We start from the raw sequence: 55,517 nt of genomic DNA on the forward strand, positions 1-55,517 counted from the left end.
CTGGCTGGCGGTCGCGAGGACCAAAGGGGACCTTTGGTGAAAGTGTGCAAAGTCTATACCTGGCGGACGGGCGGCACAATCGGGCAACCCAATACCCCAAGCTAAATCAACGGTTTGCGCCAGTTATCAGGCACTTCGGGCATGCTGTTGAGCCCGTCCGACGCCGGTTTGCGAGCATCTGTTCTACGCTACTCAAACCAACTGCCATCCCAATACCGTGAGGAGAGGCCCATGAGCTCGATCCATCGCTTGTCGCCGTCGCAAGCTCCCGTAGAGGATGCCGAATACTTCGAATACAGCAAGGCCGCCAACCCCATCGCCGCCAAGCTGATTTCCCAGATACCTTTCCAGACTTTTCCCAGTTCGCTCTACAGCGACGGTGCCAGCCGTATCGTCGCCCTGGACCTGAGCGATCGCTTGGGCACCGAAGGCCCGGCGACCAGCCCAGGTCTGAGCGCCAACTTCATCCGCCTCAATGCCGGCGACAGCCTCACCCTCAAGCCCAACGCCACGTCGCAGGTGCTCTATGTGATCGACGGCGCCGGCAGCTTCACCTATGGCGAAGCGTCATTCGAGTGGAATCGCGGCAGCTTCATGACCATGCCAGGCCTGCGCAACACGGTGCTTACAGCGAGCCAGGATGCGCGCCTGTACTACGTTCACGACGAGCCGCTACTGCGCTACCTCGGCGTCAAAGCGTGCAGCGAGCGCTTCGCACCGACGCTCTACCCGGCCGAGGTGGCCAACGCCAAGCTTCAAGAGGCCGCCAACGACCCCCGCGCCGCTGATCGCAGCCGGGTCAGCATTCTGCTGGGCAACAAGCATTTCCCGCAGACCCGCACCGTTACCCACGTACTCTGGGCCATGTACGGTATCGTTCCGGCCGGCGCCGTGCAGAAACCGCACCGGCATCAGTCGGTGGCCCTGGACTTCATCATCGACTGCCCCGAAGGCTGCTACACCCTGGTCGGCACCGCGCTGGACGACAGCGGCCAGATCGTCAACCCGACCCGCGTGCAGTGGCAGCCGGGCCTGGCCTTCGTCACGCCGCCGGGCTATTGGCACGCCCACTACAACGAATCCAAGGATCAGGATGCCTACCTGATCCCGATCCAGGACGCCGGCCTGCAAACCTACCTGCGCTCGTTGGACATTCGTTTCAGTTGAGGTCTATTTTCTGCGCGGTCGAGGCCGCCAGCAGGGAGGGTCACGCACTGCGTGGATCGTAGCCGTTACCATCGACGAGGCGCTTACAAGCCCAAAAACACAAAACCCCTGACTTCATAGCTGAAATCAGGGGTTTTGAGCTTTATCTGTATGGCGGAGAGATAGGGATTTGAACCCTAGGTACTGTTGCCAGTACAACGGATTTCGAATCCGTCCCGTTCGACCACTCCGGCATCTCTCCAGTGGCGCGCATCATACCAGCGTTTTCGTTTCTGGCAAACTTTTTTTGAAAAAATTCGCGTGGTATCAGACGCTTGCGTGAAGGCGCAGATTACAGCGGCACGCCCAGACGCTTGGCGACTTCTTCGTACGCCTCGATGACATCACCCAGGCCCTGGCGGAAGCGGTCCTTGTCCATCTTCTTGCGGGTTTCCTTGTCCCACAGACGGCAGCCGTCAGGGCTGAACTCGTCGCCCAGTACGATCTGGCCGTGGAAGACGCCGAATTCCAGCTTGAAGTCGACCAGCAGCAGGCCAGCGTCGTCGAACAGCTTGCTCAGCACGTCGTTGACCTTCAGCGACAGCTTCTTCATCTCCACCAGTTGCTCGGCGGTGCCCCAGCCGAATGCCACCACGTGAGATTCGTTGATGAAGGGGTCGCCCTTCTCGTCGTTCTTCAGGAACAGCTCGAAGGTGGAAGGCTCCAGTTTGATGCCCTCCTCCACGCCCAGACGCTTGACCAGGCTGCCGGCAGCATAGTTGCGCACCACGCACTCGACCGGAATCATGTCCAGCTTCTTGACCAGGCACTCGTTGTCGCCCAGCAGCTTGTCGAACTGGGTCGGCACGCCCGCTTCTTCGAGCTTCTGCATGATGAAGGCGTTGAACTTGTTGTTGACCATGCCTTTACGATCGAGCTGCTCGATGCGCTTGCCGTCGAACGCCGAGGTATCGTTACGGAACAGCAGGATCAGGCGGTCGGCGTCGTCGGTCTTGTACACCGATTTGGCCTTGCCGCGGTAAAGTTCGTCGCGTTTTTCCATGATGGGCTCCGCTTGCTTGAATGGTTGGGCTAGGCGATTTCGCGCCAGTCGAGCCCGTGTTCCTGATTCGCCACCTGGAGCCAGTCCGGATCGCACCCCAAGGTGTCGACGAAGCACTGACGCGCCAGTTGTGGCAAGTTGTTCTTGCTGCTCAGGTGGGCCAACACCAGATGCTGCAGGTGTCGCCAGCCCAGCTCGGCCACCAGGTTGGCGGCCTGATGGTTGTTCAGATGGCCCTGATTGCCGCCGACCCGCTGCTTGAGAAAGTACGGATAGTGCCCGCGCGCCAGCAGATCACGGCAGTGGTTGGCTTCGATCAGCAAGGCGTCGAGGCCTTCATAGCGTTGCAACAGGCGCGTGTCGTAGCTTCCCAGGTCGGTGAGCATGCCGAAACGGCGGCGGCCGTCGCTGACCACGTACTGCAGTGGCTCCTGCGCGTCATGCTCGACCCGCGCCGCGCTGACCTGCAGGCTGCCGACCTCCAGCACGTCGCCACAACCGAGAAAACCGGCGACCTCCACCGGCTTGCGCATGCCGCGCAGCGTGCCCTGGCTGAGGTACACCGGTACATTGTAGCGCCGCGCCAGCAACCCAACGCCATGCACGTGGTCGGCATGTTCGTGGGTCACCAGCACAGCGCTCAGCTGTGCGGCCGACACCCCGAGCAGCGCCAGGCGCCGCTCGGTTTCGCGCAGGGAGAAACCGCAGTCGACCAGGACGAATGTGTCGTCGCTGGCGATCAGCGTGCCATTTCCCTGGCTGCCGCTTCCCAGTACCGCGAAGCGCACTTAGCCCAGTCGGTCCTGAATGGCGCTCAGCACGCGACGGGCCACATCGGCCGGTGCCACGGTGTTGATGTTCTTCTCGACGGTGACCTGAACGTTCTCACCCACCTTGCTCAGGCGGACCTGATAACGCTCGGCGCGAGCTTCACGTTCTTCCTTGCTCGGCGCACTGCCGAACAGGCGACTGAAGAAGCCGGGCTGATCGTTCTTGTCTTCGGGTTTCTCGGACAGGTTGATGTAGTACAGGCCCAGGCTGCGATTGATGTCCTCGACGCGCCACTCGCCCTGCTCCAGCGCACGACCTACGCCCGACCAGGCGCGGTCCAGGTCGGAACCGAGGAACAGCACTGGGTTGCCACTGCCGTCTTCGGTCAGGCTGACCTGGCTGGGCACGTCGAAGTCGCGCTCGGCGAGCAACGACACCGAACCACCCTTCTCGGCGCTGCGGTTCATGCTGGCCAGCAGTTCGTCGACCAGCAGCGCATCGACGCCCGTGTTGCTCGACGTGCTCGGGAAATCGGGCTCGGCACTGCTGCCGGCCGGACGCTCGACGCTGACCACGTAGACTTCCGAGGTGTTGCGCTGCACACCCGGCTCCATGCGCACCCGTACACGTACTTCGCTGTTCGGGCTGCTGGAGGTGCTGGCCAGACGCTGGCCGAGCGAGGCGGACAGCTCATCGAAACGCTGCCAGGTGGTATTGAATTCGCCAGTCTGCGGGCGCTCTTCGGCAATGCGGAAGCCGTTGTCCTCGAAGTACTGGCGGGTAACCGGCCAGACCTCGGCGGGCGAGCGTTGAGCCAGCACCCAACGATTGGCGCCACTGCGCTGCAGGGTGAACTCGCTGACGTCGGCGCTGGCCGACAGCGGCTGCGGACGAGGCACCTCGAACTCGCCGGTGGCGGTGTCGTCGGCCACGTTGCGCGGGATCGGCAGCAGCGGATCCATGCGTTTGACATGCGTGGCGTCCGGCGGCAGCTGCATGGGCGCAGTGGAGTGCGCCTGCAGGTAATCGCTGCCGCGGTCGCGGAAATAGCCATCTTCGCCCCAGAGCCAGCCGCACCCACTGGTGCTGGAGATGATCAGGGCGAGAGCGGAAAGACCAGCCAGTCGCTTCATGCGGTGTACTTCCTCGATTAAACCAGTACGCCGGACTGGCGCAAGGCAGTACGGACTTGTTCGTGACAACCCTGGCTCAGCCAGGTGAGCGGCAGGCGAATACCTTTGTGCATCAAACCCATTTCAACCATCGCCCATTTCACCGGGATCGGGTTGGCTTCGCAGAACAGGTTCTTGTGCAGCGGCATGAGTCGATCGTTGATCTCGCGGGCCTTCTCGGCATTGCCCGCAAGGGCGGCCTCGCACAGATCGGCCATTTCGCGCGGAGCGACGTTGGCGGTGACGGAAATATTGCCCTTGCCGCCCAGCAGGATCAGTTCGGCAGCGGTCGGATCATCGCCGGACAGAACCAGGAACTCTTTGTCGACGCCTTCGATGATCGCCTTGGCACGGGCCAGGTCGCCCGTGGCTTCCTTGATGCCGATGATGTTCTTGACGCTCGACAGGCGGATCACGGTCTCGGCCTGCATGTCGCAGGAGGTGCGGCCGGGCACGTTGTACAGAATCTGCGGGATGTCGACGGCTTCGGCGATGTGCTTGAAGTGCTGGTACAGGCCTTCCTGGGTCGGCTTGTTGTAGTACGGCACGACCAGCAGGCAGGCATCGGCTCCGGCGCTTTTGGCATTCTGCGTGAGGTGCACGGCCTCGGCCGTCGAGTTGGCGCCGGTGCCGGCGATCACCGGGATGCGGCGCGGGCTGCGCTTGACGCGCTCGACCACGTGTTTGATGACCAGGATGTGTTCTTCGACGTCGAGGGTGGCGGATTCGCCGGTAGTGCCGACGGCAACGATCGCGTGAGTGCCTTTTTCCAGGTGGAAGTCGACCAGTTTATCGAGGCTTTCCCAATCCAGACGCCCTTGTGCATCCATGGGTGTGACGAGTGCCACCATACTGCCCGCGATCATGAACCTGCTCCTGCCGGAAAAAGAGAGCGGTAATGGTACTGGCGCCATCGACCTTGCACAAGCGAAGCTGGCGGGCGGAGCATTCCCCTCGGCGCCGCTTTTCGCTACCCTTGACCCTTTGATCGGCGCAGTGCAGCCCGCCGGGCTGTCGACGGTGCCTTCAGTCGGTGTTTCAGCGTCCTCGGGCGCTACCCACACCGACCACGAGCAGGCCTGCCGTCGTCCTGCGCCGACCGCTCATCGCTTTAGGAATGCTGCATGTCCACCGCTCCCCGCGAACAGTTCCTCGTCATCAGTGCCCTGGGCCCCAATCCCATGGAGCTTGCCAATGTCCTCAGCCGCGCGGCTTTTGAAAACCGCTGCGCGGTGGTCACCTCGCGCCTGTCGCGCCACGGCGAAACCAGCGCCCTGGTGCTGCAGGTCGGCGGCAGCTGGGATGCCCTGGCTCGCCTTGAAACGACCTTGCCAGGTCTGGGCAAGAAGCATGGCCTGACCCTCGATGTGGTGCGCAGCGCCGAGCAGGAGGTCCGCCCTCAAGCCCTGCCCTACGTCGCCTACGTCAGCGCCGCCTACCGCCCGGACATCGTCAACGAACTGTGCCAGTTCTTCCTCGATCACCGCGTCGAACTCGACGCCATGACCTGCGACACCTATCTGGCGCCGCAGACGGGCAGCAGCATGCTCAATGCCCAGTTCACCGTGATCCTGCCAGCCGGCACGCAGATCAGCTGGCTGCGCGACCAGTTCCTGGACTTCGCCGACGCCTTGAACCTGGATGCGCTGATCGAACCCTGGCGCCCACAGAACCCTGTCTAAGGAGTCATGCCCATGGCCGTAGCCCTCGATCAACCCGTCACCGACTTCCAGGCCCAGGCCACAGGCGGTCGCACCGTCACGTTGTCGGAACTTCAAGGCAAGCAGGTGGTGCTGTATTTCTACCCCAAGGACAGCACGCCGGGCTGCACGACCGAAGGCCAGGGTTTCCGCGACCTGCAGCCGGCATTCGAGGCCGCCAACACGGTGATCTTCGGCGTCTCGCGCGATGGCATCAAATCGCACGAGAACTTCAAGGCCAAGCAGGGCTTCACCTTCGAGCTGATCAGTGACAAGGACGAAACGCTGTGCCAGCTCTTCGACGTGATCAAGCTGAAGAAGCTCTACGGCAAGGAATACCTGGGCGTCGATCGCAGCACCTTCCTGATCGACCAGCACGGCGTGCTGCGGCAGGAATGGCGCGGGGTCAAGGTGCCCGGGCATGTGGATGCCGTGCTGGCGGCCGCGCAGGCGCTGAGCAAGGCGTAAGAGCAGCCCGCACGGGTGGTGGGTGAGCCCGTCACCCGGCCGCCCCGACCCTAGAGCATCGGCGCCACCGTAGGCTCCTGCCGCGGCCAGGCGTCGAGTACCGCCTTGAACAGGGTCGCCAGCGGAATGGCGAAGAAGATCCCCCAGAAACCCCACAACCCGCCGAACAGCAGTACCGCGCAGATGATCGCTACCGGATGCAGGCTCACCGCTTCGGAGAACAGCAGCGGCACCAGCACGTTGCCGTCCAGCGCCTGGATGATCGCGTAAACCGCCATCAGGTAGATGAACTGATCGCCCCAGCCCCACTGGAACAATGCGATCAGCGTGACCGGCACGGTCACCACCACCGCCCCCACATAGGGCACCACCACCGACAACCCCACCAACAACGCCAACAGCGCGGCGTAGTTGAGCCCCAAGGTAATGAAGGCGATGTAGGTGGCGCTGCCGCAGATCAGGATCTCGATGCCCTTGCCACGGATGTAGTTGGCGATCTGCCGGTTCATTTCATCACCCACCCGGGTCAGCAATCGCCGCTCGCGGGGCAGGTAGCCGCTGACCCAGCGGGCGATCAGCTCGCGGTCCTTGAGGAAGAAGAACACCAGGATCGGCACCAACACCAGGTAGATCATGGCATTGACCAACAGCGGCAGGCTCGACAACGAGAAGGTCAACGCCCACTGACCGAACTTGCCGATTTCGCCACGCACCGACTCGATGGCCCGCAGCACCTGCTCGTCGGAGACCAGATGCGGGTAGCGCTCGGGTAGCAGCAGCAACAATGACTGCCATTTGCCGAGCATGCCCGGCAATTCGTTGAACAAGGTGATCAACTGATGCCACAGCAACGGCACCAGCACCAGCAGAACCACCGCCAGCGCCCCGAGGAACAGCGCAAACACCAGCCACACCGCCGCACGCGTGGGCACCCTGAAGCGCTCCAGGGCATTGACCAGCCCCTGCATCAGGAACGCCAACACCATGCCCGCCAGCACGGGCGCGAGCATGCCGCCGAGGGTGAGCACCACCGTGAAAGCGAGAAACAGCAAGACCGCCAACACCACCGCTTCCTCATCGGAAAAGTAGCGCTGCATCCAATCGCGAAGCACCTTGAACATTGACGATCCTTGCAGAAAAAGACTCAGGCCTTGCGCAGCCAATAGGTGTAGACACCGGACTCGGCAGCCTCGGCCAGCAAGCTATGACCGGACAGCTGGGCAAAGGTGCGGAAATCGCGCTGCGAACCGGCGTCGGTCGCCACCACCTTGAGCACTGCGCCACTGTCCAGTCGATTGAGCGCCATCTTGGCCTTGAGCAGCGGCAGCGGGCAGTTCAGCCCACAGGCATCGAGTTCGGCGTCGCAGGTCGGGGTATCGGTCATCGCGCGGGCTCCAGGGTGTGACGACAGGCAGGGCCGCTAGGATACCTGCACTGGTCTGCGCGGTGCGAGCGGGCTACAGTAAGCGCTTTGATCGACGCGAGCTTCGTGCATGAACCTACTGCGCCCCACCCTGCTGACGCTGGCCTGCCTGATGGCACTTCCTGGCCACGCCGACGACCTGCCGTCGCTGGGTGATGCCAGCTCCGCAATCGTTTCGCCGCAGCAGGAACACCAGCTCGGTCGCGCTTGGTTGAGTCTGCTGCGTGGCCAGGTCAATCAGCTCAACGATCCACAACTCAAGGACTACGTCGAGACCAGCGTGTACAAGCTGGCCGAAACCAGCCAGTTGCAGGACCGCCGCCTGGAATTCATCCTCATCGACAGCCGCGAGCTCAACGCCTTCGCCGCGCCCGGCGGCATCGTCGGAGTCAACGGCGGATTGTTTCTCAACGCCCAGACCGAGGGCGAGTATGCCTCGGTGCTGGCCCACGAATTGGCGCACCTGTCGCAACGCCACTTCGCCCGCGGCGTGGAGGCCCAGCAGCGCATGCAGTTGCCGATGATGGCCGCGCTCCTGGCCGGTATCGTGCTGGCCGCGGGCGGTGGCGGCGATGCTGGCATCGGCGTGATCGCCGGCACCCAGGCGGCCGCCATGCAGGAACAACGACGCTTCTCCCGGCAGAACGAGCAGGAAGCCGACCGCATCGGCATCCTCAATCTGGAAAAGGCCGGTTACGACCCACGCAACATGCCGAGCATGTTCGAGCGCCTGGCCCGGCAATACCGCTACGATGCCAAGCCCCCGGAATTCCTGCTGACCCACCCGGTCACCGAATCGCGCATCGCCGACACCCGCAACCGCGCCGAACAGGCGCCCAAGGGCGGCGTCGAAGACAGCATGCGTTATCAACTGATTCGCGCCCGCGTCGCCCTGACCTACGAAGGCACCCCAGGGCTTGCAGCCAAGCGTTTCCGCGCCCAGCTCGATGAAAACCCCAACCTCGATGCCGCCCGCTATGGTCTGGCGCTGGCGCAAATCAAGGGCGGTCAGCTCAACGAAGCGCGCGAGAACCTCAAGCCGCTGCTGGCCAAGGCACCCAACGACATTACCTACAATCTGGCGCAGATCGACCTGGACATCACCAACAACCGCCTGGCCGACGCCCAGCAGCGCGCCGAACGCATGCAGGGCCTGTATCCGGGGAACTACCCGCTCAAACAGGTACGCGCCGACCTGCTGGTCAAGCAGAACAAGCCGGCCGAAGCGGAAAAGGTGCTGGACGATCTGGTGAAGAATCGTCCGGACGATCCGGATGTCTGGTACGACGTGGCCGAGGTACGTGGCCTGTCGGGCAATACCATTGGCCTGCACCGGGCCCGGGCCGAATACTTCACCTTGGTCGGAGATTTCGACCAGGCGATTCAGCAACTGGACTTCGCCAAGCGCCGGGCGGGCACCAACTTCCCACTGGCCTCGCAGATCGACCAGCGGCAGCGGGAGATCATGGAGCAGCAGCGCATGGTCAAGGAGATGATGCGCTGATCAACGAAAAGGGCCGCTCAGCGGCCCTTTGCACGTCTGATCAGGCGTTGCCGGAAAGCTTCATCCGCGCCGCCTGGGTAAAGTCCAGCATGCGCTTGAGCGGCTTGATAGCCCGGGGAATCAGCGCCGGCTCCACGAAGATTTCGTTGCTGCCCTGACGCAGGCAGTCCAGCGTGCGCTCCAGGGTGTTCATCGCCATCCACGGACAGTGCGCGCAACTGCGGCAGGCTGCGCCGTTACCCGCGGTCGGCGCTTCGATGAAGACCTTGTCCGGACACAACTGCTGCATCTTGTAGAAGATGCCGCGATCGGTGGCGACGATGAAGGTGGTATTGGGCAAGGTCTGCGCAGCCTTGATCAACTGGCTGGTGGAGCCCACCGCATCGGCCAGCTCGATCACCGACTCTGGCGACTCCGGGTGCACCAGCACCGCTGCGTCCGGATACAGCGCTTTCATATCGGCCAGTTGCCGCGACTTGAACTCTTCGTGGACGATGCAGGCACCGTCCCACAGCAGCATGTCCGCGCCCGTCTGCTTCTGGATGTAGCGCCCCAGGTGCTGGTCCGGCCCCCAGATCAGCGTCTCGCCGTTGTCCATCAGGCTCTCGACGATTTCCAGGGCGCAACTGGACGTCACCACCCAGTCCGCGCGCGCTTTCACCGCCGCCGAGGTGTTGGCGTAGACCACCACGGTACGCTCGGGATGCTGATCGCAGAACGCCGAGAACTCTTCCACGGGGCAACCCAGGTCCAGCGAGCAGGTCGCCTCGAGGGTGGGCATCAGGATGCGCTTTTCCGGGGTGAGGATTTTCGCCGTCTCGCCCATGAAACGTACCCCAGCCACCACCACGGTGTCGGCCGGATGGTTGTTGCCGAAGCGGGCCATTTCAAGAGAGTCGGAAACGCAACCACCGGTTTCTTCGGCCAGCGCCTGAATCACGGGATCGCAATAGAAATGGGCGACCAGCACCGCGTTCTGCGCCTTGAGTTCGGCAGCGATGGCCGCACGGTAATCGGCCTCTTGCTCGGGCGTCAGCGGATGGGGCTGCTTGGCGTCAAGATGGGCTTGAACCAGGAGACGTTCGGAAATCTGGGTCATGATCGCTGGACCTGCATGCGCGTCGATCGAGTGTATCACCCGGCCCTGGCAGATCGGCTAAAGGTGCCGCAGACCCCAGATGGCGGGTCATCGCGGCCCACCTGCGGGCACGGATTGTTATTCGGACGGCGAAGGCTACAGGCAATCGGGGCAATGCAAAAGCGCTTTTTCAGACAACTGAATCGCCCACCCCCTGCGGCATTGCACCGTAGGGGACAGGCGACTCGCCAGACAACGCCTGAGCGATCAGCCTTGAGGCGACAGTACTGCCAGTTGCGCGCTCATCATCATGACGAATTCCTCGACCGGCATCTTCTTGCCGTTGAAGTCGACCATGCCGTCGGCGTAGTTCAGGCTCGACACCACGTCATTGCCCTCGACAGTGGCCATGCCGCTCTGCAACGCCATCACGCCAAGCATCTCGCCGGCCTGGCTGGACTGCATGGCGATCGCCTGGGCGTCGGTCTGACCGTCGAGCAGCGCCTGCAGGGTGGTGAGGTCGCTGACCATCGCCTTCGACACCGTCAACTTGCTCTGCAGGCGCGAGACCAGTTGCTTGATCAGTTGATCAGGCGGCAGGTCGAAGGAGGTGGGGTTGGCGAAGTCCATGCTCAGATTGAAGCGACTCTGGCCATTGGCTGTCTTGAACGACAGTTCCTCCAGCGCGAACTGAGGCTTGTCGGCCAGCAGCTTCTGCAGATCGGCCTTCACCTTGGCCTCTTCTTCGGGGGTCATCTGCGGCGCCATTTGCCCTTCGCCCTGGGCAGCGGCTGCCTGAAGCTCCGGCAACTTGCTCTGGTACCACTCGAGCAGTGCCTGCGCCGCTGCCATGTTGATCGACTTCATGCTCATGACCATCTGGCCACTGCCCACCTGGCGACCGGCATAGGTGATATCGGACACCTTGTACTCCACACGCCCGCCCACGCGATCCTTGCCCTCGGCGGTGGACAGGCTGTTCTGCTCAAGCCCCTTGAGCACCAGCACCTCCTGCTTGGGCCCGAGGGTGGCTTGCAGATTGGCCAGATACAGGTCCAGATGGCCCAGATAGAGCATGTCGTGATCGGACTTGCCGAGCTCGCCGCCCATCTTGAAGCCGCTCATCTGCAGCTTCACCGGCGGGTGGTCATCGCCCACCAGCGTCATGTCCAGACGCTGGGACTCGCCGTGGATCTCGAGGTCCTTGCCTTCCTTGTCACCCTTGAGCAGCAGTTGCATGCCACCGAAGTCCATGACGTTGCCGTCGCCCTCGTCGAGCTTGACTGGCGCCAGCTGGATATCGCTTTGCACGCCACCGCCATACCCCAGAGTGACCTGACCGACGACCGGCGATTTGTCGCTGGCGGCCGCGAACCAGGGTGCAGTCGTGTCGTCCTTCTGCAGTTGGCTATTGCTCACGGCCATCACGGGTAGCAGCTTGAGCACCTTGACCCGCGACCAGGGGAAGGGGCCATGCTCGATGTGGTCATTGACACCCACCTCGAAGCTCACCGGCTCACCTTCGTTCAGGCGCAGGTCATTGGCCTTGAGACGGTACTGGGCCTGACTGGTGAACAGGTGCTGCTCCAGCGAGACCAGTTCGATGGTCATGGTGCCACCGGTGCCTACCAGGGCCTTCTGCAGCTCCGCATTGCCGCGCGCGATGGATTGCTCCAGCTCGGCGGGCAGTTGCTTGCCGGTGTACCAAGCGCCGGCGGTAGTGACGACGGCGATGGCGACGGCCAGGCCGGAGAGAATGCCTACTGATTTCTTCATGAATAGAACCGTTTGCTGTCCATAGGGCTGGGAAGGTGCGCGAGTCGCGCTGGTCGCAAAGGGTAGCATTCCCGGTAAACGAAACGGTGTGAGGCAGCGCAGTTTTTGTTATTGAAATGTGAGGCGCCACATGAGATCACACCGCAACATGAAAAAAATCTATCGCTAAGGTTGGCTTAATCAATTTAGCTTCTTGACCGCTGCTGCCTAAGGTTGCCGTTGCATAACAACGACCATGACCCTCAGGAGTGTCTGCCATGAAGCCCGTGACGTCCCCCTACCCCGCCAGCCGCCTGCTGTTGACGGCCAGTTTCTGCGCCAGCCTGTTCTGCAGCGCTGCCCAGGCCACCCCACTGACCCGCGATAACGGCGCGCCGGTGGGTGACAACCAGAACTCACAGACCGCCGGTGCCAATGGTCCGGTGCTGCTGCAGGACGTACAGTTGCTGCAAAAGCTGCAACGCTTCGACCGCGAGCGCATTCCAGAACGCGTGGTGCATGCCCGCGGCACTGGCGCCCACGGCGAGTTCACGGCCAGCGCCGACCTCAGCGACCTGACCTCGGCGAAAGTCTTCCGCCAAGGTGAGCACACCCCGGTATTCGTGCGCTTCTCAAGTGTTGTGCATGGCAACCACTCGCCGGAAACGCTGCGCGATCCACGCGGTTTCGCCACCAAGTTCTATACCGCTGACGGCAACTGGGACTTGGTCGGCAACAACTTCCCGACCTTCTTCATTCGCGATGCGATCAAGTTCCCCGACATGGTCCACGCCTTCAAGCCCGACCCTCGCACCAACTTGGACGACGACTCGCGTCGCTTCGACTTCTTCTCCCACGTACCAGAGGCCACGCGTACGCTGACCCTGCTGTACTCCAATGAGGGCACGCCGGCCAGCTACCGTGAGATGGATGGCAACAGCGTGCACGCCTATAAACTGGTCAACGCCAAAGGCGACGTGCATTACGTGAAGTTCCACTGGAAGAGCCTGCAAGGCCAAAAGAACCTCGACCCACGGCAGGTGGCCGAAATCCAGGCCCGCGACTACAGCCACATGACCCACGATCTGGTGACGGCGATCGGCAAGGGCAACTACCCCAAGTGGGACTTGTACATCCAGGTGCTCAAGCCCGAGGACCTGGCCAAGTTCGACTTCGACCCGCTGGACGCCACCAAGATCTGGCCTGACGTGCCCGAGCGCAAGGTGGGCCAGATGGTGCTCAACCGCAATGTCGAAAACTTCTTCCAGGAAACCGAACAGGTGGCCATGGCGCCGTCGAACCTGGTGCCTGGCATCGAGCCCTCCGAAGACCGTCTGCTGCAGGGGCGCCTGTTCGCCTATGCCGATACCCAGATGTACCGCATTGGCGCCAACGGCCTGAGCCTGCCGGTCAACCGCCCGCGTAGCGACGTCAATACCGTCAACCAGGACGGTGCGATGAATGCCGGCCACACCCAGAGCGGCGTCAACTACCAACCCAGCCGTCTGCAACCCCGGGACGAACAAGCCAACGCCCGCGCCGTGCAGATGCCCCTGAACGGTAGCACCCAGCAGGCGAAGATCCAGCGCGAGCAGAACTTCAAGCAGACCGGTGAATTGTTCCGCTCCTACAGCAAGAAAGACCGTGAGGACCTGATCCAGAGCCTCGGCGAGGCCTTGGCGATCACCGATGAGCAAAGCCGCTACATCATGCTCTCTTACTTCTACAAAGCCGACAGTGACTACGGCACGGGCCTGGCCAAAGTGGCCAAAGCCGACGTGCAGCGCGTGCGCGACCTGGCAGCGCAGTTGAAGGACTGACCTCAGGCGCCAGCCCTGGCGATTGGCCGGGCTGGCCTCCACTGCTTGCAGGAGCCCCATCATGCTCAAATGGACCACTGCACTCTGCCTGTCCCTGTGCGCGCTGTGCGCTCAGGCCGGCGACCCGCCGCCGGTACAGGATCAACTGCGCGACTATTTCCTGGACGCTGCCCGGCGCGGCGACCAGGCCATGCTCGAAGCGTTCGTCAAGGCGCACTATGACCTCGATGTGCAGGACAGCACCGGCTACACCGCGCTGATTCTTGCCGCCTACCATGGCCACCTGGCGGCGGTCGAGCAACTGATAGACGCCGGCGCCAACCCGTGCACGCAGGATACGCGCGGCAACACGGCATTGATGGGCGCGATCTTCAAGGGCGAAGTCCGCATCGCTCGGCGTCTGATCGAAGCGCCGTGCAGCACGGACCAACGCAACGGCGCCGGCCAGACCGCAGCCATGTATGCCGCCTTGTTCAACCGTCAGGATCTGCTGCAGGCATTGACCGAGCACGGCGCTGACCTTCAAACCCAGGACGCACTGGGCAACAGCGTGGACAGCCTGAGCAGAGGTGAGCTCAATGGCGGCCAGCGCCGCTGATCTGGAGCGCCGAGCGAGCGTCCTTCTTCCACGGGCAGGCTTTGGCAATGTGCTACTCTGCGCCGCGCGCGCCGGTGTGAAATCGGCTGTCAGCTCGAAGGAAGCGGGGCCTCAAGGCCCAGGTCAGATCAGGACTCCCCACTCATGCCGTTCTACAAGAGCATCAGCTCGCTACGCGCCCTGGCCGTAGTGTTCGTCGTTCTTTATCACTTCAAGATTCCCGGTTTCGACGCTGGCTTCATCGGGGTCGACCTGTTCTTCGTGATTTCCGGCTTCCTCATGACCCGCTTGATCATCGGCGGATTGCAGGCCGAACGCTTTTCCCTGATCGCCTTCTATGCGGCCAGAGCCCGAAGGATCATTCCCGCGCTGGCACTGCTGTGTCTGACGCTGACCCTTCTCGGGTACTTCTTCCTCGCCACCGACGACTATCGAGAACTGCTGCGCACCATCAAGGAAAGTCTGCTGTTCTCTTCAAACCATTATTTCGCCCGGGACGGCAGCTACTTCGATGCGCCCTTGCATGAAAACTGGTTGCTGCATACCTGGTCGTTATCGGTGGAATGGCAGTTCTACCTGCTCTACCCGCTGATTCTGATGGCGCTGGCCAAATGCTGCGCGATGCACACATTGAAGTGGCTGGTCGCGGTGCTGGGCGTCTGTTCGTTAGCCCTGTCATCTGTCTACAGCGTCAGCCATCCCGTGGCCTCATTCTTCTTTCTGCCCACGCGGGCCTGGGAAATGATCGCCGGCGGCCTGGTATTCCTGTTTCCACTGAGCCTTTCGCCCCGCGGCAAAAGCGTCTGCGAAAGTGCAGGGCTTCTCGTCATTGCCGGGTCGATGATCGTGCTATCGGCAGATACGGCGTGGCCGGGTTACATGGCGCTACTGCCCGTGATCGGCGCAGCATTGGTTATCCAGGCCAACGCCAACAGCGCCTTCGCCGTTACGCCCCCTCTGCAGTATCTCGGCAAGATTTCCTATTCCGTTTACCTGTGGCACTGGCCGCTGGTGGTAGTGCTCTACACCTGCGGCCTGCTCGACAGCACGACGGCCGTCGGTTGTGCGATCCTGCTGACGCTCGCGCTCGGCGCACTGTCCTATCACGCCTTCGAGGCCAGGACCCGCACACTTACCCGTCCCGCACTGGGATTGCTGAGGTACGCAGGCATCGGCGTGCTGGTCACCGCGATCGCGGTGATCACAGGCTCGGTCATCAAACACCAGCCTGCTCTGCGCTGGGTGCAAGACGAAGAGCAACCGCACTATAAAAGCGTGCTCTACACCCAGCACTGCAACAGCAACGCCTTCGGCGCCGATGAGTGCGTGCTGGGCGAAGGAACGATCAACGCCATCATCCTCGGCGACAGTCACGCCCAGTCCACCGCTGCCGCATTGATGCTGGAAAACCCAGGTGCTGCGCTCGGCTGGGCGCGTGCAGGCTGTCCGACCCTGCTCGACTTCCAGATGGGCAACAAAGAGGTCGAAGAGCAATGCAAACGCTTCAATGCCGACAAGTTCTCTCAACTTGAACAGGCTTACCCAGGCGTGCCGCTCTTTCTGTTCAGTCGCGCCGGGCTGTACTCGGACCAACGCCGCCACAGCGGCTACAGCCTGTACTTCGCTGGGAACACACATCAGAAAGCGCCGGCGTACGAACGATCGTTCATCCAGGCCTACACCGATACCGTCTGCAGCCTGGCCAAACAGCGCCCGGTGTATGTGCTCAAACCGGTTCCAGAAATGCCGTTCAACGTGTTCAAGGGCCTGAACCTGCACAAGCGCATCTTTGGCGACAGCACGGATATCTCAGCGCCCTTGGAGGATTATTTCGAACGCAATCGGCTGGCACTCAAGGCTATCGAGACAGCCACGGCGCACTGCAATGTCATCGCCCTCGACCCCGTGCCTTACCTGTGCCCTGACGGCGAATGCCTCGGCTCGAAGGACGGCGTGCCCCTTTATTTCGATGACAATCACTTGGTGGATGCTGGCAATCAGCAAATACGCCGAGTGTTCAGCGGGCTTTTGAACAGGCCGTAGTGCCGCGACGCTGTCGCCAATCCCCAGTGCCAGCATTGACATACGCAGCGCATGCAAAATAGCATACGCTGCGTATGTCAATGACCGAGGCACGCTCCATGCCGCCACAGACACGGCGCACTCGCGCCACGATGATCGAGCAAACCCGCGCCAAGCTGCTGGAAACGGCGCGCCTGGCGTTCGCCACCAAGGGTTTCGCCCACACCTCCATGGATGACTTCACTGCTGAAGCCGGGCTGACCCGCGGCGCGCTCTACCACCACTTCGGCAACAAGGAAGGCCTCCTGCTGGCCGTCATCGAGCAAATCGAGGCCGAGGTCGCCGAACGCTTGCAGGCCGTTGCGGACGCGGCGCCCACCCCCTGGGAAAGCTTTCGCCGGCGCTGCTGCACTTACCTGGAGTTGTCGGTGGAGCCGGAGATTCGCCGCATCATCCTGCAAGATGCGCGTGCCGTGTTCGGCGATGTTCCACAGGCGGCGCAGTCAGTCGGCATTGCAGCGTTACGGGCCTCGCTGGATGTGCTGGTGGCTGACGGCACCGTCGCTGCGCTGCATACGGAGGTCACTGCGCGCATGCTCTATGGCGCCGTCACGGAGGCATCCTTCTGGATCGCCGAGGTCGAGGATGATCAACAGCCGCGCCTGACCCAGGCCCTTCAGGAACTGGAGCGTCTGCTCACTGGGCTCAAGGCCCACTGAAGACTGCCTAGTCCTGTCGACTCACGAGGTACCTACGATGCAATGGCGTAACACCGCAACGGGCTTTGGCGTGCTGGCCAAATTCTTCCACTGGACGACCGCTGCGGCCTTCATCGCAGCCTACATCGTCGTGTACTACGTGATCTGGTTCATGGACGACACGTCCGAAGAATCCTTGCCGGTCCTCAACATCCATTGGGCGCTGGGCCCACTGATCGGATTTCTCGTACTCCCGCGGTTGCTCTGGCGGCTACTGGAAATCCAACCCCATGAGCCACCCGGCTCCAAACTCGAGCATCGGCTTGCCCACGTGGCGCATTGCGGCCTTTACAGCCTGATGATCGTACTGCCGCTGACCGGCTATCTCGGCACAGGGGCGCCCACAGACTTCGGCCTGTTCAGCGTGACCGGCTTCGACAGCACGGCACTGTTCGCCTGGATCAGCAAGACCTTCGATCTGAGCTACGAAGCGTTCGAAGCGCCCTTGGATGTCGTCCACCATTTCCTCGGTAAATGGGTGGCCTGGGTCGTGGTCGCGCTGCACATCGCCGCTGCGGCCTTCCACCATTGGGGACGCCGCGATGACGTCCTCAAACGCATGCTGCCCCAGTTCAGACCCTGAAAGCGCCCGACGCGCCCAGGAATAGAGATGAACCGATCACAACGCATGCTGCCGGTGGCCATCACCGTGTTGCTCGCCAATCACCCTGTGCAGGCGCTTGAGTTGTATGCCGACGATGATCGTCACGTGAACGCTGACATCACGGCCGTGTGGGGCACGTTCAACAGCCGCAAGAACTACGACGGCACCTCGGGCGGCTCCACATGGCGTGAAGGGTTCATCAAGTACGGCCTGAGCGCGGACCAACGCCTGGGCGCAACGAGCGCGCTGTATGGCAGCCTGAACTGGGTAAGCTCCGGCACCTGGGGTGATGGCGATGCTGCCGGGAACACGAACGGCTCCGAACGCACCACCAAGATCGAGGACGCTTTTCTGGGCTGGCGCTCGGGCGACCTGTTACCTGCGCTGGGCAAGGACGGCATCGACTTTTCCGCAGGCCGCCAGACCCTGCGCGTGGGCAGCGGCTTTCTGATCAACGACGACGGTCCGAACCTGGGCAAAGGCCCAGCCGAGGGGACATTGAACCGTGGTGGCGCTTACTACCTGGCGGCACGTCACGCGTTTGATCGCACCGCTCGGCTCAGAATCGGCGGTGATGACGGCCTGCATGGCAGCCTGCTGTGGCTGAAGTCCGACAATCGCGCCCAGGCCAATACCGAATTGGCCGCCGGCACCTTGGACTACACCCACGCACTGGGCACCCTGGGGCTGACCTGGATTCACGGCCTCGACGTGGACGACCGCTGGGCCAGCGTTTCACAGAGTGCTCGCAAGGACATGGACGTGTACAGCCTTCGAGGTGAAGGCAATGCGGGCATCGACAACGCCCACTTCGCGTTTGAATACGCACACCAGAACACACGCGGCGGTGCTGAGCAGGCGTGGTATCTGCAGGCTGGCTACGGCTTCGACCAGTTGCCTTGGACGCCGCAGATCACCTATCGCTACAGCCGCTATTCAGCCGGCTGGGATTCGCTGTTCAGCGGGCTGGCCAGCGGCTATGGTACTTGGCTGCAAGGCGAAGTCGCCGGAAACTATGCCGGCCCCTTCAACAGCAACACTGGCGTGCATCATCTGGGGCTCAAGGCAACGCCCAGGAGCAACCTGACGGTTGGCGCGCTGTACTTCGAGTTCGATACGTTGCGCACCCGCGAGCGACCAAACCTCGCAGCCAGGGAACTGGACCTGTATGTCGAATGGGCGATCAACGATCACTTGATCGTCACCCCGCTGGTGGGTCTGTATCAGCCGCGCAAGGATGAGCACGATGGCGGCAATCAGGTGGGCGGCAGCGGTACCAACCTCTATAGCCAGTTGGTGGTGGCCATGCCGTTTTGAAGCGCTCCGAGGGAAATACGGATAGCTGGACACGAAAAAGCCCGCCAATGGGCGGGCTCCTCGTATGAATCTCACCGGCTGCGAGATGGGCATCAGCACGGGTGCGCCTTGCCGCTGTCTCTCACCAACCGCTGTGAAAATGGTGGGTCGTGTAGGATTCGAACCTACGACCAATTGGTTAAAAGCCAACTGCTCTACCAACTGAGCTAACGACCCGTTGGATGGCGCGTATATTACTGATTTCTCACATGAAATCAACACCCCATCGTATTTTTTTCAAAAATAACGTGTCGGATCCGCGACCCCTGCGGCCTTGAATCCCTCGGCACGCAAGCGGCAACTGTCACACTTGCCGCACGCGCGGCCGTCGTCGTCAGCCTGATAGCAAGACACGGTAAGGCTGTAATCCACACCACGCGCCACGCCCGCCTGGACGATCTGGGCCTTACTCAAATTTTGCAGCGGTGCCTGGATCCGGAATCCCTGCCCTTCAACGCCAGCCTTGGTGGCCAGATTGGCCATGCGCTCGAACGCTTCGACGAATTCGGGGCGACAGTCCGGGTAACCCGAATAGTCCACCGCATTGACGCCAATGAAGATGTCCCCCGCTTGCAACACTTCGGCCCAGCCCAACGCCAGCGAGAGGAAGACGGTATTGCGTGCCGGCACATAGGTGACCGGAATCCCTTCTGTGGGCGCCTCGGGCACATCGATACTGCTGTCGGTGAGCGCCGAGCCGCCGATGCCATCGAGATTCAAGCCAATCACCTTGTGCTCGACCACCCCTTGGTCGCGGGCGACGCGCGCCGCTGCGTTGAGCTCGGCTCGGTGGCGCTGGCCGTAATCGAAGCTCATGGTGTAACAGCTGTAGCCGTCAGCCTTGGCCATCGCGACCACCGTGGCCGAGTCCAGCCCGCCCGACAGCAGGATCACTGCGCGTTTATCAGTCATGTCGTTTACTCTCTTGATCAGCGTCCAGGTTCGTCATTCCACAGCAACTTGTGCAATTGCAGTTGGAAACGAACCGGCAGGTTGTCTGCGATGATCCAGTCGGCCAGATCGGCCGCGCTCACTTGGTGATGGCTTGGAGAAAAGAGCACCTCACTGACGCGTTGGTCGAGGTTGTACTGGATCAACTTGGATACGGCCCAGTCATAGTCCTCGCGCGAGCAGATCACGAACTTGACCTGATCGTTGGCCGTGAGGTGATCGATGTTCGCATAGAGATTGCGATGAGCCTCCTGCGAGCCTGGAGTCTTGAGGTCGACCACGCGGCTGACACGGGTATCCGCCTGCGAGATATCCAGCGCTCCGCTGGTTTCCAGCGAAACTTCGAAACCGGCATCGCACAGGCGCTTGAGCAGAGGCAGGGCATTGGGCTGAGCCAAAGGTTCGCCGCCGGTCACGCAGACATAGCGCGGACGATAGCCGGCAACCTGCTCCAGGATATCGTCCAGAGTGCGTACGGTGCCGCCACTGAATGCGTAGGCGCTGTCGCAGTACTGACACCGCAATGGGCAGCCGGTGAGACGCACGAATACGGTGGGCAACCCAGCCGTGCGTGTTTCACCCTGCAAAGAGTAAAAGACTTCGGTGATGCGTAATGTGTCTTGCATGATCGCCACGGGCGTGACAGCTATACAGGCTGACCGCCTCCGTCAGGCACTGTCACGGACTCGACATGGCGTTATCCGCGACAGCGTATTTACGAAAAAAGGGCACAGAGTCTAACGAAAAAACCCGCGACGGGCGCGGGTTTCTTTCGAACGGTAACGCTCAGAGCTTCTGCAGATCGCGCTGTGCCAGTTGTGCGGCTGAGGTGCCAGGATACTGGTTGATAACCTGCTGCAGGATACCCTTGACCTTGTCCGTATGGCCCAGGCGTCGCTCGACGTCAGCCAGTTTGTACAGGGAATCAGGAACCTTGCTGTGCTTTGGGTAAAGCTGACTGACCTTGGCGAAAGCCTGGCTGGCACCTTGTAAGTCGCCTTTGGCCAGATTCACCTCACCCAGCCAATACTGCGCGTTTCCGGCGTACTGGCTATTGGGGTACTTGCGCAGGAAGGCCGCGAAAGCCTGGCTGGCCTTGTCGAAGTCTTTCTGCTTGATCAGATCGAAAGCGGCGTCATAGAACAGCTTTTCTTTCGCCGGATCGGCTGGCTCGGCATTGGCTGCCGGTTGCTGCGCGGCGCTTGCACCGGCAGCAGCACCTGCGGCGCCGGAGGCACCACCGGTGGAGGAATTATCGGGTGTTGCGGCGGGTGCAGCGGCTGCACCGCTGTTGATGCGCTTGTCCAGATCCTGGTAACGCTCCAGGTTTTCCTGCTTCATGCGCGACACATCGTTCTGCAGCTCTTCGATGATGCCTTGCTGGCGGGAGATCTGGTCCTGCATCTGTTGCAGCTGCAGGAACAGCTGGCCCTGCGCGGACGCAGGAGCCGAAGCCCCTGCGCCGGCATAGGCGCCGCTCGTGCCATAACCCGAGGGCGGATAGCTGCCCCCGTTGTCATCTACTACAGGAACCGCAGCCAGTGCCGAGAGCGGCAGGCTGAGGGCGAGGACGGTTACTACACGGCGGCCCATACGCATGAGAACTTACTTACGCAGTTCTACGCGACGGTTCTGAGCCCAGGACTGCTCGTCGTGGCCGGTGGCAACCGGACGCTCTTCACCGTAGGAAACCAGTTCCAGCTGAGCAGGGGAAACGCCCTGCAGAACCAGGTAGCGCTGAACGGCCTTGGCACGACGCTCACCCAGAGCCATGTTGTACTCGCGGGTACCACGCTCGTCGGTGTTGCCTTCCAGAACAACGCGATTGCCGTTGGCTTTCAGGTCCTTGGCGTGAACGTCCAGAGCGCGCATGGCTTCTGGCTTCAGGTCCGAGCTGTCGTATTCGAAGTAGAAGGTGGTGATAGCGCGCAGAGCGGCTTCTTCGCTCAGGGAACCGTCGACAGCGCCGGTGTTTGCACCGTAGCCAGCGTTAGGATCAACTGCTGCGCCTTCGCCAGCATTGTCACCGCCCTTGGAGGAGCAACCTACGGCCACAGCCATGGCCAGAGCCAGCGCAGCGAATTTACCAAACTTCAGCATTTCCATCGTGAAACTCCTAATGAAACCCCAGTGTGTTAAGCAATATTGTTACGCCGCAATCAGTTCAGGTAGGGGGACCAGGACGGTTCTCTGACTTCGCCTTGAGCGGTAGGAAGTGGGAGCCTCACACGGCCGTTAAGCGACACGAGCATCAAGACTCCCCGGCCCTGCTGGCGGGTGGCGTAGATTAGCATGGTGCCGTTGGGCGCAACAGTGGGAGACTCATCAAGACTGGTTTCGGAGAGAATCTTTACACTTCCGCGCTGCAAGTCCTGTGCCGCCACCTTGAAGTTGGTGAAACCGTCCTGACGATGGATCATCACCAACGTTTTTTCATCTGCCGAGAGTTTCGGGTTGGCGTTGTAGTTACCGACGAAGGTCACACGCTCGGCACCACCACCGCTGACCGACGTTTTGTAGATCTGCGGCTTGCCGCCACGGTCGGAGGTGAAGTAGAGGGTGTTGCCATCTTTACCCCAGAACGGCTCGGTGTTGATGCCCGGGCCAGCAGTGACGCGGCTGATCTGACGCGAGCCCATGTTCATCACGTAGATGTCGGGGTTACCGTCCTTGGACAGCACGAACGCCAGGCGATTGCCATCCGGCGACCAGGCCGGCGCGCCGTTGAGGCCTTCGAAGTTGGTGATCTGCTCACGACGACCGGTGTCGATGTTCTGCACGAAGATGCGCGGACGTCGCTGCTCGAACGAGACATAGGCGATGCGCTTGCCATCGGGTGCGAAACGTGGCGACAGGATCGGTTCGCGAGACTGCAGCAAGGTCACCGCACGCGCACCGTCATAGTCGGACCGCTGCAGGGTGTAGCGGGTATTGTTGGTCGAGAAGCGCTCGGCGGTCACGTAGAGCATACGTGTGGAGAACGCGCCCTTGATACCGGTGAGTTTCTCGAACGACTGGTCGGCGATGTAGTGCGCCATGTCACGCAACTGATCGACGCTGCCGCCGACGCTGCCGGTCAGCACCTGCTGCTCGGTGGCGACGTTGAACAGCGCGTAGCTCACCTGCAGGCGACCGCCTGAAGGCACCACGTTGCCGACCATCACATACTGCGCGCCCAGCGCCTTCCAGTCACGGAAGATGACTTCGCTGGCCTGGGTCGGCTGGCTGATCATGTTCTGCCGTGGAATAGGCGCGTAGTAACCCGAGTTACGCAGGTCGTTACCGATGATGTCGGCCATGTCCTCGGGCAGCACGCTGCCGCCTTGCAGGCCGAATGGCACCACTGCGATAGGCGTTGCCCGGTCGCTACCGCTGGTGACCAGGATGTTCTTTTCCTCTGCCACCGCCATGCCTGCCACGCAGCAGAGCACGACCAGCAGTCCTCTCAGACGTTTAATCACAACGCAAGATCCTCAGGTGTAAATGTCATCTTGAACGAACGATACGGATTGAATTCGTTCGGCTTCAAGCCCTGCATTTCAGTCAATCGGCCGATGTTCTTCACCGCCGCTACCGCCGAGCTGTCGAACGGCCCGTCGCCACTGGACTTGGCCACACTCACGTTGGTGATGGTGCCGTCCGGGAGCATGTTGATCTGCAGCACGACCGTCATGCCTTTGCGAGCCGAAGGCGGCCTTGCCCAACCTTCGGCAGCGCGCATACGGATAAGGTCATCGAAATCACCCGCCACTTGGTCGCCCTGCTCGTCGGCCAGCGCCTGCTGTCGCTCGGTGGTGTCGGACAACAATTCGGCCAGCGCCTGCGCCTTCTTGTCCTCAGCCGCCTTGCGAGCCGCTTCCTGGGCCTTTTTCTTCTGCGCATCCGCAGCGGCCTTTTTCTTGGCCTCCTCGGCTGCTTTCTTTTTCGCGTCCTCGGCTGCCGCCGCTTTCTTCTTGGCGTCCTCGGCCGCTTTTTTCTTGGCGTCTTCAGCGGCTTTCTTCTTCGCCTCTTCGGCAGCCGCTTTCTTGGCCTCTTCCTCAGCCTGCTTCTTGGCTTCGTCCTCGGCCTTCTTCTTGGCGATGTCGGCCTGCTGTTTCTTGGCCTCTTCTGCCTTCTTCTGCTCGGCTGCTTTTTTCGCGTCGGCGGCCTTGGCAGCTTCTTCGGCTTTCTTGGCCTCAGCGGCCTCACGTGCTTCTTCGGCCTTTTGAGCAGCGTCGGCTTTCTTTTGTTCCGCCGCCTTCACCGCTTCCTGCTCGACCTTCTTCTGCTCCATCTGCTCGACTTCAGTCTGGCGCGAGGCGGTTTTCTTCGCCTCCCCGGCAATCTTCTGATTGGTCTGGGTGGTTGCCTGACTCTTGGACTTGAGCTGATAGAGCGTAGCCTGAACGATCGGTTTGGACGGCGGCAGGTCAGGCGTCATGGCGAAGCTGACGAACAGCAGGGCGAAGACCAGGACATGCAGGCCGATGGCCCAGACGCTGGGCCAGAAGTAGCTTTCCGAGGCGGATGGCTCTCGCTGTTGCATCAGGGCGCCTCGGTAATCAGGCCAACGTTACCGACACCGGCCTTCTGCAAACCGCCCATGGCGCCCATCACTGCGCCGTAGTCGACGGCCTTGTCACCGCGGATGAACACCTGGGTCTGCTTGCCCTGGTCACGACCAGCAGCGATGATCTTGGTCACCGCGCCGGTCATCTCTGGCAGTGTCATGGCCTTGGCCATCTGCTTGTCGGTATCGACTTCGCTGCCCAGGTTCCAGTAGTAGGTCTTGTCGGCCTTGATCGAGATGGTGAGGATCTGGACGTTGTTGTCCTGCGGCAAGGCTTCGCTGGAAACCTTGGGCAGGTCGACCTTCACGCCCTGGTTGAGCATGGGTGCAGTCACCATGAAGATGACCAGCAGCACCAGCATCACGTCGATGTAGGGCACCACGTTCATCTCGGCGACCGGCTTGCGTTTGTGGCGAACTCGGGCCATGGATGTCTACCTGATTACTCTTCGCTGGTGTGCACTTTGCGGTGCAGAATCGCCTGGAACTCGTCGGCGAACGTGTAATAGCGACCGATCAAGGTCTCGCTGCGCGCGGCGAAGCGGTTGTAGGCGATGACCGCAGGAATCGCGGCGAACAGGCCGATCGCAGTGGCGACCAGCGCCTCGGCGATACCCGGAGCCACAGTGGCCAGGGTCGCTTGCTGGGCGCTGGCCAGTCCGCGGAAGGAGTTCATGATGCCCCAGACGGTACCGAACAGACCGATGTACGGACTGGTGGAACCGACAGTCGCCAGGAACGGCAGGCTCTGCTCGAGCTTTTCTTCCTCGCGCGAGATGGCCACGCGCATGGCGCGCCCTACGCCTTCCATGACCGCATCAGGGTCGACCCCCGGCTGCTGACGCAGGCGCGAGAACTCCTTGAAACCGGCACGGAAAACCTGCTCCACACCGGAATCTGGATCAGGGTTGCTGCCTGCCTGACGATACAGTTTGGACAGGTCGATACCCGACCAGAAGCGCTCCTCGAAAGCGTCCAGCGCACGACGACCGGCGCGCAGCATGGTGCTGCGCTGGAAGATCATGATCCAAGAGGTCACCGAGGCTGCCACGAGAGTCAGCATCACCAGCTGAACCACCACACTGGCATTGGCGACCAGGCTCCACATGGAGGTATGGTCGACGACGTTTGCTTCCACGCTTATTCTCCTGCATTCGATTGAGTACCCGAGCCGTGCGCGATGAACGCGTCGCGCAGTTCGACGGGAATGGCCCGGGGTTTGAAAGTGTCGGCGCGCACGGCGGCCACCAGGAACTGCCCTTCGCAGAGCAGCGTTTCATCCTTTTCCCGCCACACCTGCTGCACGAAGCGCAGGCTGGCGCGATTGAGTTCAAGCACTTGCGCAGTCACTCGAAGCGCATCGTCCAGTCGCGCAGGCGCATGATAGCGGGCCTCACTGGAGTGGACGACGAACAACAGGCCCTGCTCTGCCAGCTCAAACTGGGAAAACCCCAGATGGCGCAGGCACTCTGTGCGAGCACGCTCCATGAATTTCAGATAGTTGACGTAGTACACCACCCCACCCGCATCGGTATCCTCGTAATAAACCCGACAGCGATGTGCGAACGGCTCTGGCCGATTTTGCGCGCGCATACTCTAGTGCTTACTCCTCAGCTTGCCAATCCGCTCCGGCAACTGTTTTTTTGCCTGGAAATGGGATGATGTTCGCTCTGCCTCAAGGTGCTGGCGCTATGACCACGAAATGCCCGATTTGATCGATTACAGATCGTCAGGATCGGAAAATTCTCCTCCCTCGGCAAAGCGTCCAGGAATGTTCAGACCAAAATGCAGGTAGGCATGGCGGGTGACCACACGACCGCGTGGCGTGCGCATGATATAGCCCTGCTGAATCAGATAAGGCTCCAGCACATCCTCGATGGTATGGCGCTCCTCGCTGATGGCCGCAGCCAGGTTGTCGACGCCCACCGGACCGCCGTCGAACTTCTCGATCATGGTCAGCAGCAGGCGTCGGTCGGAGTGATCGAAACCGCGCTCGTCCACGTCCAGCAGGTTGAGCGCCATGTCAGCGATGTCCTTGCTGATCTGGCCTTTGCCGCGAACCTCGGCATAGTCACGTACACGGCGCAGTAGCCGATTGGCGATACGTGGCGTACCACGGGCACGACGGGCGATCTCGAAGGAGCCCTTGTCTTCGATGACCAGACCGAGAATGTGCGCGGAGCGGCTGACGATGGTTGCCAGGTCTTGATTGCTGTAGAACTCGAGGCGCTGGACGATACCGAAGCGATCGCGCAGTGGATTGGTGAGCATGCCAGCGCGCGTAGTGGCGCCGACAAGCGTGAAGGGCGGCAAGTCGAGCTTGATCGAGCGCGCCGCCGGCCCTTCACCGATCATGATGTCGAGCTGGAAATCCTCCATGGCGGGATAGAGCACTTCCTCGACCACCGGAGACAGGCGATGGATTTCGTCGATGAACAGCACATCGTGCGGTTCCAGGTTGGTCAGCATCGCCGCCAGGTCGCCAGGGCGCTCAAGGATGGGGCCGGATGTGCTCTTGACCGAAACGCCCATTTCATGGGCGATGATATTGGCCAGCGTGGTCTTGCCCAAACCTGGCGGACCGAAGATGAGAGTATGGTCGAGCGATTCGTGGCGGCCGCGCGCGGCCTGGATGAACAACCCCATCTGCTCGCGCACGACTGGCTGGCCGATATAGTCGTCCAGGCTCAAAGGACGGATGGCGCGGTCCTGGACCTCTTCGCGATCCCGCCCGCTGGCGGCGATGAGACGGTCGGCTTCGATCACTTGACGATCATCCCCTTGAGGCTGTGACGGATGAGCTCTTCACTGCTCATGCTCGCCTTGTCCTTGATCGCCGACACCGCCTTGCTCGCTTCCTGCGGCTTGTATCCCAGCGAGATGAGAGCACTGACCGCATCGGCTTCGGCGCTGGAGGCGCTGGCCACCGGCAGCGGCCCATCGGACACCAGGGTGAACATGGCAGGCGACGACTCCCAGGCCTTGAAGCGGTCCTTGAGTTCCACCAGCAGGCGCTCGGCGGTCTTCTTGCCAACACCGGGCACACGCACCAGGGCAGAGGCGTCCTGAGCCTGCACGCAGCGCACCAGCTCATCCACCTCCAGGCCCGACATCAGTGCCAGCGCCAATTTCGGACCGACACCATTGAGCCGGATCAGCTCGCGGAACAGCTCGCGCTCGCGTTTTTCGAAGAAACCATAGAGCAGGTGAGCGTCCTCGCGAACCACCAGATGGGTATGCAAGGTCACCGTCTCACCGACCTTGGGCAGGCGGTACAGCGTCGTCATCGGCACCTCCAGCTCGTAGCCCAGGCCATTGACATCGATAATCAGGTGCGGCGGCTGTTTCTCCGCCAGGGTGCCACGCAAACGTCCAATCACGTTCCGATCCTTTCTCTAGACTGCCCGGCCAGTGACCGGTCAACCCTATCAGCAAATACGGCGGGTGAACGCGCCACCCGGACAAAATGTGTATCAGCGCATGAAGTGGTTACAGGCGCAAGCGGCCTGCGCGTCGACGCGCAGTCGTCAGGCCGTGCGGCACCAGACTGGAGCGTGTATGGGCGTGGCACAGGGCGATCGCCAGCGCATCGGAGGCATCGATCTGAGGTTTCTGAGTCAGCTTGAGCAGGTGCATCACCATCAGCATCACCTGCTCCTTGTTGGCCCCGCCGCTTCCGGCCACCGATTGCTTGACCTGACTGGCGGTGTATTCGGCGATCTCGAGCCCCGCCTCGGCGGCAGCGACGATGGCGGCACCACGGGCCTGGCCCAGTTTGAGCGCCGAGTCGGCGTTGCGCGCCATGAACACCCGCTCGATGCCCATGGTGACGGGACCGTGCAAGCGGATGACCTCGCTGACACCGCGAAAGACGATCTGCAGCCGCTCATGCAGCTCACCGCCGCCAGTGCGGATACATCCCGAAGCCACGTACTCGCAGCCACGCGGCGTATGGCGTACAACGCCGTACCCGGTGATGCGCGAACCGGGGTCGATACCTAAAATCAGCGTCATAAGGCCTGCAGTTGTCAACACGTTGCGTCGGCTGCTTCGCTGCGGCGACTTGCCCGCGAAGCAGCCCTGAAGGCCAAGGAAACCTTAGCCGAGTTTGTCCATGATCTCGTCGCTGATCTGCGCGTTGGAATAGACGTTCTGGACATCGTCCAGGTCCTCGAGCATATCGATCAACTTGAGCACCTTCTGTGCAGCGTCTTCATCCAGCTCCGCACTGGTGGTCGGCTGCATGACGATTTCCGCGTCCGCAGCCTTGAAGCCGGCCTCCTCCAAAGCGCTACGCACGGCGTAGAAAGCGCCGAAGGAGGTGAAGACATCGAAGGAGCCGTCGTCATTGCCGACCACATCATCGGCATCGGCCTCCATGGCCGCTTCCATCAAAGCGTCTTCCTCGACACCCGGCGCGAAGCTGATCTGGCCTTTGCGCTCGAACAGGTAGGCCACCGACCCATCGGTGCCCAGGTTACCGCCGCACTTGGCGAACGCGTGGCGCACGGCGGCAGCGGTGCGGTTGCGGTTGTCGGTCATGGCCTCGACCATGATCGCCACGCCACCCGGACCATAACCTTCGTAGCTGAGCTCTTCGACGTTGTCGCTTTCGTTGGTGCCGGCGCCCCGCGCCACTGCGCGATCGATGATGTCGCGACTCATGTTGGCACCCAGGGCCTTGTCCAGCGCCAGGCGCAAACGCGGGTTGGAGGCCGGATCGCCGCCGCCCTGCTTGGCCGCGACGGTCAGTTCGCGGATCCACTTGGTGAAGATCTTGCCTCTCTTGGCATCCTGGCGTTCTTTGCGGTGCTTGATGTTCGCCCACTTGGAATGACCGGCCATAACGACTCCAAATTCTTGAAACAAAAACAGGTTCCGCCCCGAAGGGCGGAACGCGAAGAATCCTGCGCGACAGCGCGAGGCGCCCCGCTCACGGGGCGCGCAGATCGATCATTCGACCTTGGTCTGCTCACGCAGGCGGATGTGCAACTCACGCAGCGCCTTGGCATCGACCTGGCCTGGAGCCTGGGTCATGACATCGGCGGCGCTCTGGGTTTTCGGGAAGGCGATCACTTCTCGGATCGACTGAGCGCCGGTCATCAGCATGACCAGGCGATCCAGACCGAAGGCCAGACCACCATGGGGCGGCGCACCGAACTTCAGGGCATCGAGCAGGAAGCCGAACTTCTCTTCCTGCTCCGCGGCCTCGATGCCCAACAAGCGGAACACGGCCTGCTGCATTTCCTTGCGGTGGATACGGATCGAACCACCGCCCAGCTCAGTGCCGTTGAGCACCATGTCGTAAGCGCGCGACAGGGCACCGGCCGGATTGGCTTCGAGCTCTTCAGGGGTACACTTGGGCGCGGTGAACGGGTGGTGAAGTGCGCTGAAGCTACCGTCATCGTTCTCTTCGAACATCGGGAAGTCGACGACCCACATTGGCGCCCACTCGCAGGTCAGCAGATCGAAATCGTGACCCAGACGGATGCGCAGCGCGCCCAAGGCTTCACTGACGACCTTGAACTTGTCGGCACCGAAGAACACGATATCGCCATCGACCGCGCCGACGCGATCGAGGATCACCTCGAGGTTGGCCTCAGGAATGTTCTTGACGATGGGCGACTGCAGGCCTTCGACACCCTTGGCACGTTCGTTGACCTTGATGTACGCCAGGCCCTTGGCACCATAGATGCCGACGAACTTGGTGTACTCGTCGATCTTGCTGCGCGGCATGGCAGCGCCGCCCGGTACGCGCAGGGCGGTGACGCGGCATTTTGGATCGTTGGCAGGACCGGCGAAGACCTTGAAGTCGACATCCTTCAACTGGTCGGCGACATCCACCAGTTCCAGCGGGTTACGCAGGTCAGGCTTGTCGGAGCCGTAACGGCGCATGGCTTCTTCGAAGGTCATGTGCGGGAAGTCGCCGAACTCCAGATCCAGCACTTCCTTGAACAGCTTGCGGATCATGCCCTCGGTCAGGCCCATGATCTCGGACTCGTCGAGGAAGCTGGTCTCGATGTCGATCTGGGTAAACTCTGGCTGGCGGTCAGCGCGCAGGTCTTCGTCGCGGAAGCACTTGGCAATCTGGTAGTAACGGTCGAAACCCGCCACCATCAGCAACTGCTTGAACAGCTGGGGCGACTGCGGCAGTGCGAAGAAGCTGCCGGGGTGGGTGCGGCTGGGCACCAGATAGTCGCGGGCGCCTTCTGGCGTGGCGCGAGTCAGGATCGGCGTTTCGACGTCCAGGAAGCCGTTTTCGTCGAGGAAGCGGCGGATGCTGCTGGTGATGCGTGAACGCAGACGCAGCTTGTCGGCCATTTCCGGACGGCGCAGGTCAATGAAGCGGTACCGCAGGCGGGTTTCCTCGCCGACATCGGAATACTCGTTCAGCGGGAACGGCGGCGTTTCGGCTTCGTTGAGCACGTTCAACTGATAGCCCAGCACTTCGATGGCGCCGGAGGCCATGTTCGCATTCACTGCGCCGTCAGGACGCTTGCGCACCTTGCCGGTGATCTGCACCACGTACTCGCTGCGCACGCGGTCGGCGGCGGCGAAGGTGTCGGCGCGATCCGGATCGAACACGACCTGGGCCATGCCTTCGCGATCACGGATATCGAGGAAGATCACCCCGCCGTGGTCGCGACGACGGTGGACCCAGCCGCAAAGGGTGACTTCCTGGCCGTCCAGGCTCTCGTTCAGTTGGCCGCAATAATGGCTGCGCATCATGATCGTGGTTTCGCTTCTCGTGATTCGTGTAATCGGTGGCGGTCTTGCATGCCCTAAAGGCTAATAGTGCAAGACCCTGTCGCTGCAATTCAACTCAGTCGGCCTTGTCGCCGGCCAGGTTCTTTTTCGCGCCGGTCTTGAAGTCGGTTTCATACCAGCCACTGCCGCTCAGGCGGAAGCCGGGAACCGAGAGCAATTTCTTCAAGGCGGGTGCCTGGCAGGCGGGACATTCGGTCAACGGCGCTGCGCTGATCTTCTGCAACGCCTCCAGGCGATGGTCGCAAGACGCGCATTGATAGTCATAAAGGGGCATGGAGGTCTCTCGTCAACCACAACGCAGGCTGCCATGGCAGCAAAAAGCGCGATTATATATGGTTGTGCCGTACAGCGCAGCCCGCCCTGCGATCAGTGCGTCTGAGGCGGATCCAGCAGCCATGCGACGCAGATCACCCGGATCAACCCACTGAAGTTGCGCACACCGCCTTGGCGCAGATGCACTTCGCGGTCGACATAGGACAGCACGGCGCTGACCGAGCAACCGTTGGCCTGAGCGATAGTCTCGAGAATTCGCCAGTAGACGGCCTCCAGACGCAGGCAGGTGGCGAAACCATTGAGCCTGACCGAACGCGAAACCGGCACGACCAGCATCATGTTGAAGTCTGCCCTGAAAGGGTCCTTGCAATCCTTGCTCGGCCAACCACCATTTCTGCTCCCCTGCCCCATAGATGCGCCCCTCGTCGCTGATCGATCACCCCTGGAGCAATAGCGCCAGGATGACGCAATGAAGCGCCGTTGAGGCGTTGCAGAGCAGCAGTAAGCGTTTCCCACCAACGAAAAGGCCCGGAGTCCACACGCGACCCCGGGCCATCTGGCGCACAATCACACCGGCAGTACAGCGTTATTGACCGTCCAGCAGCACCCGCAGCATCCAGGCAGTTTTCTCATGGACCTGCATGCGCTGGGTGAGCAGATCGGCAGTAGGCTCATCGCTGACCTTGTCCACCACCGGGAAGATGCTACGCGCAGTGCGCACCACAGCTTCCTGCCCCTGCACCAACTGACGGATCATTTCGTCGGCGGGCGGCACCCCGGCCTCCTCTTCGATCGAAGAATGACGTGCATAGAACGCGTAGGAACCCGGTGCCGGAAAGCCCAGCGCACGAATACGCTCGGCAATCGAGTCGACGGCCAGAGCCAGTTCGTTGTACTGCTCCTCGAACATCAGGTGCAGCGTACGAAATGAAGGCCCGGTGACGTTCCAATGGAAGTTGTGGGTCTTCAGATACAGCACATAGGTGTCCGACAACAGGCGCGAGAGCCCTTCGACAATGGACTTACGGTCTTCTTCACTGATACCGATATCAATAGCCATGAATCTCCCCTTTCCATAAGGCTTGACGATCAAGCAGACCAAACGACTGTACCAACACGCGTGGGACGCTTCCCATGAAACGATTCAATCGACCCGTTTACGGTAGCCGGTTTGAGAAGCCCCTGGCTTTACTGTTAAATAGGCATCGTGCCACCCGTGCGGACCGTTATTGCCGGGTGCATAGGCTGACTGTCACGTGATCGCGCCCTCAGCTTTCGCGCACCGTGCCATCAGCTCTTCCTGTGATCGGCCTTATCCACCATGTGAGCCCACCTAATGTTCAAGATCGTCCATCTGGTGACGGGCGTCGCGGCTTTGCTGCTCTCGCTCATACCCAGCCTCAGAACCGACGCTGCACCTCTACTGCAACAGCCTGACGCCCTTTACCTGGCCCTGCTTGGGCTACTCAATCTGGTATTGGCGCCCGTAGTACCGCTTTACTACCGCACCATGCGTCAACGGGTACAGAATCTGGCCAGCGCCTTGCTAGTGGCCGCGGTCATCCTTCAGACCATTACCCTGCTTGCCCGCCCCGAACTCGGCAGCCTGTGGGCGTTGCTCTGCGCAGCCCTGGCGGTGCTTCTGCACCTGTTCGCCGGTTTCGCCCGCAGCCCGCGCCTCGCACGCAACAACCCTGCCGATTCGGCGCAGACCAGCAAGCGCGATACCGGAACCGTGAAGTGGTTCAACACCTCGAAAGGCTTCGGATTCATCTCGCGTGATAGCGGCGATGACATATTCGTGCACTTTCGCGCCATCCGTGGCGAAGGCCACCGCGTCCTGGTCGAAGGCCAGCGCGTGGAGTTCTCCGTGATGCATCGCGACAAAGGCCTGCAGGCCGAAGACGTGGTCGCGGTGTCACGCCGCTGACCCAACCGCCTCCGCCGCCCTCAATAATGAGGCGGTGGAGGCTCATCCTCTCCGGCTTCGTAATGGCCAACCATTTCCTCATAGCGTTTGAGCAGTTCAGCCATCTGCAATTGCAGGCGCTCGATCACTCGACTCTGTCCCGCCAACTCATCGTTGAGCGCCTGAATGGTGTCGTCCTGAAAGGCTTGGCGCGTTTCCAGCTCTATGACGCGTGACTCCAGCGACATTTTCAAATCTCCACGAAACCATCGAGCGCCAGCGCCTTGATGCGTTGACGCAGGGCGTCCACCTGACCTGGCGTATAATCGCGTGCAGGCACCTTCCCCCATACCGGCGCAGGCCATGCTGGATCCGTGCGGTGGCGGACGACGACGTGCACGTGCAACTGGCTCACGACATTGCCCAGCGTGGCGACGTTCATCTTGTCGGCCGCAAAGTCAACCTTCAGCGCCTCGGCCAGCGCCGCCACCTCGGCCCACAATTGCTGGCGATCAACTTCGTTCAGCTCGAATAGCTCGCATACATCGGGGCGCCGGGGCACGAGAATGAACCAGGGATAATTGGCATCCCGACTGACCAACAGACGGCACAACGGCAAATCCCCCAGCACCAGTGAATCCTGCTGTAGACGCGCATCCAGAACAAACACCACAAACCTCCCCACTCGTGACGATCCGGCTTGGGCGCCGGAAAAGCGCAAGCATACCTTGGCGACGGCGCCCCAGGCAGGCCATACGCTCCACAGGATGAAGCCGCCGGAACCCAATGCACCGCAAGCGGTAACACTGCGCTACTTTTCGCACCAAAATGAGGCGAAGAAAACACCCATTCAACAGCCACACAGCACAAACTACTCAGCATGAACAGTCGACGGTAACACCTTGACCTGAAAGCCAGCATTCAAACGCGGCCAGCACTCACCGCACGGCATACCATCAGACACTCGACACCCCATGTTTCCGGGCGATCTGAGATGCCCACCCGCCATTTGTGAAAATTTCATCAACCGGAACAGTTTTTGTGCATGCTTGTTGCATTCAGCAAAAGCCAGGTCGACAGGTCATCCGCGCAGGCAGCACAGGCGCGGTAAATGACAACAGCGGCAGGATTTGCCACGAGACTTGCTTCCCTGCCATTACGGCTGCGTTACGAGGAACAAGCAGCGCCGAGTTTGTATAACCCTGATCAAGGGGGCGTGATTTGCGACATGGAAATAACTGTCAGCGACACGACCATAAACTTACCGAAAGGTTCCGTTTTTGGTGTCGCCAAGATTACCCAGCGTGATATACATTTTTCGCGGACATAAAAAGAAAGCGCTGCCCCGTATAACCAAAAACAGTTGGGCGTAGCGGTACTCTTCCTAAACCAAAGGAGCAAATCACGATGCGCGTGATGAAGTGGAGCATGATCGCCCTGGCTGTTGCAGCAGGGACTTCGCAGATGGCTGTCGCCTCTTCACAGGACGAGTCCAAGGGCTTCGTCGAAGACAGCAAGCTGAACGTCAAGATGCGAAACCTGTATTTCAGCCGTGACTACCGAAACGCCGAAACCGCAGCCAATCGCGCCAACCGCACTCGCCACGACCAGCGCGAATGGGGCCAAGGCTTCATCGGCACCTTCGAATCGGGCTTCACTCAAGGCACCATCGGTGTGGGTGTGGACGCCATCGGCCTGCTGGGCCTCAAGCTCGACAGCGGTCGCGGCTATGCCGGCACCGGCCTGTTCCCTACTGGCTCGGACGGTCGCTCCCAGGACGACTACTCCAAAGGCGGCGCCGCGGTTAAATTCCGCATCTCCGACACCGTGCTGAAAGTCGGCCAGCAATTCACCGCACTGCCTGTCTTCGCCACCGACGACAGCCGTCTGCTGCCGGAAACCGCTGAAGGCGCGTTGATCACCAGCAACGAAATCAAAGGGCTGACCCTGCACGCTGGTCGCTTCACCGCACTGAATGCCCAGGCCGAAACCAATCACGACAGCCTGAACCTGAAGTCGGCCAATGTCCTGGGCGGCACTTACCTCATCACCGACGGCCTGAGCACCAGCCTCTACTACTCCAAAGTGGAAGACTACTGGCGCAAATACTATGGCAACGTGAACTGGTCTGTTCCGCTGTCCGACAAACAAGGCCTGGTGTTCGATTTCAACATCTATGACACCAAGAGCGATGGTCGCGGCATCCAACGCGCTGAGAAGGATGGCACCACCAAGCTCGACAACCGTGCATTCAGCCTCTCCGGTGCCTATAACATCGGCGCGCACACCTTCACCCTGGCTTACCAGCGCGTGACCGGCGACGGCGACTATGGCTACGGCGTCGACGGTGGCGGTACTGTGTTCCTGGCCAACTCCGTTGCCCGTTCGGACTTCAACGCCGAAGACGAAAAATCCTGGCAGGCGCGCTACGACCTGAACTTCGCCGAGTACGGCATTCCAGGCCTGTCGTTCATGACCCGCTACGTTCGCGGCACCGGCGCCAACACTGCCACCAGCGACAACGGCAAAGAGTGGGAGCGTGACATCGACGTGAAGTACGTCCTGCAGGAAGGCCCTGCCAAGGATCTGAGCTTCCGCGTCCGCCAGGCCACCTACCGCTCCAGCGACGGCGTCTACTACGGTTCGGGCTCGCTCGACGAACTGCGCCTGATCGTCGAATACCCGCTGAGCATCCTGTAAGCCCCGGCTTGCATCGTTGCGCCACGAAGAAGCCCGGCATTCGCCGGGCTTTTTCATGGCTGACAAAGGCAGGCGCCCTGGGGCATCCTGTACGCCTTCCTCTGACGCCCGTACAATGCGGGGTCTTTTCAAATACTCAGGCAATCGACACGGCTTCCCATGCGCACCAGTCAATATTTGCTCGCCACCCAGAAAGAAACTCCGGCAGACGCCGTCGTCATCAGCCACCAGCTCATGCTGCGCGCCGGCATGATCCGCAAGCTGGCCTCCGGCCTGTACACCTGGCTGCCGATGGGCCTGCGGGTAATGCGCAAGGTCGAGCAGGTCGTGCGCGAAGAAATGAACGCTGCCGGCGCCCTCGAAGTGCTCATGCCCAGCATCCAGCCCGCTGAACTGTGGCAGGAGTCCGGGCGCTGGGAGCAGTACGGCCCTGAGTTGCTGCGGGTGAAGGACCGTCATGACCGTGAGTTCTGCGTGGGCCCGACCCACGAGGAAGTGATCACCGACCTGGCGCGCAACGAGCTGTCCAGCTACAAGCAATTGCCACTGAACATGTATCAGATCCAGACCAAGTTCCGCGACGAAATCCGTCCGCGCTTCGGGCTGATGCGTGGCCGCGAGTTCATCATGAAGGACGCCTACTCCTTCCATGCCGACCAGGCTTCGCTGCAGGAAACCTACGACCGCATGCACCAGGCCTACACCAACGTCTTCACCCGCCTGGGCCTGGACTTCCGGCCCGTGCAAGCCGACACCGGCTCCATTGGCGGTAGCTACTCCCACGAATTCCATGTCCTGGCCTCTTCCGGCGAGGACGATGTGATCTTCAGCGACAGCTCCGACTACGCTGCCAACATCGAGAAAGCCGAAGCGATTCCGCGCGAAACCGTGCGCCCGGCGCCCACCGAAGAACTGCGCCTGGTCGATACGCCAAACGCCAAGACCATCGCCCAATTGGTGGAGAGCTTCGGCCTGCCGATCGAGAAGACCGTCAAGACCTTGATCGTGCGCGGCAGCGAGGAAGGCAAGCTGGTTGCCCTCGTGGTACGCGGCGATCATGAGCTCAACGAAATCAAGGCCGCCAAGCTCGAACAGGTCGCCGACCCACTGGTCATGGCCAGCGACGCGGAACTGCGCGACGCCATCGGCGCCGGCGCAGGCTCGCTGGGCCCGCTGAACCTGCCACTGGAATGCGTCATCGACCGCTCGGTCGCCTTGATGAGCGACTTCGGCATCGGCGCCAACATCGACGATAAACACTACTTTGGCGTGAACTGGGAGCGCGATCTGCCGGTGCCACAGGTGGCCGACCTGCGTAATGTGGTCGAAGGCGACCCGAGCCCGGATGGCCAAGGCACGCTGGTGATCAAGCGCGGTATCGAGGTGGGGCACATCTTCCAGCTCGGCACCAAGTACAGCGAAGCGCTGAAGTGCCAGGTACTGGGCGAAAACGGCAAGCCTGTAGTGCTTTCCATGGGCTGCTATGGCATCGGTGTTTCCCGCGTGGTCGCCGCCGCCATCGAGCAGAGCCACGACGACAAGGGCATCATCTGGAATGACGCCCTGGCGCCGTTCCAGATCGCCCTGGTACCCCTGCGCTACGAAACCGACGCCGTACGCGAAGCCACCGACAAACTGTATGCCGAGCTGACGGCGGCCGGCTTCGAGGTGCTGTTGGACGACCGCGACAAGAAGACCAGCCCCGGCATCAAGTTCGCCGACATGGAACTGATCGGCATCCCACATCGCATCGTCGTCAGCGACCGAGGCCTGGCCGACGGCAACCTGGAGTACAAGCACCGTACCGAGCAGGACGCACAACCGCTGCCACTGAACGAAGTGCTGACCTTCCTGCAGGCCCGCATCTGCCGCTGACCCATACCGCACGAGTGACCATGTCCAAGCGAAGTACCTTTACCCTGGGGGGCGCCGCACTCTGCGGCGCCCTGTTCCTCAGCGGCTGCGCCAACCCGATGTCCCAGCGCAGCGAACACGAGGAGCGTGTCGAGCGCAAACTGCTCGAACACAGTCTGCAGATCGATGTCGGCGAGCCCAAGGTCATGGAGCTGCCGCAACGACGCGTGCGCGTCAACGAGCAGCGGCGCTTCGAAGTCACCGAGTTCGAGGTCACTCGCCGCTACGACCGCTACACGCCCTACCAACCCTGGCGGGAGATCTACGAGATTCCGCTGGGCGCGGTGGCCGTGGTGGCCGGCATCGGTGCCAATGTGGTCAACGTGCTCACCTTCGATAGCTTGCCCGAAAGCGTCACCCACGATTGGCTGAGCTATGGCCTTGCTGGGCTCAATCCGTTCATGAACGTGCAGTCCAACGGGCGTGCCCAGCAGAACCTGGCGGGCATCAGCGAAGTGCAGAAGGACCAACGCGAGGAGTTCACTCGTCTGCCATGGAACGAGCGCCTGGTCGAGGTCAAGGCCGGCAGCAAAACCCATGAACTGACCACTGACAAGAATGGCGTACTGCGCCTGAACCTGCTCGACAGCCCGTTTGCCGAGCAGAACCTCAATCGTGTCGGCACGCTGCACTTGGCGGTCGTCGACGAGGACAGCGGTATTCGCGGCGACGCCAGCCTGCTGGTGAGCGCCGGCCTGCGCAGCAAGCTGGTGGAGGCGCGCGAGCTGATCTTCGACGATCTCGAGGACGATGACGTGGGTCAGTGGGTACACCGGGTCAAGCGCCTTTCGGAGCTGGGCCTGGAAGAGGAAGCCAGCGAGCTGGAGCAGAGCCTGATCGAACTGACTCGTAACGATCCGGAGCTGCAGCAGGAATTCCTCAAGACCCTGACCAAGGAAACGGGCCGACTGGTTGCCGATCCAGGCGAGCGATAGCCGTCAGCACCCTGAGAGGGCTGCAATGCGGCCCTTTCTTTATAACGTGGAAAATAACTCCAGCTGCTCATGGGCTCCGCGCAAGTCACGAAGCCGCACCCCGACCCCCAGCAATCTCACCGGCTTGCCGCCGCGAGCGAACGCCTGACTGAGCAGTTGCCGGTAGCTCTCCAGATCCCTGCCCGCCCCTGCCTGCTCCAAGGTGGTCTGACTGAAATCATGGAACTTGACCTTGACGAAGGGCTTGTCCGGCCGGTAGCTCGCGTCCATCCGCGCGATCCGCTGATTCAAGGTCTCGAGCAGGTCTGGCAATTTCTCCAAACAACTGCCCAGATCCGGCAGGTCATTATCGTAGGTGTTCTCGACGCTGACCGACTGACGCCGGCTGTCGGTCTGCACGGCACGCTCGTCGATTCCATGGGCCAGCCCCCACAGCCGTTCGCCGAAGCTGCCGAATTCGCGCACCAGGCTCAGACGTGACCACGCTCGCAACGCCTGGCACGTATCGATGCCAAGGCGCGACAACTTGTCGGCAGTGACCTTGCCGACGCCATGCAAGCGGGCAACGGGCAACTCGGCGACGAACGCTTCGACCTGCTCCGGCCTGATCACGAACAGCCCGTTGGGCTTGCGCCAGTCGCTGGCGATCTTGGCGAGGAATTTGTTGGGCGCCACTCCGGCAGACACGGTGATGTGCAGGGTTTTCGCGACACGCCGGCGGATATCTTCGGCAATGCGCGTGGCGCTGCCGGAAAACCACTGGCTGTCGGTGACATCCAGATACGCCTCATCGAGCGACAAGGGCTCGATCTGGTCGGTGTAGTCGCGAAAGATCGTGTGAATCTCCCTGGAGGCTTCACGATAGGCCTCGAAGCGCGGCTTGACGATCAACAAGTCGGGGCACAGCTTCACAGCGTGCCCTGAGGACATCGCCGACCGTACCCCGTAGGCCCGCGCCTCATAATTGCAGGTGGCGATCACCCCGCGCTGACCCGGCTGCCCGCCCACGGCCATGGGCCGACCTGCCAGACGCGGGTCGTCACGCATCTCGATGGCCGCATAAAAGCAGTCGCAATCAATGTGGATGATCTTGCGCAGAGACATGGATGACAGTCACCACTGTAAATTCATACAGATATTACAGCATGGCTTCCATGTGCCGTCAGCCCCCGACATGCACTGTCAAACGCATCCGTGCACACCTAGCGACACCGCTGAAACAGTATTGCCCAAGAGGCAACATCGGGCGATGCTCACCCGTACAACGCTAAGAGATTGAACAAAAAAGGTTTTTTTGAAATAAAGCTTGACTCCCTCAAGGATCTGCGTAGAATTCGTTTCCACAGGCGCGGGATGGAGCAGCCTGGTAGCTCGTCGGGCTCATAACCCGAAGGTCGTCGGTTCAAATCCGGCTCCCGCAACCAGATTCGAGAGAAGGCCACTGTTCACACAGTGGCCTTTTTCTTTGCCCTGGAAAAATATTCCTTAAAATCAAAGATTAACGCTTGACACCCCAGCTACATTGCGTAGAATGCGCACCACTGACGCGGGATGGAGCAGCCTGGTAGCTCGTCGGGCTCATAACCCGAAGGTCGTCGGTTCAAATCCGGCTCCCGCAACCATATTCGTCAGAACAGGCCCCGCCTATCCCAGGATAGCGCGGGGCTTGTTGCGTTCGGCGCTCAAAAAGTTTCGCCTGCGCACGCTGTAGCCGTCTGCCACCTCAATGAACTAACTTTAACTAACCTGAAACGGATAAAGCTGCTCCACCCGGAGTACTATCTGGACACGTTTTCCAAAGGGACTTTCACTTGGCCGCACGTCTCCCCTGCCTCGCGCCCGTTGTCCGAGGTATCTCATGACTTCCAGCTCTCCCGATTCCCAGGCCCCCATCACCGCCGCGCTGCCCACTGCCGCACAGCGCCTGCCGTGGCTGGAGCGACTGAGTAAATATCGCCAACCTATAGGGCTGGCAATCACGCTGCTGCTGTTCGCCATGGCCTTGATCGCCTGCCGCCACCTGCTCAGCGAGCTGGACATCTATGCGCTGCACGACGCCATGCTCAGCGTGCCGCGCCAGGCATTGCTCGGTGCGTTCGTCGCCACAGCGGCAGGTTTCGTCATTCTGCTGGGCTACGAGTGGTCGGCGGCCCGCTATGCGGGCGTCAAGCTGCCGCCCAGGATCATGGTGCTGGGCGGCTTCAGCGCGTTCGCCATCGGCAACGCCATCGGCCTGTCCATGTTGTCAGGTGGGTCGGTGCGCTATCGGCTTTACGCAAGGCAGGGCATCGGCGCTGCCGAAGTGGCGCGGATGACCGTTTTCGCCAGCTTGTCCTTGGGTTGTGCTCTGCCACCCTTGGCTGCCCTGGCAACGCTGAGCGATCTGCAATCGGCCTCTACTGCGCTGCGGCTGTCGCCACTTCTGCTAGGCAGTATTGCCACTGCAGTGCTGCTGGCGAGCGCGATCCTGGCCATCGGTCTGTATCGTCGCCGTGCCGAAGAGCAGCCGCTGGCCGACAACCTGCTGGTCAAGCTGGGCCGTCGCACGCTGCGCCTGCCCAGCGCGCGCCTGACCGGCCTGCAACTGCTGATCACCGCACTCGACGTGGCCGCGGCTGCCACGGTGCTCTACCTGCTGCTGCCCGAGGCGCCCCCCTTCGGCGCGTTCGTCCTGGTGTACCTGTTGGCCCTGGCGGCCGGGGTACTCAGTCACGTTCCTGGCGGTGTCGGCGTGTTCGAAGCCATCCTGCTGGCAGCCTTCGCCAATCAGTTGGGTGCTGCGCCCTTGGCTGCCGCGCTGCTGCTGTATCGGCTGATCTACGTGGTACTGCCGCTGCTGGTCGCCTGCGTGCTGTTGCTGGTCAACGAGGCCCGTCGCCTGCTGTTCACGCAGCAAGCGATCAAGGCCGCCTCGGGGCTGGCCGCTCCGGTGCTGGCCATCCTGGTCTTTCTCTCCGGTGTGGTGTTGCTGTTCTCCGGCGTGACCCCTGAGATCGACAGCCGCCTGGAGCACATGGGCTTTCTCATTCCGCATCGACTGATCGACGCTTCGCACTTCGGTGCCAGCCTGATCGGCGTACTGTGCCTGCTGCTGGCCCAGGGGCTGCGGCGACGCCTGTCGGCAGCCTGGCTGCTGACTACCATCCTGCTGCTGGCCGGCGCCTTGCTTTCGCTGCTCAAGGGGTTCGACTGGGAAGAGGCGTCGATGATGATCTTCACCACCGCCCTCCTTGCGCTGTTCCGCCGCTCGTTCTACCGACCCAGCCGCCTGCTCGAACTGCCCTTCTCGCCCATTTACCTGGTGGCCAGTGCCTGCGTGGTCGGCGCCTCGGTCTGGCTGCTGCTGTTCGCCTACCAAGACGTGCCTTACAGCCACAGACTCTGGTGGCAGTTCACCCTCGACGCCGATGCCCCGCGTGGCCTGCGCGCCGCGCTGGGCAGTGCGGTACTGCTGGTGATCGTCGCGCTGACCTGGCTGTTGCGCACTGCGCGCCCGGTCATCCACCTGCCCACTGAAGAAGAACTGCAGCGCGCCAACCGCGTCCTGCTGGCCTCCGACCAGCCCGACGGTGGTCTGGCGCTGACCGGCGACAAAGCGCTGCTGTTCCACCCCAACGACAATGCGTTCCTCATGTATGCCCGTCGCGGCCGCAGCCTGGTCGCGCTGTACGATCCGATCGGTCCGGCCCAGGAGCGCGCCGAGATGATCTGGCAGTTCCGCGACCTGTGCGACCTGCACCATGCTCGCCCCGTGTTCTACCAGGTCCGCGCTGAGAACCTGCCGTTCTACATGGACATCGGCCTGACCGCGATCAAGCTCGGCGAGGAGGCGCGGGTCGACCTGCGCCGCTTCGACCTGGAAGCCAAGGGCAAGGAGATGAAGGACCTGCGCTACACCTGGAACCGAGGCGGACGCGACGGCCTCACCCTGGAAGTCCACGAGCCGGGCCTGGCACCTCTCGAGGAACTGCGGGAAATCTCCAATGCCTGGCTGGCTGGCAAGAACGTACGCGAAAAAGGCTTCTCCCTCGGCCGCTTCAGCCCGGAGTACCTCAAGCACTTCCGTATCGCCCTGATCCGCTTCCAAGGCCGCCCGGTGGCGTTCGCCAACCTGCTGGAAACCCACAGCAACGAGTTGGCCAGCCTGGACCTGATGCGCGCCCATCCTGAAGCGCCGAAGCTGACCATGGAATTCATGATGCTCGGTCTGATCCTGCATTACAAAAGCCACGACTACGCCCGCTTCAGCCTGGGCATGGTGCCGCTGTCCGGTCTGCAACCACGCCGCGGCGCCCCCCTGACCCAACGCCTGGGCTCGATGGTGTTCCAGCGTGGCGAGCAGTTGTACAACTTCCAGGGGCTACGGCGCTTCAAGGACAAGTTCCAGCCGGACTGGGAACCTCGTTACATGGCAGTGCCTGCCGGGCTTGATCCCCTGGTCGCACTGGCCGATACCGCCGCCCTGATTGCTGGCGGCCTGACTGGATTGGTGAAACGCTGATGATCCGACGTTACTGGCTGTACCTGCTGATCCCCGTGCTGCTGGCCGCATTGGCCGGCGGCCTGGCCTTCTGGATGTGGACTCGCCCTGCGCCCGAAGCCCGAATCGAACACCTCACCCTGGACGATGGCAGCAACCTGACCCGCGTCACGCCCGGCGTGCGGGCCAAGAGCCTGGTGGCCGTCGGCGTGCCGCACGATCAGGCACTGACCGACAAGCAACTGCTCGACCTCAGCCAAGCCGGCGAAGCGCAGCTGGTGCAGGTGATCCTGCCGACCGGCGACTGCGGCAAACAGCAAGTGGCGCTGGACCAGGCCATGGCCAAGCTGTCCGGCAAACCGACCCTGGTCGCCGGCATAGGTCCAGGCGCCTCCCAGGCCTGGCGCTGGCTCGCCGCGCAACGCGACGACAAGGCGCGCGCCATCTCGGTGGACTTCAATCTCGAACAGCCTGGCTGCCAGGTGGCGATGCCCAAGACGGCTGCGCACGGTCACTGGAACGTAGCCTGGAACGACAATCCGGATGACGCCAGCGCCGCCTTCGTGCGTGATCAGCCCAATGCCGAGACCAGCATCAGCGACTACGACATTCACTTGCCGCAAGTGCTCAAGGCCCAACTGACGCAGGCCTTGGTAGGCCGCGACGGCAATGCACTGGCCATTCCCGTGGTCGAGGTGCCGGCTGGACAAACCACGGACACCGTCACCCTGTTCCTCTCCGGCGACGGCGGCTGGCGTGACCTGGACCGCGATGTCGCCGGCGAGATGGCCAAGCTGGGCTATCCGGTGGTTGGTATCGATACGCTGCGTTACTACTGGCAGCACAAAACCCCTGAGCAGAGCGCCGCCGACCTGTCGGAGCTGATGCAGCACTACCGCCAGAAATGGGGCACCAAGCGCTTCGTGCTGACCGGCTACTCGTTCGGTGCCGACGTGCTGCCGGCCATCTACAATCGCCTGCCTGAAGCCGATCAGAAACGTATCGACGTCGTCATCCTGCTGGCCTTTGCCCGCAGCGGCAGCTTCGAGATCGAAGTCGAAGGCTGGCTCGGCAAGGAAGGCCAGGAGGCGCCGACCGGCCCGGACATGGCCAAGTTGCCGGCCGCCAAGGTGGTGTGCATCTACGGCGAGGAAGAGACCGACGAAAGCGGCTGCACCGACAAGACCGCGGTGGGCGAGCGTCTGAAACTGCCAGGCGGCCACCATTTCGACGAGAACTACCCGGCGTTGGCCAAACGCCTGATCGGTGAGATCGAGACCCGCCAGGGCAAATCGAACGTCGCCGAGCAGTAACAGCACAAGGGCCGCATCGCGGCCCTTGTGGTTTCAGTCAGATCTCGACCTGGGTGCCCAGCTCGATCACCCGGTTCAGCGGCAGGTTGAAGAAGCGCAGATTGCCGTTGGCATTCTTCAGCAAGAAGGCGAACAGGTTGCTGCGCCAGCGCGACATGCCTACCAGACGTGAGGCGATCACCGTCTCGCGGCTGAGGAAGTAGGTGGTACGCATGGGGCTGAAATCCAGCGCCTCGAGATGGCACAGGCGCAGCGCTGCCGGCACGTCCGGCTCATCCATGAAACCGAAATGCAGCAGCACCCGGAAGAAACCGTCGCCATAGGCTTCCACCTCGAAGCGCTCGGCTTCCGGCACCCGCGGACGGTCCTCGCTGACCACCGTCAACAGCACCACCTGGCTGTGCAGCACCTGGTTGTGCAGCATGTTGTGCAACAGCGCGTGGGGCACAGCGTCCGCCCGCGCAGTCAGGAACACTGCGGTGCCTTCGACCCGGTGCGGTGGCTGGACACGGATACTGCCGATGAACACGGGCAACGGCAGCGCGCCCTCGTCGATACGCTCCACCAGGATCTGCTTGCCACGCTTCCAGGTACTCATCAACACGAACAGCACGATCCCCGCCAACACCGGGAAGGCACCGCCCTGGACGATCTTCGGCACGTTGGCAGCGAAGAACAGCCCGTCTACCAGCAGGAAGCCCACCAACAAGGGGACGGCCAGCAGCGGCGGCCACTTCCACAGCAGCAGCATCACCGCAGCGACCAGAATGGTGGTCATCAGCATGGTGCCCGTCACCGCGACGCCGTAAGCCGCAGCCAAGGCGCCAGACGACTCGAAACCAATGACCAGCAACACCACGCCCACCATCAGCGTCCAATTCACCGCGCCGATATAAATCTGGCCCTGTTCATCGCTGGAGGTGTGCTGGATCTGCATGCGCGGCACATAACCGAGCTGGATGGCTTGGCGAGTCAGGGAGAAGGCTCCGGAAATCACCGCCTGCGAAGCGATCACCGTGGCCAGGGTCGACAGCGCCACCAGCGGCAGCAAGGCCCAGTTCGGGGCCAGCAGGTAGAAGGGGTTGCGCGCCGCCTCCGGGCTCTGCAACAGCATCGCCCCCTGGCCGAAGTAGTTGAGCACCAGTGCTGGCAGCACCAAGGCGAACCAGGCCCGGGCAATGGGCTTGCGGCCGAAATGGCCCATGTCGGCGTAGAGGGCTTCGGCGCCGGTCAGTGCCAGCACCACGGCCCCAAGAATGGCCACGCCCATGCCCGGATGGACGATGAAGAAGTTCAGCGCCCATCCCGGATTGAACGCCTTGAGTACCTCCGGGCTCTGCTGGATGCCGTGCACGCCGAGCACCGCGAGCACCAGGAACCACACCACCATGATCGGTCCGAATGCCTTGCCGATCTTCTCGGTACCGTGCTTCTGCACCAGGAACAACGCCACCAGCACCACCAGCGAGATCGGCACCACCCAATGGTCGATACCCTCGAATGCCAGCCCCATACCTTCAACCGCCGACAGCACGGAAACCGCCGGCGTGATCATGCTGTCGCCATAGAACAGCGAAGCGCCGACCAGCCCGCAGCCGACCATCAGCATGCGCAAGCGCGGATAGTCGGCCGTGGCGCGTCGCGCCAGCGCGGTGAGTGCCATGGTGCCGCCCTCGCCTTGGTTATCCGCGCGCAGGACGAACATGACGTACTTGAACGACACGACCCACAGCAGCGACCAGAGAATCAGCGACAAAATGCCCAGCACCCCGTCATGGTCGACCTGTACGCCGTAACCCCCGGTAAAGACTTCCTTGAGCGTATACAACGGGCTGGTGCCGATATCGCCATAGACCACCCCCACAGCTGCCACCAGCAGGCCCAACGGCCGTGCCGCCCCGTGCCCGCCCTCGGCGTGACTGCTTGCCTGAACCATCGACCACTCCCGCAGACGGCCCCACCGGGCCGATAGTATTCGCACCGGACGCACTGCGCAGACTTCAAAGCACAGCCTGAGACGTCCGAACCGCCGTCGTGCTCCAGCCATTGGCGACAGCCAGAGTCGACGGCGCGAAGCATAGCGCAGCGCTCGTCGCTTTTGTGCTGGTCAAGCGACCCCGTGCTCGCTAGAATTGCGCACTTTTTGATCAGAGGCGCTGAAAACGCCCGCCTGGATCGCTCCGCCAACGGCCGGGGCGACCTGTTTCAATACCGAGGTTAGCCATGTCCACCACTCACGCCACGCCGAAGGTCGGCTTCGTCTCCCTGGGTTGCCCGAAAGCCCTGGTCGACTCCGAGCGCATCCTCACCCAACTGCGCATGGAAGGCTACGAAGTCGTACCGACCTACGAAGACGCCGACGTGGTGGTGGTCAATACCTGCGGCTTCATCGACAGCGCCAAGGCCGAATCGCTGGAAGTGATCGGCGAAGCGATCAAGGAGAACGGCAAGGTCATCGTCACCGGCTGCATGGGCGTCGAGGAAGGCACTATCCGCGACGTGCACCCCAGTGTGCTGTCGGTCACCGGTCCTCAGCAGTACGAGCAGGTGGTCAACGCCGTTCACGAAGTGGTCCCGCCGCGCCAGGACCACAACCCGCTGATCGACCTGGTACCGCCTCAGGGCGTCAAGCTGACCCCGCGTCACTACGCGTACCTGAAGATTTCCGAAGGCTGCAACCACAGCTGCAGTTTCTGCATCATTCCCTCGATGCGCGGCAAGCTGGTCAGCCGCCCGGTCGGTGAAGTGCTGAGCGAAGCCGAGCGGCTGGTCAAGGCGGGCGTCAAGGAGATCCTGGTGATCTCCCAGGACACCAGCGCCTACGGCGTGGACGTCAAGTACAAGACCGACTTCTGGAACGGCCGCCCGGTCAAGACGCGCATGCTCGAACTGTGCGAAGCCTTGAGCAGCCTGGGTGCCTGGGTGCGCCTGCACTACGTGTACCCCTACCCCAATGTCGACGACGTGATCCCATTGATGGCCGCCGGCAAGATCCTGCCGTACCTGGACATCCCCTTCCAGCACGCCAGCCCGAAAGTGCTCAAGGCCATGAAGCGCCCGGCCTTCGAGGACCGCACCTTGGCGCGCATCAAGCAGTGGCGTGAGCAGTGCCCGGAACTGGTCATCCGCTCGACCTTCATCGTCGGTTTCCCCGGCGAAACCGAGGAAGACTTCCAGTACCTGCTCGACTGGCTCACCGAAGCCCAGCTCGACCGCGTCGGCTGCTTCCAGTATTCGCCGGTCGAAGGCGCCCCGGCCAATGACCTGGGCCTCGACGAGGTACCCGACGACGTCAAGCAGGATCGCTGGGACCGCTTCATGGCTCACCAGCAAGCCATCAGCAGCGCACGCCTGCAACTGCGTATCGGCAAGGAGATCGAGGTATTGATCGATGAAGTCGAGGAGCAGGGTTCGGTCGGCCGCAGCTTCTTCGATGCGCCGGAGATCGACGGCAGCGTGTTCATCGACGGCGATCACGGCTTCAAGCCCGGCGACAAGGTGCGCTGCCGCATCGTCGATGCCGACGAGTACGACATGTGGGCCGAACCGCTCTGAGCAGCATCCCCGGTGGCAGCGTGACGGTTTCCCAACCGCCTCGCCCGCTGCTGTGGCCTCAACGATAATCCCAGGCGCTCACCATGACCTCGACGCTGACGCTCCATACGCCGCACTACACGGACTATCCGGAGCTGGTACGCGTCTGGGAGGCTTCCGTTCGAGCCACCCATGATTTCCTGCCGGAGCACTACATCGTGTTGTTGCGCGAGCAGGTCCTGAACCGCTACCTGGACGCTGTGATGCTGACTTGCTGCCGTGATGGCGCAGGCCGCATCCTCGGTTTCGCCGGCGTGTCCAAGGGCCATGTCGACATGCTGTTCGTCGCACCGGAGTCCCGTGGTCAAGGCGTCGGCAAGAAATTGCTGCACCACGTCATCGAGGCGCTCGGCGCCGAGCGTCTGGATGTCAACGAGCAGAATACGCAAGCTTTGGGTTTCTATCTGCACGAAGGCTTCGAGGTGACGGGACGCTCGGACACCGACGGGCTTGGTCAGCCGTATCCGCTGCTGCACATGCAACTGCGGGCGATCGCCGGGTAGGACCGGGCCTTGAACATCGCATGAAAGGGCCCGGCTCGCGCAGATTGCCCGCCGCAGTCCAGCAGGGACGGGTACAATGAGCACCTTTTCCTGCCCTGCGAATACCTGCTCATGTCCGAACCCGTCCGCCTGTCAAAACGCCTCATCGAACAGCTCGGCTGCTCCCGCCGCGAGGCCGAACTGTATATCGAGGGAGGCTGGGTCACCGTCGACGGCGTGGTCATCGAGCAACCGCAGTTCAAGGTCGAGTCGCAACAGGTGGCGCTGCTGCCTGGCGCACGCGCCGAGAGCCTGGAGCCGGTGACACTGCTGCTCAACCAACCCGCTGGAATGGACAGTGAAACGGCCCGCAGCAGCCTGAATATGGCCACACTCAGCGAAGCCCATCGCGAGGGTGTGCGGCCACTGCATGGTCATTTCGCCCGCCTCAACTGCCTGGCCCCGCTGGAGCGCGGCGCCAGCGGCCTGCAGGTCTTCACCCAGGACTGGCGGGTGACCCGCAAAGTGGAAGCCGACCTGCGTCGCCTCGAGCAGGAATACATCATCGAGGTGCGCGGCCAGGCTACTCCACAGGCCCTGGAGCGGCTGGCGCGAGGCGCCACACGCAACGACCGTGAGCTGCCTCGGGCCAAGGCCAGTTGGCAGAACGAAACCCACTTGCGCCTGGCCATCAAGCACCCACAACCTGGGCAGATTTCCGAACTATGTGCCTACCTGCGCCTGGAGATGCTCAGCCTGCGTCGCATCCGGCTCGGCGGTGTGTCGATGGGCAAGCTGGCACTTGGGCAATGGCGCTACCTGGCCGGCAGCGAACGTTTCTAAGCGATACCGCCGCCCTTCTGGGTGGCCCTGAAAAGGATTCGACTCACATGATGCACAACGATGTCCTGCGCAGCCTGCGCTACATGCTCAAGCTGAACGACGCCAAGATGGCCGAGATCATTGCCCTGTCCGGCCTCGAGGTGAACCCGGTGGTACTGGCCGGCTACATCAAGAAAGAAGACGAGGCCGGTTTCGTGCGCTGCCCGGAGCGGGTCATGGCGCATTTTCTCGACGGCCTGGTGATCCACCGTCGCGGCAAGGACGACACCCGTGCGCCGCAGCCGGTGGAGTTGCCGGTGACCAACAACACCGTCCTGAAAAAACTGCGAGTGGCCTTCGAACTGAAGGAAGACGATCTGCACGTCATTCTCAAGTCGGTCGATTTCCCCGTATCCAAGCCCGAGCTCAGTGCCCTGTTCCGTAAAGTCGGCCACGACAACTACCGTGCCTGCGGCGACCAGTTGCTTCGCAACTTCCTCAAGGGTCTGACCCTTCGCGTGCGTGGCTGAGACGACCATGCAACACAGCGTCTCGCCAGTCGGCATCGTTCGCTCCTGCTTCAAGGAAAAGTTCGCCATTCCCCGTCAGCCGCGCCTGGCGCCTGCGGCTCGCGGCGTGCTGGAACTGCTGCCACCGTTCGATCAAGGCGAAGCGGTACAGGGCCTAGAGCAGGTCAGCCATGTCTGGCTGCTGTTCCTGTTCCACCAGGCCTTGGAAGACACACCGCGCTTGAAAGTGCGTCCTCCACGCCTGGGCGGTAACAAAAGCATGGGGGTGTTTGCCACCCGCGCAACCCACCGACCCAACGGCATCGGTCAGTCAGTCGTGCGTCTTGACGGCATAGCGCCCGGGCGGCTGCTGCTGTCAGGGATCGATTTGCTGGACGGCACGCCGGTGCTCGACATCAAGCCCTACGTGCCTTATGCCGACTGTATCGAGGATGCACGCAACCAGATGGCCAGCGATGCGCCCCAGGCCATCGCTGTTCAGTGGGGCGAAAGTGCTTTGTCCCAGGCGCGCGAGCACGCTCTGCGTTTGGCAGAACCGTTGGTTGAGCTCATCGAGCAATGCCTGGCACAGGATCCACGTCCGGCTTACCAGGTGCCATCGCCGGAGCGCGTGTATGGCGTGAAGTTCTGGGATGTACAGGTGCGGTGGCATTATCCGCACCCAGCGCTGATCGAGGTGCTGGAAGTTGCAAGCGAAGGCTGAATGCTGCTTTCGCCACCGGCCCTGCCGCAGGTGAAACCAGTACGATAGAGACTTGCAGCCTAAAAAAAACGCAGACTGGGTCTGCGTTTTTTTGCTGGACTCGCCTTATTTCTCGACGAAGGCCCGCTCGATCAGGTAATCACCTGGCTCGCGCATGCGCGGGGAGATTTTCAGGCCAAAGCTATCCAGCACTTCGCTGGTCTCATCGAGCATGCTCGGGCTACCGCAGATCATCGCACGGTCATCCTGCGGATTGATCGGCGGCAGACCGATGTCGGTGAACAGCTTGCCGCTGCGCATCAGGTCGGTCAGTCGACCCTGATTCTCGAACGGTTCGCGGGTCACAGTGGGGTAGTAAATCAGCTTTTCGCGAACCGCCTCACCAAAGAACTCGTTCTGCGGCAGATGCTCGGTGATGAACTCGCGGTACGCGACTTCATTTACGTAGCGTACGCCGTGAACCAGGATGACCTTCTCGAAGCGCTCATAGGTTTCAGGATCCTGAATCACGCTCATGAACGGCGCCAGGCCGGTGCCGGTGCTCAGCAGATAGAGGTGCTTGCCCGGATTCAGGTCATCCAGCACCAAGGTGCCGGTGGGCTTCTTGCTGATGATGATCTCGTCGCCTTCCTTCAAATGCTGCAGTTGGGAGGTCAGTGGACCATCAGGCACCTTGATGCTGAAGAACTCGAGATGCTCTTCCCAGTTGGGCGAGGCGATCGAGTAGGCACGCATGAGCGGACGGCCGCCTTCCTGCTGTAGGCCGATCATCACGAACTGACCGTTCTCGAAGCGCAGGCCCGGGTCGCGGGTGCACTTGAAGCTGAACAGGGTGTCGTTCCAGTGGTGCACACTGAGGACACGTTCGTGGTTCATGTTGCTCATCGAGTGGGGCTCCTGAAGAAAAACGCAGCGCGCACGGGCGCACAATTGCGCGATAGTTTAGGGGCAGCGGGAATATCTGTTAACTTAATTATCAAGATAAGTGTTATCGGTTATATAGATATGCGATTCACGCTTCGTCAACTTCAGGTCTTCGTCGCCGTCGCCCAGCATCAGAGCGTGTCCCGGGCTGCTCATCTGCTGGCGCTGTCGCAGTCGGCCGCGAGTACCTCGATCACTGAGTTGGAACGCCAATCCAGTTGCCAGTTGTTCGATCGCGCCGGCAAGCGCCTGAGTCTCAATGCCCTGGGACACCAACTGCTGCCGCAAGCCGTGGCGTTGCTCGACCAGGCCAAGGAGATCGAAGACCTGCTCAATGGCAAGTCTGGCTTCGGCTCGCTGGCGGTCGGCGCAACCCTCACCATCGGCAACTACCTGGCGACCCTGCTGATTGGCAGCTTCATGCAGGTGCACCCGGAAAGCCAGGTTAAGCTGCACGTGCAAAATACAGCGCACATTGTGCACCAGGTGGCGCACTACGAAATTGACCTGGGTCTGATCGAAGGCGACTGTAGCCATCCTGATCTTGAAGTGCAGCCCTGGGTCGAAGATGAATTGGTGGTGTTCTGCGCGCCCCAGCATCCAATGGCGAAAACCGGCCGGGCCGACATCGCGGCGCTCTCCCAGGAAGCCTGGATCTTGCGCGAGCAAGGCTCGGGCACGCGTCTGACCTTCGATCAGGCCATGCGCCATCACCGTGCCAACCTGAATATTCGCCTGGAACTCGAACACACCGAGGCGATCAAGCGCGCCGTGGAATCGGGCCTTGGCATCGGCTGCATTTCCCGACTGGCCCTGCGCGATGCCTTCAGGCGCGGCAGCCTGGTGGCGGTGGAAACACCGGAGTTGGATCTACTGCGGCAGTTCTATTTCATCTGGCACAAACAGAAGTACCAGACCTCGGCCATGCGCGAGTTTCTCGAACTGTGCCGCAATTTCACGGCCGGCGTGCGACGTAGCGATGAGATCGTGCTGCCGGCCATTGCCTGAGCACTAGCCGAGCAGGATCACACCCCAGACCAGCGCAACCATGCTCAGCGCCACCAATTGCGCCGCACTGCCCATGTCCTTGGCGTTCTTCGACAAGGGATGGCGCTCCAGCGAGATGCGATCGATGGCAGCCTCGACTGCCGAGTTGAGCAATTCGACGATCAGCCCCAACAAGCAGACGGCAATGAGAATGGCGCGCTCGCCCCGGCTGACCGGCAACCAGAAGGCCGCGGGAATCAACAGCACATTGAGCAGTACCAGTTGGCGAAAGGCCGCCTCGCCCTTGAAAGCAGCGCGCAGGCCGTCAAGGGAGTAGCCAGCAGCATTGAAGATACGTTTCAGGCCGGTCTGGCCCTTGAATGGCGACATGGAGGTCCACCTGGGAAAAGCCGGCAGGCTAGTGCAGGCCGGGTCAAAAAAGCGTGAAGCCGCTCGCGTCAGTGCGTCGATACCGATTCAAGTTGTTGCAGCAGCAGCGCAGCCTGCGTCCGGGTGCGCACACCCAACTTGCGGAAGATGGCCGTGACGTGGGCCTTGATGGTGGCCTCGGAAACGTTCAGTTCATAGGCGATCTGCTTGTTCAGCAAGCCTTCGCAGACCATGGTCAGCACCCGGAACTGCTGCGGCGTAAGGCTGGCGAGCCCCTCGCTGGCAGCCTTTGCCTCGGCCGAAACATCGACTTTGTCGAACGCCTGGGGCGGCCACCACACCTCGCCGTCCAGTACCTTCTGCACCGCATCTTGAATGGTTTCCAAGGGACTGGACTTGGGAATGAAGCCGCTGGCACCGAATTCGCGGGACTTGACCACCACCGCCGCTTCTTCCTGTGCGGACACCATCACCACCGGAATCTGCGGATACTGCCCACGCAGCAGGACAAGCCCGGAAAAACCGTAGGCGCCCGGCATGTTCAAATCGAGCAAGACCAGGTCCCAGTCGGCTTTTTCAGTGAGGCGGGTTTCCAGCTCGGCGATGCTGGCGACTTCCACCAAGCGCACCTGTGGTCCGAGGCCGAGGGTCACGGCCTGGCGCAACGCGCTGCGAAACAGCGGGTGGTCATCGGCAATCAGGATTTCGTATGTAGCCATCGATCCAGGGGTCCTGTTCTGTGTCGAGCACGGCAACGGCGACTTCGTGGCCGAATCGGCGCCAAGGATGCCGAGCACCGTGCAGAGGGTCAAGCCAATTACCGAGCGGTTTGGCGCCTGCGGCCGTCCTGACAGGCCGTCCTGACAGTATGAACCTGTCCGGCCGGCCTGCACCTTGGACTATAGGAAGGTATGCAAGCGCCGATGCGCCTCATCGTCGGGGTCCAGTGCCAAGTGCCGTTTGCCACTCAGGTAATGAAGGCTGAAGACATCGAGGTAGGCGTCCAGCGCTTGAGAGGCGCGTTGATCGCCGGCCAGATCCAGGCACATGGCGGCCACTTCGGCAGTACAGAAATGATCATCGCGCTTGGAACGGCGCAGGCGATAGCGCGACATCTGCTCGGCCTCCAGACTCAAGACCGGAAAGCGGTCGAGGTAAGGGCTCTTGCGAAACATCTTGCGCGCCTCGGTCCAGGTGGCGTCCAGCAGGATGAACAGCGGCCGTTTGCCGGGATCGCATGCCACCTCGTTAACCACGCGCTGCGACTCGACGAACTCGCCGGGAAATACGATATAGGGCTGCCAATGGGGATGCTCGAGCAGTGCCAGCAGACGCGGATCCACATCTGTGCGCTGCCAGCCAAAGGCCCAGGTGTCCTGGATCAGGTCGGCGATCAGCCAACCTGTGTTGGTCGGTTTCAGCGGTTCGGTATCATGCATCACCAGGCACATACCCGCACGCGCATCGACACGGGGCTTCCAGGCGCACAGGCAATGGCTGGCAATTACTCGACAGTCCGGGCAGCGCTCGGCGCGTGAACCACGGGCGATAAAGGGTTTATTGCTGCGAGCCAGACGCTCGGCGCGCAGACGCGCGACTGCGTGACTCATGGCTGCAAGCCTGCAGCGGAGATCGGGACGAACACGGAGGCGACTCGACGGGAACAAAGGCCGCAGTTTACCAGAGCACATACAGGATTGGCGTGCAGACCCCTGCCGCCCGCGCCTATAATCGACGCCTCGCGGCGCCCGACGCTCAGACCCGGTCAGTTCATGGAACGCCGCCCCTCTGCACCTGTCCAAGCGCCAGTCACCGAACCAGGAGAGATTCATGCTGCGTCTTATCGTCCCGACCCTGAGCCTGATGCTCGCCCTGCCACTGGCAGCCCAGGCGGCGTCCAAGCAGGACTACGAGCTGGAGCAGATGCTGCAGAAGGTTGCCAAGGAGAGCAGTGTCGGCACACCTCGCGCCATCAATGAGGACATCCTCGACCAGGGCTACACCGTGGAGAAGGGCAAGGCGCTGGTCAATCATCTGAGTGTGCGTGCTCAACAT

Annotated in this window: 56 protein-coding genes and 4 tRNA genes (1 of these 60 cut by a window edge); 25 read left to right on the plus strand and 35 right to left on the minus strand. The window is 61.8% G+C overall.

The genetic code is table 11. The features are described from left to right. Positions 1-231 precede the first annotated feature (231 nt). Positions 232-1,167 carry a cupin gene (locus tag Q7C30_RS06660; protein ID WP_317871063.1) on the plus strand — a complete coding sequence of 312 codons (936 nt, stop codon included), beginning with the start codon at positions 232-234 and terminating at the stop codon, positions 1,165-1,167. Positions 1,168-1,318: 151 nt separating this feature from the next. On the opposite strand, the gene Q7C30_RS06665 is transcribed toward Q7C30_RS06660, so the two are convergent. The 5 genes from Q7C30_RS06665 to dapA all read right to left on the minus strand — a co-directional run bounded on the left by Q7C30_RS06665 (position 1,319) and on the right by dapA (position 5,018). Then, positions 1,319-1,408: transfer RNA gene (locus Q7C30_RS06665), tRNA-Ser, on the minus strand. Positions 1,409-1,498: 90 nt separating this feature from the next. Continuing rightward, positions 1,499-2,209: a phosphoribosylaminoimidazolesuccinocarboxamide synthase gene (gene purC / locus Q7C30_RS06670; protein WP_039579444.1), complete on the minus strand. Its 711-nt coding sequence runs from the start codon at positions 2,207-2,209 to the stop codon at positions 1,499-1,501. A 29-nt stretch (positions 2,210-2,238) separates the two neighbouring features. Beyond that, positions 2,239-2,997, minus strand: coding sequence for an MBL fold metallo-hydrolase (locus tag Q7C30_RS06675; RefSeq protein ID WP_029611873.1), 759 nt, complete (start codon positions 2,995-2,997; stop codon positions 2,239-2,241). Beyond that, positions 2,998-4,113 carry an outer membrane protein assembly factor BamC gene (gene bamC, locus Q7C30_RS06680; protein ID WP_029611874.1) on the minus strand — a complete coding sequence of 372 codons (1,116 nt, stop codon included), beginning with the start codon at positions 4,111-4,113 and terminating at the stop codon, positions 2,998-3,000. It abuts the gene before it with no gap. 17 nt (positions 4,114-4,130) lie between these two features. Continuing rightward, positions 4,131-5,018, minus strand: a complete 888-nt coding sequence (gene dapA / locus Q7C30_RS06685; protein ID WP_039579451.1) for a 4-hydroxy-tetrahydrodipicolinate synthase — start codon at positions 5,016-5,018, stop codon at positions 4,131-4,133. Between the two features lie 258 nt (positions 5,019-5,276). Here dapA and Q7C30_RS06690 point away from each other — a divergent pair, with 258 nt between their 5' ends. Next, on the plus strand, positions 5,277-5,834 hold the full coding sequence (locus tag Q7C30_RS06690; protein ID WP_029611876.1) for a glycine cleavage system protein R: 558 nt from the start codon (positions 5,277-5,279) through the stop codon (positions 5,832-5,834). A gap of 12 nt (positions 5,835-5,846) precedes the next feature. After that, positions 5,847-6,320 (plus strand): peroxiredoxin, encoded by a 474-nt coding sequence (locus tag Q7C30_RS06695; RefSeq protein WP_317871064.1) that lies wholly within the window; start codon positions 5,847-5,849, stop codon positions 6,318-6,320. A 50-nt stretch (positions 6,321-6,370) separates the two neighbouring features. On the opposite strand, the gene Q7C30_RS06700 is transcribed toward Q7C30_RS06695, so the two are convergent. Both Q7C30_RS06700 and Q7C30_RS06705 read right to left on the minus strand, forming a co-directional pair. Then, complete coding sequence (locus Q7C30_RS06700) at positions 6,371-7,441, minus strand: AI-2E family transporter (RefSeq protein WP_039579457.1); 1,071 nt, start codon at positions 7,439-7,441, stop codon at positions 6,371-6,373. 23 nt (positions 7,442-7,464) lie between these two features. Continuing rightward, positions 7,465-7,704 carry a sulfurtransferase TusA family protein gene (locus Q7C30_RS06705; protein ID WP_029611879.1) on the minus strand — a complete coding sequence of 80 codons (240 nt, stop codon included), beginning with the start codon at positions 7,702-7,704 and terminating at the stop codon, positions 7,465-7,467. A 109-nt stretch (positions 7,705-7,813) separates the two neighbouring features. Here Q7C30_RS06705 and Q7C30_RS06710 point away from each other — a divergent pair, with 109 nt between their 5' ends. Beyond that, complete coding sequence (locus Q7C30_RS06710; RefSeq protein WP_295485898.1) at positions 7,814-9,247, plus strand: M48 family metalloprotease; 1,434 nt, start codon at positions 7,814-7,816, stop codon at positions 9,245-9,247. Positions 9,248-9,287: 40 nt separating this feature from the next. Here the strand turns inward: Q7C30_RS06710 and nadA are convergent, their stop codons facing one another. After that, positions 9,288-10,346, minus strand: coding sequence for a quinolinate synthase NadA (gene nadA / locus Q7C30_RS06715; RefSeq protein WP_029611882.1), 1,059 nt, complete (start codon positions 10,344-10,346; stop codon positions 9,288-9,290). 246 nt (positions 10,347-10,592) lie between these two features. Further along, positions 10,593-12,101: a YdgA family protein gene (locus Q7C30_RS06720; protein ID WP_116888769.1), complete on the minus strand. Its 1,509-nt coding sequence runs from the start codon at positions 12,099-12,101 to the stop codon at positions 10,593-10,595. A gap of 257 nt (positions 12,102-12,358) precedes the next feature. Between Q7C30_RS06720 and katB the strand changes: the two genes are divergently transcribed. From katB to Q7C30_RS06750, 6 genes are all read left to right on the plus strand, one after another. Then, on the plus strand, positions 12,359-13,900 hold the full coding sequence (gene katB, locus Q7C30_RS06725; protein WP_317871065.1) for a catalase KatB: 1,542 nt from the start codon (positions 12,359-12,361) through the stop codon (positions 13,898-13,900). Positions 13,901-13,961: 61 nt separating this feature from the next. Further along, on the plus strand, positions 13,962-14,498 hold the full coding sequence (locus Q7C30_RS06730) for an ankyrin repeat domain-containing protein (RefSeq protein WP_317871066.1): 537 nt from the start codon (positions 13,962-13,964) through the stop codon (positions 14,496-14,498). Between the two features lie 144 nt (positions 14,499-14,642). Next, on the plus strand, positions 14,643-16,541 hold the full coding sequence (locus tag Q7C30_RS06735) for an acyltransferase family protein (protein ID WP_317871067.1): 1,899 nt from the start codon (positions 14,643-14,645) through the stop codon (positions 16,539-16,541). Between the two features lie 98 nt (positions 16,542-16,639). Further along, positions 16,640-17,239, plus strand: coding sequence for a TetR/AcrR family transcriptional regulator (locus tag Q7C30_RS06740; protein ID WP_029611885.1), 600 nt, complete (start codon positions 16,640-16,642; stop codon positions 17,237-17,239). A gap of 37 nt (positions 17,240-17,276) precedes the next feature. Continuing rightward, positions 17,277-17,861, plus strand: coding sequence for a cytochrome b (locus Q7C30_RS06745; protein ID WP_317871068.1), 585 nt, complete (start codon positions 17,277-17,279; stop codon positions 17,859-17,861). Positions 17,862-17,888: 27 nt separating this feature from the next. Then, a complete protein-coding gene (locus Q7C30_RS06750) occupies positions 17,889-19,199 on the plus strand; it encodes a hypothetical protein (protein ID WP_317871069.1) in 1,311 nt (436 codons plus the stop codon). Positions 19,200-19,339: 140 nt separating this feature from the next. Here Q7C30_RS06750 and Q7C30_RS06755 read toward each other — a convergent pair. The 18 genes from Q7C30_RS06755 to Q7C30_RS06840 form a co-directional block, all read right to left on the minus strand. Next, positions 19,340-19,415 (minus strand) — tRNA-Lys (locus Q7C30_RS06755). 60 nt (positions 19,416-19,475) lie between these two features. After that, positions 19,476-20,150 (minus strand): 7-cyano-7-deazaguanine synthase QueC, encoded by a 675-nt coding sequence (queC, locus tag Q7C30_RS06760; protein ID WP_317871070.1) that lies wholly within the window; start codon positions 20,148-20,150, stop codon positions 19,476-19,478. A gap of 17 nt (positions 20,151-20,167) precedes the next feature. After that, positions 20,168-20,815 (minus strand): 7-carboxy-7-deazaguanine synthase QueE, encoded by a 648-nt coding sequence (queE, locus tag Q7C30_RS06765; RefSeq protein ID WP_317871071.1) that lies wholly within the window; start codon positions 20,813-20,815, stop codon positions 20,168-20,170. A gap of 160 nt (positions 20,816-20,975) precedes the next feature. Next, the gene (gene ybgF, locus Q7C30_RS06770) at positions 20,976-21,788 is read right to left on the minus strand and encodes a tol-pal system protein YbgF (RefSeq protein ID WP_039579477.1); all 813 of its coding nucleotides are present in this window, start codon (positions 21,786-21,788) and stop codon (positions 20,976-20,978) included. A gap of 6 nt (positions 21,789-21,794) precedes the next feature. Then, on the minus strand, positions 21,795-22,295 hold the full coding sequence (gene pal / locus Q7C30_RS06775) for a peptidoglycan-associated lipoprotein Pal (RefSeq protein ID WP_029611891.1): 501 nt from the start codon (positions 22,293-22,295) through the stop codon (positions 21,795-21,797). Between the two features lie 53 nt (positions 22,296-22,348). Continuing rightward, a complete protein-coding gene (gene tolB, locus Q7C30_RS06780; RefSeq protein ID WP_240327016.1) occupies positions 22,349-23,599 on the minus strand; it encodes a Tol-Pal system beta propeller repeat protein TolB in 1,251 nt (416 codons plus the stop codon). A gap of 47 nt (positions 23,600-23,646) precedes the next feature. Continuing rightward, on the minus strand, positions 23,647-24,714 hold the full coding sequence (gene tolA, locus Q7C30_RS06785) for a cell envelope integrity protein TolA (protein ID WP_317871072.1): 1,068 nt from the start codon (positions 24,712-24,714) through the stop codon (positions 23,647-23,649). Further along, entirely contained in the window at positions 24,714-25,166 is a 453-nt protein-coding gene (gene tolR / locus Q7C30_RS06790) for a protein TolR (RefSeq protein ID WP_029611894.1), read from the minus strand. The genes tolA and tolR overlap by 1 nt, the downstream gene beginning before the upstream one ends. A gap of 14 nt (positions 25,167-25,180) precedes the next feature. Then, positions 25,181-25,876: a protein TolQ gene (gene tolQ / locus Q7C30_RS06795; RefSeq protein WP_039579479.1), complete on the minus strand. Its 696-nt coding sequence runs from the start codon at positions 25,874-25,876 to the stop codon at positions 25,181-25,183. A gap of 2 nt (positions 25,877-25,878) precedes the next feature. Then, a complete protein-coding gene (ybgC, locus tag Q7C30_RS06800) occupies positions 25,879-26,331 on the minus strand; it encodes a tol-pal system-associated acyl-CoA thioesterase (RefSeq protein WP_029611895.1) in 453 nt (150 codons plus the stop codon). A gap of 126 nt (positions 26,332-26,457) precedes the next feature. Further along, entirely contained in the window at positions 26,458-27,504 is a 1,047-nt protein-coding gene (gene ruvB, locus Q7C30_RS06805) for a Holliday junction branch migration DNA helicase RuvB (RefSeq protein ID WP_317871073.1), read from the minus strand. Further along, positions 27,501-28,118, minus strand: a complete 618-nt coding sequence (gene ruvA, locus Q7C30_RS06810) for a Holliday junction branch migration protein RuvA (protein WP_317871074.1) — start codon at positions 28,116-28,118, stop codon at positions 27,501-27,503. Before ruvA ends, ruvB begins: the two co-directional genes overlap by 4 nt. Before the next feature lie 109 nt (positions 28,119-28,227). Continuing rightward, on the minus strand, positions 28,228-28,752 hold the full coding sequence (gene ruvC, locus Q7C30_RS06815; protein ID WP_029611898.1) for a crossover junction endodeoxyribonuclease RuvC: 525 nt from the start codon (positions 28,750-28,752) through the stop codon (positions 28,228-28,230). A gap of 84 nt (positions 28,753-28,836) precedes the next feature. Further along, complete coding sequence (locus tag Q7C30_RS06820; RefSeq protein ID WP_039579483.1) at positions 28,837-29,583, minus strand: YebC/PmpR family DNA-binding transcriptional regulator; 747 nt, start codon at positions 29,581-29,583, stop codon at positions 28,837-28,839. Positions 29,584-29,691: 108 nt separating this feature from the next. Beyond that, positions 29,692-31,467 carry an aspartate--tRNA ligase gene (aspS, locus tag Q7C30_RS06825; RefSeq protein WP_039579485.1) on the minus strand — a complete coding sequence of 592 codons (1,776 nt, stop codon included), beginning with the start codon at positions 31,465-31,467 and terminating at the stop codon, positions 29,692-29,694. Between the two features lie 94 nt (positions 31,468-31,561). Continuing rightward, the gene (locus Q7C30_RS06830) at positions 31,562-31,780 is read right to left on the minus strand and encodes a zinc ribbon domain-containing protein (RefSeq protein WP_039579487.1); all 219 of its coding nucleotides are present in this window, start codon (positions 31,778-31,780) and stop codon (positions 31,562-31,564) included. Between the two features lie 92 nt (positions 31,781-31,872). Further along, positions 31,873-32,190, minus strand: coding sequence for a ribbon-helix-helix domain-containing protein (locus Q7C30_RS06835; RefSeq protein ID WP_295485863.1), 318 nt, complete (start codon positions 32,188-32,190; stop codon positions 31,873-31,875). A gap of 175 nt (positions 32,191-32,365) precedes the next feature. Continuing rightward, positions 32,366-32,839: a Dps family protein gene (locus Q7C30_RS06840; RefSeq protein WP_029611902.1), complete on the minus strand. Its 474-nt coding sequence runs from the start codon at positions 32,837-32,839 to the stop codon at positions 32,366-32,368. A gap of 276 nt (positions 32,840-33,115) precedes the next feature. On the opposite strand from Q7C30_RS06840, the gene Q7C30_RS06845 reads away from it, so the two are divergent. Beyond that, positions 33,116-33,709, plus strand: coding sequence for a cold shock domain-containing protein (locus Q7C30_RS06845; RefSeq protein WP_317871075.1), 594 nt, complete (start codon positions 33,116-33,118; stop codon positions 33,707-33,709). Positions 33,710-33,729: 20 nt separating this feature from the next. Here the strand turns inward: Q7C30_RS06845 and Q7C30_RS06850 are convergent, their stop codons facing one another. Continuing rightward, positions 33,730-33,936, minus strand: a complete 207-nt coding sequence (locus Q7C30_RS06850) for a SlyX family protein (RefSeq protein WP_317871076.1) — start codon at positions 33,934-33,936, stop codon at positions 33,730-33,732. Between the two features lie 2 nt (positions 33,937-33,938). Beyond that, positions 33,939-34,358 carry an HIT domain-containing protein gene (locus Q7C30_RS06855; protein WP_317871077.1) on the minus strand — a complete coding sequence of 140 codons (420 nt, stop codon included), beginning with the start codon at positions 34,356-34,358 and terminating at the stop codon, positions 33,939-33,941. A 737-nt stretch (positions 34,359-35,095) separates the two neighbouring features. On the opposite strand from Q7C30_RS06855, the gene Q7C30_RS06860 reads away from it, so the two are divergent. From Q7C30_RS06860 to Q7C30_RS06870, 3 genes are all read left to right on the plus strand, one after another. Beyond that, complete coding sequence (locus Q7C30_RS06860; RefSeq protein WP_295485842.1) at positions 35,096-36,388, plus strand: OprD family porin; 1,293 nt, start codon at positions 35,096-35,098, stop codon at positions 36,386-36,388. Positions 36,389-36,547: 159 nt separating this feature from the next. Beyond that, a complete protein-coding gene (locus tag Q7C30_RS06865; RefSeq protein WP_317871078.1) occupies positions 36,548-38,263 on the plus strand; it encodes a proline--tRNA ligase in 1,716 nt (571 codons plus the stop codon). 20 nt (positions 38,264-38,283) lie between these two features. Next, complete coding sequence (locus Q7C30_RS06870; protein WP_116888787.1) at positions 38,284-39,237, plus strand: hypothetical protein; 954 nt, start codon at positions 38,284-38,286, stop codon at positions 39,235-39,237. 39 nt (positions 39,238-39,276) lie between these two features. On the opposite strand, the gene dinB is transcribed toward Q7C30_RS06870, so the two are convergent. Next, positions 39,277-40,335, minus strand: a complete 1,059-nt coding sequence (gene dinB / locus Q7C30_RS06875) for a DNA polymerase IV (RefSeq protein WP_162889595.1) — start codon at positions 40,333-40,335, stop codon at positions 39,277-39,279. A 249-nt stretch (positions 40,336-40,584) separates the two neighbouring features. Between dinB and Q7C30_RS06880 the strand changes: the two genes are divergently transcribed. From Q7C30_RS06880 to Q7C30_RS06895, 4 genes are all read left to right on the plus strand, one after another. Next, positions 40,585-40,661: transfer RNA gene (locus tag Q7C30_RS06880), tRNA-Met, on the plus strand. A gap of 121 nt (positions 40,662-40,782) precedes the next feature. Further along, positions 40,783-40,859: transfer RNA gene (locus tag Q7C30_RS06885), tRNA-Met, on the plus strand. A 236-nt stretch (positions 40,860-41,095) separates the two neighbouring features. Beyond that, entirely contained in the window at positions 41,096-43,738 is a 2,643-nt protein-coding gene (mprF, locus tag Q7C30_RS06890; RefSeq protein WP_317871079.1) for a bifunctional lysylphosphatidylglycerol flippase/synthetase MprF, read from the plus strand. Then, positions 43,738-45,030: an AcvB/VirJ family lysyl-phosphatidylglycerol hydrolase gene (locus tag Q7C30_RS06895; protein WP_317871080.1), complete on the plus strand. Its 1,293-nt coding sequence runs from the start codon at positions 43,738-43,740 to the stop codon at positions 45,028-45,030. The genes mprF and Q7C30_RS06895 overlap by 1 nt, the downstream gene beginning before the upstream one ends. A 37-nt stretch (positions 45,031-45,067) precedes the next feature. On the opposite strand, the gene Q7C30_RS06900 is transcribed toward Q7C30_RS06895, so the two are convergent. Further along, on the minus strand, positions 45,068-46,966 hold the full coding sequence (locus Q7C30_RS06900) for a potassium transporter Kup (protein ID WP_317871081.1): 1,899 nt from the start codon (positions 46,964-46,966) through the stop codon (positions 45,068-45,070). Between the two features lie 287 nt (positions 46,967-47,253). Here Q7C30_RS06900 and rimO point away from each other — a divergent pair, with 287 nt between their 5' ends. The 5 genes from rimO (at position 47,254) to tsaA (ending at position 51,161) form a co-directional block, all read left to right on the plus strand. Further along, positions 47,254-48,585, plus strand: coding sequence for a 30S ribosomal protein S12 methylthiotransferase RimO (gene rimO / locus Q7C30_RS06905; RefSeq protein WP_317871082.1), 1,332 nt, complete (start codon positions 47,254-47,256; stop codon positions 48,583-48,585). 83 nt (positions 48,586-48,668) lie between these two features. Further along, entirely contained in the window at positions 48,669-49,127 is a 459-nt protein-coding gene (locus tag Q7C30_RS06910; RefSeq protein ID WP_317871083.1) for a GNAT family N-acetyltransferase, read from the plus strand. Between the two features lie 111 nt (positions 49,128-49,238). Beyond that, entirely contained in the window at positions 49,239-49,949 is a 711-nt protein-coding gene (locus tag Q7C30_RS06915) for an rRNA pseudouridine synthase (protein WP_039579511.1), read from the plus strand. A gap of 47 nt (positions 49,950-49,996) precedes the next feature. Further along, positions 49,997-50,458, plus strand: coding sequence for a DUF1456 family protein (locus Q7C30_RS06920; RefSeq protein WP_317871084.1), 462 nt, complete (start codon positions 49,997-49,999; stop codon positions 50,456-50,458). Between the two features lie 7 nt (positions 50,459-50,465). Further along, a complete protein-coding gene (tsaA, locus tag Q7C30_RS06925) occupies positions 50,466-51,161 on the plus strand; it encodes a tRNA (N6-threonylcarbamoyladenosine(37)-N6)-methyltransferase TrmO (protein WP_039579514.1) in 696 nt (231 codons plus the stop codon). 105 nt (positions 51,162-51,266) lie between these two features. Here tsaA and fpr read toward each other — a convergent pair whose 3' ends face one another. After that, positions 51,267-52,046: a ferredoxin-NADP reductase gene (gene fpr, locus Q7C30_RS06930; protein ID WP_029613471.1), complete on the minus strand. Its 780-nt coding sequence runs from the start codon at positions 52,044-52,046 to the stop codon at positions 51,267-51,269. Between the two features lie 120 nt (positions 52,047-52,166). Between fpr and finR the strand changes: the two genes are divergently transcribed. After that, positions 52,167-53,093 (plus strand): LysR family transcriptional regulator FinR, encoded by a 927-nt coding sequence (finR, locus tag Q7C30_RS06935; protein ID WP_029613470.1) that lies wholly within the window; start codon positions 52,167-52,169, stop codon positions 53,091-53,093. Between the two features lie 3 nt (positions 53,094-53,096). On the opposite strand, the gene Q7C30_RS06940 is transcribed toward finR, so the two are convergent. The 3 genes from Q7C30_RS06940 to Q7C30_RS06950 form a co-directional block, all read right to left on the minus strand. Then, complete coding sequence (locus Q7C30_RS06940; RefSeq protein ID WP_295485820.1) at positions 53,097-53,462, minus strand: diacylglycerol kinase; 366 nt, start codon at positions 53,460-53,462, stop codon at positions 53,097-53,099. A gap of 68 nt (positions 53,463-53,530) precedes the next feature. Then, a complete protein-coding gene (gene erdR / locus Q7C30_RS06945) occupies positions 53,531-54,181 on the minus strand; it encodes a response regulator transcription factor ErdR (protein ID WP_029613468.1) in 651 nt (216 codons plus the stop codon). A gap of 180 nt (positions 54,182-54,361) precedes the next feature. After that, positions 54,362-55,072: a tRNA-uridine aminocarboxypropyltransferase gene (locus Q7C30_RS06950; RefSeq protein WP_295485816.1), complete on the minus strand. Its 711-nt coding sequence runs from the start codon at positions 55,070-55,072 to the stop codon at positions 54,362-54,364. 220 nt (positions 55,073-55,292) lie between these two features. Here Q7C30_RS06950 and Q7C30_RS06955 point away from each other — a divergent pair, with 220 nt between their 5' ends. Beyond that, a protein-coding gene (locus Q7C30_RS06955) for a quorum-sensing-regulated virulence factor family protein (protein WP_317871085.1) crosses the window boundary here: on the plus strand, positions 55,293-55,517 show its 5' portion. The gene runs 198 nt beyond the window's last position; only the first 225 of its 423 coding nucleotides appear in the window; it begins with the start codon at positions 55,293-55,295; its stop codon lies off the right edge, out of view.

Source organism: Pseudomonas sp. RAC1 (genome assembly GCF_030658255.1).
Lineage (GTDB): Bacteria > Pseudomonadota > Gammaproteobacteria > Pseudomonadales > Pseudomonadaceae > Aquipseudomonas > Aquipseudomonas boreofloridensis.

What these genes read in the sequence shown, in the direction of transcription:
- katB (WP_317871065.1), top strand. Translation starts at nt 12,359, where the DNA reads ATGAAGCCCGTGACGTCCCCCTACCCCGCCAGCCGCCTGCTGTTGACG.
- Q7C30_RS06950 (WP_295485816.1), bottom strand. Translation starts at nt 55,072, where the DNA reads ATGAGTCACGCAGTCGCGCGTCTGCGCGCCGAGCGTCTGGCTCGCAGC.
- Q7C30_RS06915 (WP_039579511.1), top strand. Translation starts at nt 49,239, where the DNA reads ATGTCCGAACCCGTCCGCCTGTCAAAACGCCTCATCGAACAGCTCGGC.
- pal (WP_029611891.1), bottom strand. Translation starts at nt 22,295, where the DNA reads ATGGAAATGCTGAAGTTTGGTAAATTCGCTGCGCTGGCTCTGGCCATG.
- rimO (WP_317871082.1), top strand. Translation starts at nt 47,254, where the DNA reads ATGTCCACCACTCACGCCACGCCGAAGGTCGGCTTCGTCTCCCTGGGT.
- Q7C30_RS06830 (WP_039579487.1), bottom strand. Translation starts at nt 31,780, where the DNA reads ATGCCCCTTTATGACTATCAATGCGCGTCTTGCGACCATCGCCTGGAG.
- nadA (WP_029611882.1), bottom strand. Translation starts at nt 10,346, where the DNA reads ATGACCCAGATTTCCGAACGTCTCCTGGTTCAAGCCCATCTTGACGCC.
- purC (WP_039579444.1), bottom strand. Translation starts at nt 2,209, where the DNA reads ATGGAAAAACGCGACGAACTTTACCGCGGCAAGGCCAAATCGGTGTAC.
- Q7C30_RS06920 (WP_317871084.1), top strand. Translation starts at nt 49,997, where the DNA reads ATGATGCACAACGATGTCCTGCGCAGCCTGCGCTACATGCTCAAGCTG.
- Q7C30_RS06865 (WP_317871078.1), top strand. Translation starts at nt 36,548, where the DNA reads ATGCGCACCAGTCAATATTTGCTCGCCACCCAGAAAGAAACTCCGGCA.
- tolR (WP_029611894.1), bottom strand. Translation starts at nt 25,166, where the DNA reads ATGGCCCGAGTTCGCCACAAACGCAAGCCGGTCGCCGAGATGAACGTG.
- ybgF (WP_039579477.1), bottom strand. Translation starts at nt 21,788, where the DNA reads ATGCGTATGGGCCGCCGTGTAGTAACCGTCCTCGCCCTCAGCCTGCCG.
- Q7C30_RS06895 (WP_317871080.1), top strand. Translation starts at nt 43,738, where the DNA reads ATGATCCGACGTTACTGGCTGTACCTGCTGATCCCCGTGCTGCTGGCC.
- queC (WP_317871070.1), bottom strand. Translation starts at nt 20,150, where the DNA reads ATGACTGATAAACGCGCAGTGATCCTGCTGTCGGGCGGGCTGGACTCG.
- tolA (WP_317871072.1), bottom strand. Translation starts at nt 24,714, where the DNA reads ATGCAACAGCGAGAGCCATCCGCCTCGGAAAGCTACTTCTGGCCCAGC.
- mprF (WP_317871079.1), top strand. Translation starts at nt 41,096, where the DNA reads ATGACTTCCAGCTCTCCCGATTCCCAGGCCCCCATCACCGCCGCGCTG.
- Q7C30_RS06820 (WP_039579483.1), bottom strand. Translation starts at nt 29,583, where the DNA reads ATGGCCGGTCATTCCAAGTGGGCGAACATCAAGCACCGCAAAGAACGC.
- Q7C30_RS06745 (WP_317871068.1), top strand. Translation starts at nt 17,277, where the DNA reads ATGCAATGGCGTAACACCGCAACGGGCTTTGGCGTGCTGGCCAAATTC.
- Q7C30_RS06835 (WP_295485863.1), bottom strand. Translation starts at nt 32,190, where the DNA reads ATGGGGCAGGGGAGCAGAAATGGTGGTTGGCCGAGCAAGGATTGCAAG.
- erdR (WP_029613468.1), bottom strand. Translation starts at nt 54,181, where the DNA reads ATGGCTACATACGAAATCCTGATTGCCGATGACCACCCGCTGTTTCGC.
- tolB (WP_240327016.1), bottom strand. Translation starts at nt 23,599, where the DNA reads ATGGCGGTGGCAGAGGAAAAGAACATCCTGGTCACCAGCGGTAGCGAC.
- ybgC (WP_029611895.1), bottom strand. Translation starts at nt 26,331, where the DNA reads ATGCGCGCGCAAAATCGGCCAGAGCCGTTCGCACATCGCTGTCGGGTT.
- Q7C30_RS06735 (WP_317871067.1), top strand. Translation starts at nt 14,643, where the DNA reads ATGCCGTTCTACAAGAGCATCAGCTCGCTACGCGCCCTGGCCGTAGTG.
- ruvC (WP_029611898.1), bottom strand. Translation starts at nt 28,752, where the DNA reads ATGACGCTGATTTTAGGTATCGACCCCGGTTCGCGCATCACCGGGTAC.
- Q7C30_RS06695 (WP_317871064.1), top strand. Translation starts at nt 5,847, where the DNA reads ATGGCCGTAGCCCTCGATCAACCCGTCACCGACTTCCAGGCCCAGGCC.
- Q7C30_RS06910 (WP_317871083.1), top strand. Translation starts at nt 48,669, where the DNA reads ATGACCTCGACGCTGACGCTCCATACGCCGCACTACACGGACTATCCG.
- Q7C30_RS06730 (WP_317871066.1), top strand. Translation starts at nt 13,962, where the DNA reads ATGCTCAAATGGACCACTGCACTCTGCCTGTCCCTGTGCGCGCTGTGC.
- tsaA (WP_039579514.1), top strand. Translation starts at nt 50,466, where the DNA reads ATGCAACACAGCGTCTCGCCAGTCGGCATCGTTCGCTCCTGCTTCAAG.
- Q7C30_RS06850 (WP_317871076.1), bottom strand. Translation starts at nt 33,936, where the DNA reads ATGTCGCTGGAGTCACGCGTCATAGAGCTGGAAACGCGCCAAGCCTTT.
- Q7C30_RS06750 (WP_317871069.1), top strand. Translation starts at nt 17,889, where the DNA reads ATGAACCGATCACAACGCATGCTGCCGGTGGCCATCACCGTGTTGCTC.
- Q7C30_RS06870 (WP_116888787.1), top strand. Translation starts at nt 38,284, where the DNA reads ATGTCCAAGCGAAGTACCTTTACCCTGGGGGGCGCCGCACTCTGCGGC.
- Q7C30_RS06690 (WP_029611876.1), top strand. Translation starts at nt 5,277, where the DNA reads ATGTCCACCGCTCCCCGCGAACAGTTCCTCGTCATCAGTGCCCTGGGC.
- Q7C30_RS06940 (WP_295485820.1), bottom strand. Translation starts at nt 53,462, where the DNA reads ATGTCGCCATTCAAGGGCCAGACCGGCCTGAAACGTATCTTCAATGCT.
- Q7C30_RS06900 (WP_317871081.1), bottom strand. Translation starts at nt 46,966, where the DNA reads ATGGTTCAGGCAAGCAGTCACGCCGAGGGCGGGCACGGGGCGGCACGG.
- aspS (WP_039579485.1), bottom strand. Translation starts at nt 31,467, where the DNA reads ATGATGCGCAGCCATTATTGCGGCCAACTGAACGAGAGCCTGGACGGC.
- Q7C30_RS06840 (WP_029611902.1), bottom strand. Translation starts at nt 32,839, where the DNA reads ATGGCTATTGATATCGGTATCAGTGAAGAAGACCGTAAGTCCATTGTC.
- Q7C30_RS06740 (WP_029611885.1), top strand. Translation starts at nt 16,640, where the DNA reads ATGCCGCCACAGACACGGCGCACTCGCGCCACGATGATCGAGCAAACC.
- Q7C30_RS06705 (WP_029611879.1), bottom strand. Translation starts at nt 7,704, where the DNA reads ATGACCGATACCCCGACCTGCGACGCCGAACTCGATGCCTGTGGGCTG.
- dapA (WP_039579451.1), bottom strand. Translation starts at nt 5,018, where the DNA reads ATGATCGCGGGCAGTATGGTGGCACTCGTCACACCCATGGATGCACAA.
- fpr (WP_029613471.1), bottom strand. Translation starts at nt 52,046, where the DNA reads ATGAGCAACATGAACCACGAACGTGTCCTCAGTGTGCACCACTGGAAC.
- finR (WP_029613470.1), top strand. Translation starts at nt 52,167, where the DNA reads ATGCGATTCACGCTTCGTCAACTTCAGGTCTTCGTCGCCGTCGCCCAG.
- Q7C30_RS06710 (WP_295485898.1), top strand. Translation starts at nt 7,814, where the DNA reads ATGAACCTACTGCGCCCCACCCTGCTGACGCTGGCCTGCCTGATGGCA.
- Q7C30_RS06860 (WP_295485842.1), top strand. Translation starts at nt 35,096, where the DNA reads ATGCGCGTGATGAAGTGGAGCATGATCGCCCTGGCTGTTGCAGCAGGG.
- Q7C30_RS06700 (WP_039579457.1), bottom strand. Translation starts at nt 7,441, where the DNA reads ATGTTCAAGGTGCTTCGCGATTGGATGCAGCGCTACTTTTCCGATGAG.
- Q7C30_RS06720 (WP_116888769.1), bottom strand. Translation starts at nt 12,101, where the DNA reads ATGAAGAAATCAGTAGGCATTCTCTCCGGCCTGGCCGTCGCCATCGCC.
- Q7C30_RS06845 (WP_317871075.1), top strand. Translation starts at nt 33,116, where the DNA reads ATGTTCAAGATCGTCCATCTGGTGACGGGCGTCGCGGCTTTGCTGCTC.
- queE (WP_317871071.1), bottom strand. Translation starts at nt 20,815, where the DNA reads ATGCAAGACACATTACGCATCACCGAAGTCTTTTACTCTTTGCAGGGT.
- bamC (WP_029611874.1), bottom strand. Translation starts at nt 4,113, where the DNA reads ATGAAGCGACTGGCTGGTCTTTCCGCTCTCGCCCTGATCATCTCCAGC.
- Q7C30_RS06660 (WP_317871063.1), top strand. Translation starts at nt 232, where the DNA reads ATGAGCTCGATCCATCGCTTGTCGCCGTCGCAAGCTCCCGTAGAGGAT.